The sequence below is a fragment of the Bradyrhizobium sp. MI1.3 genome, assembly GCF_055811695.1.
The window spans coordinates 3752-60519 of sequence record NZ_JBVVPQ010000042.1 but is presented as its reverse complement, the minus strand read 5'-3'; the positions used below and the strand labels follow the sequence as shown (position 1 = coordinate 60519).

The following is a 56768-nucleotide window of genomic DNA, read 5'->3' as shown; positions in this document are numbered from 1 at the left end:
TGCGGGCGCGCCACTGCGCGATCTGCTGCCACCAGGCCTTGATGTCGGGCTTCTTCGCCTCCGCCTTGAACACCTGGAGAATGTCGCCGAGGATGTTGCCGCAGTCGCCGATGATCGGCACGTCGACGCGGATGTTCTTGTTGATCGAGGACGGGTCGATATCGATGTGGATCTTCTTCGAGCCCGGCGAGAACGCATCGACGCGGCCGGTGATGCGGTCGTCGAAGCGCGCGCCGACGCACAGCATGACGTCACAATCATGCATGGTCATGTTGGCTTCGTAGGTGCCGTGCATGCCGAGCATGCCAAGCCAGCTCTTGCCCGACGCGGGATATGCGCCGAGGCCCATCAGCGTGGAGGTGATCGGAAAGCCGGTGACCTCGACCAGCTCGCGCAGCAGCCTGGTGGCCTCGGGACCGGAATTGATCACGCCGCCGCCGCTGTAGATCACGGGGCGCTTGGCGCCTGCGAGCAGCGCCACGGCCTTGCGGATCTGCGTCGCATCGCCCTTCACGCGCGGCGCGTAGGAGCGATGCACGTCGGACTTGCGCGGCGGATGATAGGTGCCGGTCGCGAACTGCACGTCCTTGGGCACGTCGACGAGCACCGGGCCCGGCCGACCCGTGGTCGCAACGTAAAACGCCTCGTGCAGCACCTTTGCGAGATCGTTGACGTCGCGCACCAGCCAGTTGTGTTTGGTGCAGGGGCGCGTGATGCCGACCGTGTCGCATTCCTGGAACGCGTCGTTGCCGATCAGATGCGTCGGCACTTGGCCGGAGATGCAGACCAGCGGGATCGAGTCCATCAGCGCGTCGGTGAGCGGCGTCACCATGTTGGTGGCGCCGGGGCCGGAGGTCACCAGTGCAACGCCCGGCCTGCCGGTCGAACGCGCATAGCCCTCGGCGGCGTGGCCCGCCCCCTGCTCGTGGCGGACCAGGATGTGCTGGACTTCGCTCTGCTGGAAGATCTCGTCGTAGATCGGAAGCACCGCGCCGCCGGGATAGCCGAAAATGTCGGTCACGCCATGATCGATGAGCGCGCGGACGATCATTGCGGCGCCGGTCATCTGGTTCGGATCGTGGCTCTTGTCGCTCATTGGCTTGCTCCGGATGCGCTGTTGTCAGCGGCTTCGTTCGTGTCGGGTTTTCGGAAATAAAAAAGGCCCCGAAGAGGGCCCATGCACACCGCCTGTCATGTGGATGGCAGCTAGCCACCCCCGGCGGTGTGCCTGGGTACGACGGCGATAAGGAGTTTGGTAATAATATTACGCATGGCGGCGGCTCGGCTTCCCAAAGGTTGCGCGAAACATAGCGGCCAAAGCCCGGATGTCAAGGCGATGCGGCCGTTCCTGCGCGATTTTGGCAGTGTAGCGGCGTTCCCGGGGTTGGGCGAGAGGTAAATTCGGCGACCGAGGCACAAAAGCGTGTCAACCGGGGTCCCGGGCCGCGTTCACCGCCGCCGCCAGCCAGCCCCGCACCCCCTCCGGCTTCACCCACTCGAATTCGGGCAATTGGTGCCGAAACCAGGTGAACTGCCGCTTGGCGTAGTGGCGGGTGTCGGCGCGGCCGATGGTGGCCGCCTGCTCCAGGCTGAGCTCACCACGCAGATGCCGGACCAGGGCCGGCACGCCGTGAGCCTTCATCGCCGGCAGCAACGGATCGAGGCCTCGGGCGGCGAGACGCTCGACCTCCTCCAGCGCGCCGGCCTCCAACATGACATCAAAGCGGGCGTCGATGCGCGCATAGAGGTCGTCGCGCTCGGGCGCGAGGAACACAGCGCGAAAACTGTCCTTGGGCAAGAGCGGCGGCTGCCCCTCATGGTGCCAGTCCAGCAGCGAACGGCCGGTGGCTTCGACCACTTCGAGCGCGCGCGCAATGCGCGTGCGGTCACGCAGGTTCAATCGCTCGGCCGCCCTGGGATCGGCGGCTGCGAGTTCCGCGTGCATCGCCTCAACGCCGTTCCGCTCCAGCCGCGCCCGGACGTCCTCGCGCACCTCGGCGGGGATTGGCGGCACCACGGAAAGGCCCGCCGTCAGCGCCTTGAAATACAGCCCGGTGCCGCCGATGAAGATCGGCAGGCGGCCTTCGGCTTGCGCCTCTTCAAGCGCCCTCGCCGCGTCACTCACCCAGGCTCCGGCCGAAAAATTCACGGCCGCATCGACATGGCCGTACAGGCGATGAGGCACCTGCGCCTCGTCGCCTAGGGTGGGGCGCGCGGTGATGATGCGGAGGTCGCGGTAGACCTGCATGGAATCGGCATTGATCACGACCCCGTTCGCAGCGAGCGCAAGCTCGATCGCGAGCGCCGACTTGCCGCTGGCGGTCGGGCCTGCGATAAGCACGGCCTTGCCAACATGCCCTCTGCCGACTTGCCCCTCGCTCACGAAAACCTCAAATGTCCCTCGTTGCCACGCTGATCTGCAACCCGAATAACCCCGCGCTCGACTCGACCATCGTCGACGGAGCCCGCGCCGTGCTGCCTCAGGCAGCTCCCGCGCACTGGCTGTTCGACGGGGTGGCAGTCGACATCCCCTTCGGCGCCGACAGTAACCTCGAAGGCGACCGTCACGCCATCGAACAGCGGCTCCGCGAGCTTCGCGGCGACCTACCGATTGATATCGTGGTGCAACCAGTCGGCTTCCGGCGCAAGAAGCTTTTTCTCGCCGACATGGATTCCACCATGATCGGCCAGGAATGCATCGACGAGCTCGCCGATTGCGTCGGGGTGAAGGCCCATGTGGCAGCCATCACCGAGCGTGCGATGCGCGGCGAGGTCGAGTTCGAGCCGGCGCTGCGCGAGCGCGTCGCGCTGCTCAAAGACCTCCCCGCCAGTGCCGTCGACGAGGTGCTGGCCAAGCGCATTACGCTGACGCCGGGTGGCCGCGAATTGGTCGCGACCATGCGCGCCCATGGCGCCTATGCCTGTCTCGTCTCCGGCGGCTTCACACTGTTCACCAGTGCGGTCGCCACCAGGATCGGTTTCCAGGAGAACCGCGCCAACGAGCTCGTCGTCCGCGACGGCAAGTTCACCGGCGAGGTGAAGGAGCCGATTTTGGGGCGCGCGGCAAAGCTCGCGACGCTGGTGGATCTGATGGAGTCGTTCGATCTCGACGACGTCGACTCGCTGGCGGTCGGCGACGGCGCCAATGATCTCGCGATGATCCAGGCGGCTGGGCTGGGCGTGGCGTATCATGCCAAGCCTGCGGTGGCCGCGGCTGCGGCAGCCCGGATCGATCATGGCGATCTCACCGCGCTGCTGTATGCCCAGGGGTATCGACGCGAGGAGTTCGTGGAGGCGTAGCCTCCTCTCCGCTGTCATCACCCGCGAAAGCGGGTGATCCAGTATTCCAGAGACAGGGCGAGGATACGGAAAAGCCGCGGCGTACTGGATGCCCCGCTTTCGCGGAGCATGACAGTGAATGTGTGGCGACTCGTGCCCCTTACTGCACGCTCAACGCCACGAAGCGCAGCTCGCCGTCGGCGTTCGACACCAGCAGCAGCACCGACTTCTTGCCGTCCTTCTTGAGCTGGTCGACCCGCTTCTGGATGTCGGCGCCGCTGGAGACGCCCTCCTGCGCCACCTCGACGATGACGTCGCCGGCGGAGAGGCGCTTCTCGGCGGCGTCCGAATTGGCGTCGACATTGGTGACGACCACGCCCTTGACGCTGTCCTTGATCTTGTAGCGCGCACGCAGGTCCTTGCTCAGCGCCGCGAGATCGAGGCCGAGCGCCTTCTGCGTCACGGTCTTTTCAGGCGGAGGCTCGTCGGTCTTCACTGCGGCCTGCACCTTGTCGGGATCCTGCAACCGGCCGAGCGTGACCTTCTTGGTCTCCTCCTGACTCTTGCGGATGATGACGACGTCGACCTCCTTGCCGACCGCCGTGTCGGCGACCACGCGAGACAGATCCTTCGGGTCCTTGACGTCCTTGCCGTCGAACTTGACGACGACGTCGCCGGGCTCGATGCCGGCCGGCTTGGCCGGGCCCTTGTCGTCGACGCCGGCAACCAGCGCGCCGCGCGGCGGCTTGATGTTGAGGCTCTCGGCGATCTCGTCGGTAACGCTCTGGATGCGCACGCCCAGCCAGCCGCGGCGCAACTCGCCGAACTGGCGGAGCTGGTCGACCACACCCGCGACCGTCTTCGACGGTACGGCGAAGCCGATGCCGATCGAGCCGCCGGAGGGCGAGATGATCAATGTGTTGACGCCGATGACGTCGCCATCGAGGTTGAACAGCGGACCGCCGGAATTGCCGCGGTTGATGGAGGCGTCGGTCTGAATGTAGCTGTCGTACGGACCTGACGAGATGTCACGGTTCTTCGCCGAAACAATACCGGCCGTCACGGTGCCGCCGAGGCTGAAAGGATTGCCGATCGCGACGACCCAGTCGCCGAGGCGCAGCTTGTCGGAATCGCCGAACTTCACCGACACCAGCGGCTTCGGCGGCTTGAACTTCAGCACGGCAAGGTCGGTCTTCTTGTCGACGCCGACCAGGTCGGCCTTGATCTTGGTCCCGTCGTTGAGGATGACGTTGATCTCGTCGGCGTCCGCGATGACGTGGTTGTTGGTGACGACGACGCCTGACGTGTCGATGATGAAGCCGCTTCCGAGCGAGTTGGTCTTGCGCGGCGCCGGACTATTCTCTCCGCCCTTGCTGCCGCCGCCGGGACCCTTGCGATTCTTGAAGAAGTCGTCGAAGAACTCCTCGAAGGGCGAGCCGGGCGGCAGTTGCGGCATGGCATTGCCGCCGCCGCCCTTGGCTTCGACGGTTTGCGAGGTCGAGATGTTGACGACCGCGTCGATCACCTTCTCGGCGACGTCGGCGATGCCGTCCGGTCCGCGCGCAGAGGCCGGTGTGCCGAATGCGCTGAAAGCGCCAACGGCGAGCGCGGCCAGCCCTAAGCGCAAACGGGTCGGGGCAATGGTGGCAGCGGTCATTGTGATCTCCAGGAAGCAAGGATTCGGCGTCAAGACTGCGCTCGAACGGGGGGACGGCGCAAGCGCGGACCTTAACGGGCCTCAAGACCCGGACAATAAGGCGAAAACCGGTCCCTCGCCTTCACTTTGGCGTTGGTGCGACGGCTAAATTGGCCGTCGCATAACCCAGATCAGGACCAAGCCGGCCACGGCCGAACCAATGCCGACCGCTCGCAGGACATTGTCCGGTGTGGCCATCGCGCTTTTCATGGCCTTGCGCATCCAGGCCGGGCTTGCCGCGAACATCAAGCCTTCCAGCACGAACAGGATGCCCAAACCGATGAGGAAGTCGGTGAACGCAATGGACCTCATCGGATTGGAACCTCCCGTTGTGCTGTTCTTGTCTGGACGAGGGGCGGCCAGACCTGAGGCCCGACTTGCCGCCCTTGTCTCACTTACGGCTTCGCTGGCGTCGTGGTCGCCGTCTTGCCGGACGGGTTACCAAAGAACCGGAAGAAATCCGAGTCCGGGCGCAGCAGGAAGCGGGTGTCGTTCGCGCGCAGCCCGTTCTCATAGGCCGTCATCGAGCGGTAGAAGGAGAAGAAATCCGCATCCTTGCCGTAGGCTTCGGCGAACAGACGGTTGCGCTCGGCATCGCCGACGCCGCGCGTCTGCTCGGCCAGCGACCTTGCATCCGCCTCGATCACGGTCGCCTCGCGGTCGGCCTTGGAGCGGATCTCCTGTGCCTTCTGGCCGCCCTGCGCGCGGAACTCGGCGGCTTCGCGCTCGCGTTCCGTCTTCATGCGCTGATAGACCGCCTGGCTGTTCTGCTCGGGCAGATCGGCACGGCGGATCCGGACGTCGACGACCTGGATGCCGTAGCCGTCGGCCTCATGATCGAGCTGATCGCGGATGCGCTGCATCAGCTTCTCGCGGTCGTCCCGGACCACGTTGATGAAGGTCACCTCGCCGAGAACGCGGCGCAGCGCCGCGTTCAAGAGCGTGGTGAGCTGGATGTTGGCGGCCTGGATCGAGCCGATGCTCTGATAGAAGCGGAGCGCGTCCTTGATGCGGTAACGCGCAAAGGCGTCGACCACGAGCCGCTTCTGGTCGGACGCGATCGCTTCCTGCGACGGGTTCTCCAGATCGAGGATGCGCTTGTCGATGTTGATCACCGAATTCCACGGTGCCTTGAAGTGCAGGCCGGGATCGGTGACGACGTCGACGGGCTTGCCGAATTGCAGCACGATGGTCTGCTCGGTCTGCGCCACCGTGAACAGGGACATGTAGCCCACGATCACGACGAGCAGGAGGCCGAGCAGCGTGACAATGCCTGTGACCGGAGATCTCATCGGTTGCCTCCGGTCGTCTGCTGGCCGGTTGCAGGCGGCCGCTTGGCCGTCAATTCGCTGAGCGGCAGATAAGGCACGACGCCCTGGCCCGACTGGCCGCCGTCATAGATGAGCTTTTCCGAGCCGCCGAGCACGCGCTCCATCGTCTCCAGATAAATCCGTTCACGCGTCACGTCGGGCGCCTTCTTGTATTCCTCGTAAACCTTCAGGAAGCGCGAGCTCTGGCCCTTGGCCTCGGCGACCGTCTGCTCCCTGTAGCCTTCGGCGGCCTGCATGATCTGCGCCGCACGTCCGCGTGCCTGCGGCACGACCTGGTTGGCGTAGGTCTGCGCCTCGTTCTGCAGCTGCTCGAGGTTGGCGCGCGCCGCCTGGACGTCGCGGAAGGCGTCGATCACCTGCGCCGGCGGGTCGACCTTCTGCATCTGCACCTGGCTGATCTGAATGCCGGCGCCGTAGCTGTCCAGGGTCTTCTGGATCAGTTCCTGCACGCCCTGTTCGGTGACGTTGCGCGCGCCGGTCAGGATTGGCTGGATCTGCGAGCGGCCGATCACCTCGCGCATCGCGCTCTCGGCGACCGCCTTTACGGTGCCTTCGGGATTCTGGATGTTGAAGAGGAAATCGCCGACGCCGTTGGGCTTGATGCGCCAGAGCACGGTGAAGTCGACGTCGACGATGTTCTCGTCGCCGGTCAGCATCAGGCTCTCTTCCGGCACGTCACGAATGGAGCGGCCGCGCCGCGCCGGATCGTCGATCAGCGTCATGCCGATGGAAATGGTGGAAACGCGCAATGCCTTTGGCAGCAGCACGGTCTCGATCGGATACGGCAGGTGATAGTTCAGGCCGGGCTCCACGGTGCGGACATGCTTGCCGAAGCGCAGCACGACGCCGAGCTCTTCGGACTGCACCCGGAAGAAGCCCGATAGCAGCCAGAACGCGACGATGAGCAGCACGATCAGCGTGATGCCGATGCCGGAGAAATAGCCGCCCGGCATGATCTGCTGGAGGCGATCCTGGCCGCGCCGCAGAAGATCTTCCAGATCCGGCGGCCTTGGCCCGACCGGTTGCGGGCCGTTGCCCCATGGTCCCTTCGGACCCGAGCCCCATGGGCCACCGCCCTGATTCTTCCACGGCATTCGACGCTCTCCTCGGCAGGGTGAAATTGCCCCCGCCCGCTTTGTCCGGTCCGGCTTTATAGGGGACAGGCAGGTCCCTTACAACGCAGCCCTCGCCGCCCTCCGAGCTAAGCTTGGGGGCAGAAAAGTCAATGTTAACATTGGCAAATGCGGTTAATGGCCCGCCCGCCGACGATATGTCACATAGGAGTAGTCGGCGCTGTCGTGGGGTCCGGCAGGATGACGGATGCGCTCAACCTCATCCCACTCGGCCCTGTCGATGTCGAAATGCGTGTCGCCCTCGGGGCGGGCATGCACTTCGGTGATTTCGAGGCGATCGGCGCGATCGAGCCATTGCCGATAGATTTCGGCACCGCCAATCACGGCGATCTCGGTGACCGAACGCCGCAGGGCATCGCCGCGCGCGATGGCGTCTGCCTCGGCAGTCGATGTCGTGACGATGGCGCCGGTGGCGCGATAGTTCGCATCGCGCGTGACCACGATATTGGTGCGGCCCGGAAGCGGCCGGGGCAGGGATTCGAAGGTCCTGCGGCCCATGATCACGGGCTTGCCGATCGTGAGCGCCTTGAAGCGCGCCATGTCGGATTTCATTCGCCACGGCATCGCGTTGCGGGCGCCGATGACGCCGTTCTCCGCGATCGCGACGACGAAGACGATCTCCATCAGGTCGCGCTCCCGGCAAGCCGTGTCAGCGCCGGACCGGTGACGCGGCACAGCGTCCAGTCCTCCAGCATGATGGCACCGAGCGACTTGTAGAACGCGATCGACGGCGCGTTCCAGTCGAGCACCGCCCATTGCAGCCGCGACCAGCCGTTCTCGACGCATTCCCTGGCAAGGTGCACGAGCAGAGCCTTGCCGAGGCCCCTGCCCCGGTGTGACGACAAATCTTCGAGATAGATGCCGTGGCGGCCGCTGAACGTCGAGAAATTCGCAAACCACACCGCGAAGCCGACCGGCTCGCCGTTCCACTCGGCGAAGGCGCAATGGACTTGCTGTCGCTCGCCGAACAGTGCGTCGGCGATGTCAGCCTCGGTCGCCTCGACCTCGTGCGAAAGCTTTTCGTACGCGGCGAGCTCGCGGATAAAAGCGAGAATAAGCCCGGCCTCGCCCGGGCGCGCGCGGCGGATATTGAGCGACATCGGCGTCAGACCGCGACCGCGGCCTTGATGTGCGGATGCGGGTCGTAGCCGACGAGCTCAAAGTCCTCGTAACAGAAGGAGAAGATATCCTTCACCTCGGGATTGATCCGCATCACCGGCAGCGCGCGCGGCGCGCGCGTGAGCTGGAGCTTCGCCTGCTCCAGATGGTTGGAATAGAGATGAGTGTCACCGAATGAGTGCACGAAGTCGCCGGCCTTCAGGCCCGTGACCTGCGCCACCATTAGGGTGAGCAGCGCATAGGAGGCGATGTTGAAGGGCACGCCGAGGAACACGTCGGCCGAGCGCTGATAGAGCTGGCACGACAGCTTGCCGTTGGCGACGTAGAACTGGAACAGGCAGTGGCACGGCGGCAGCGCCATCTTGTCGACCTCGGCCGGATTCCAGGCCGAGACGATCAGGCGGCGCGAGTCCGGATTGCGCTTGATCATGTCGATCACGTTCGCGATCTGATCGATGCTGCGTCCGTCCGGCGCGGGCCAGGAGCGCCACTGATGGCCGTAGACGGGGCCGAGATCGCCATTGGCGTCGGCCCACTCGTCCCAGATGGTGACACCGTTGTCGCGCAGATATTTGATGTTGGTATCGCCCTTCAGGAACCACAATAGCTCATGCACGATCGCCTTCAGCGGCAGGCGCTTGGTGGTCAGCATCGGAAAACCGGCAGACAGGTTGAAGCGCATCTGATGGCCGAACACCGACAGCGTGCCGGTGCCGGTCCGGTCGGTCTTTTCGGCGCCGTCTGAAAGAATCCGCTCGAGCAGGTCCTGATACTGGTGCATGTGCGTGAGCCTTTGGGGAGGCGGCGAATTTAGCGGCCGCCCCCGCGCTGCGACAGCGGCGATTCGCCATCGATACGCATTATACCCGGAAAAGTGAGCGTTCCCGGTGCAAACGACAAGGGGCGGAACTCAGCATTCCGCCCCTCGTCTATCAGATTGATCCTGCTGGCCAACTTGCCGGCTGGGTTCGAGGCACGACGCGCCGATGCAGGCGCGGCGCCCTTAGTTTTCGGATTCCGTGAATACCTCGTCGCGCTTGGCACGCAACGCGGGCAGCACCGTGAGCACCAGGAGGAAAGCGGCGATCGCGAGCAGCACGGCCGACAGCGGACGCGTCAGGAACACGCTCCAGTCGCCGCGCGAGATCAGCAGCGCGCGGCGCAGGTTCTCTTCCATCAGCGGTCCGAGCACCATGCCGAGCAGCAGCGGCGCCGGCTCGAAATCGTGCTTGATCAGCCAGTAGCCGACCAGACCGAACACGCCTGCGAGGATGACGTCGACCGGCGCGTTATTCACCGAGTAGATGCCGATCGCGCAGAAGATCACGATCGAGGGGAACATCAGCCGGTAGGGAACGCGCAACAGCCGCACCCAGATTCCAACCAGCGGCAGGTTGATGATGATCAGCATCAGATTGCCGATCCACATCGAGGCGATCATGCCCCAGACCAGCTCCGGCTGCTTCTGCATCACTTGCGGACCCGGTACGATGCCGTGGATGGTCATCGCGCCCACCATCAGCGCCATCACGGCGTTGGGCGGGATGCCGAGTGTCAGCAGCGGGATGAAAGAGGTCTGCGCCGCGGCATTGTTGGCGCTTTCCGGCGCCGCCACGCCCTCGATCGCACCGCGGCCGAACCGCGACGGGTTCTTGGCGATCTTCTTCTCGAGCGTGTAGGACGCAAAGGATGCGATGACGGCGCCGCCGCCCGGCAGGATGCCGAGGATCGAGCCGAGCACGGTGCCGCGCAGGATCGCAGGTGCCGAGTCGATCAGGTCCTTCCTGGTCGGCATCAGGCCGGTGATCTTCTGCTGCACGAGGTCGCGGTTCATCTCGGCGCCGGCGTCGAGGTTGCGGATGATCTCGGCGAAGCCAAACACGCCCATCGCCACCGTCGCAAAGCCGAGACCATCGGCAAGCTCCGGAATGTTGAACGCCATGCGCGAGGCGCCGGTCTCGATGTCAGAGCCGACCATCGACAGCATCAGGCCGAACACGATCATCGCGATCGCCTTCAGCACCGAGCCCTTGGCCAGCACCACCGCGAAGATCAGCCCCAGCACCATCAGCGAGAAATATTCGGCCGGGCCGAACGCCAGCGCGAGCTTGGTCAGCGGCGCACCGAGAACGGCAATGAGCACGGTCGCGACGCAGCCGGCGAAGAACGAGCCGATCGCCGCGATCGCCAGCGCCGGGCCGGCACGGCCTTGCTTTGCCATCTGATGGCCATCGATGGCGGTGACGACCGACGTCGCCTCACCGGGAATATTGACCAGGATCGAGGTGGTCGAGCCGCCGTACTGGGCGCCGTAATAGATGCCGGCGAGCATGATCAGCGCGCCGACCGGCGGCAATCCGAACGTGATGGGCAGGAGCATCGCCACGGTTGCGACGGTGCCGATACCGGGCAGCACGCCGACCAGCGTGCCGACCAATGCGCCAATCAGGCACATGAGAATGTTGATCGAGATCGGCAGCGACAGACCGTAGAGCCACCAGGGTGACCACCAGGAGATCTGAAACACCACACCGAAACCGAGGCCCAGATTGTGGAAGAGATCGAACATCACACCCTCACTGAACCAGGAAGCGCGGGAACATCGGCATCGGCAGCCCGAGCACGTAGGGGAAAAGCAGCGCGCAGCCGAGCGTCAGGCAGGCGCCGACGATGATCGCTTCGAGCCAGCGCGTTTCATGCGTGCCCATCGCCGCGATCAGGAAGCTTGCGAATGCCGTAACCACCACCCCAAGCGGACGAATCGCCAGCGCGAAGAAGACGATCGAGATCATCACAAAGAGCGGCCCACGCCAGGCATAGTGCGCCATGCCCGGCCCGTCGGTCAGCAGTCCCGTCAACGCGATGCCGGCGCCAAGTGCGACGAGCAGCCCGCCAAACATCCGCGGCGCCGTGCCGGCGCCGAAGGAGAAGCCGCGCATCCCCTGCAAATCGCTGGAGGCCCACAGTGCGAACAAGGCGAGCGCCATCAACACGATCCCGCCGACATAGTCCTGCGCCGACCTGATCGTCATGAAGAACGTGAGAATCGCCACCGCAAAGATCGGATAGGAATAGATCAGCGCCAGCAGCACATCGGAGGACGCCTTCTTGGTGTCACCGCCGACCGCCCCGAGCAACGCGCCGGGCGCACCCGCGAGCAGCGCCGTAGCGTGGCTGGTCACCACGGCAGCCGGGCCGCGTCCGGCGCCCCAGCCAAAGATCGTCCCGAACGACCAGATGAATTCGAAAATCTGCGGCGCTATGGCCAGCAGACAAAAGCTGATCACCACCGAGGTGTTTCGGTTGGCTGTCGCCGAGTGGCCCATCGTATCGGCCATGCATGTCTCCTCCGCGACCCGTAAGCCACGAGCACTGTTGTTCTAATCGGCTGGAAATCGATGCCCCCGCCCGGATCCCTGCCTAGCCATTTTCATTACACAATGCCAGCAAAACCCAACAAGCCCCCGACCAGCAAAATCCATAGTGGATTGATGCGCGAGACGGATGCGACCACTGCAACCGTCGCGGTCAGAAGCAGCGCAGCAAGCGTGCGATCGGTCGACTCGGCGAGGATCAGGGCGCTCGCCGCCATCAAGCCGATCGAGAGCGGAACCAGTGCAGCCTGGATCAGCCCGGGCCAGCGCGATTGGCTCGGCCGATTGAGGAGCCGGCTGACATAATAGGCAAGCAGCGCGGTGGGCAGGCACATGGCCAAGGTCGCCGCCAGGGCGCCGGGGATGCCGGCGACGGCATAGCCGATTAACGTGACGATAAGGACGTTCGGACCTGGTGAGAGCTGCGCGATCGCATAGGCGTCGGCGAACTGCTTGTCGGTCATCCAGTGATGCACCTCGACCGCGATGCGGTGCATCTCGGGCACGGCCGCCGCGGCACCGCCGACCGCGAACAGCGACATCAGACCGAAGGTCGAGATCAGCGCCCAGATCGGGTTCTCCGCGTTCATGCTGCTACCTTCCGCCGCATCAGGAAAATGGCGCCGACGCTGACGGGGATCGCAACCAAAAGCACAGCCTGGAGCGGCAGGCGAAGGACGCCGATGGCGAGGAATACGCCTAGCATCAGGATGAGCGCGACGACGTCCAGCCGCTTGAGCAGCGGCGTCATCATCCGGAAGACCACCGCGATCAAGAGGCCGACGGCCGCACAGGAGATGCCCGCGAGGCTGCGGCGCAGCACGTCCACATCGCCGAACCGGGCGTAGATGATCGCGAGCACCGTCATGATCAGCGTGGGCGGGAGCAACAGCCCTGCAAAGGCGGCAATGCCGCCGGCGATTCCGCGCAGCCGCGCGCCGAACACCATCGACAGATTGACGATGTTGGGCCCGGGCAGGAAATGGCAGAGCGCAAACGTCTCGTTGAACTCGTCCGCCGTCATCCAGCGGTGCTGCTCGACGATGGCCTGCCGGGCGAATACCAAAACCCCTCCGAAACCTGCCAGCGACATCCGGGCGAAGGCGAGGAACAGCGCGAGCAAGCCCGGCGGAACGGCGCTGGTGGCCAGACCGTCCGGCTCTTGAACTGGTTGTTGGGCGGCCGGTGCGGAATCCTCGGACATGTCAGGAGCTTAGAACGCCGGCCGGCGCGCGGCCAAGCCTGGCGGGAACCTATCCAAAGGGAACCCCGGAATGATCGCTCGAAACACCTGTTATTTGAAACGTTTGCCCCCTATATTGGGAGTGCCGGTTCGCCGGCTATGGAAATAAACGGTCGTCGCAATAAACCATTCGGACCCGGGGGCGGTACCCGGCGCCTCCACCAAAGCCCACCAGCGGGCTAGCCCTGAGGCGGGCTTTGGCGGGGGCGAAATAGGATCGACGAGGGCGTAAAGGGCGTTCTTTTTCCCGGTATTGTTCCGCCGTTATCGGGCTATGCAATAGTTGCCAACGACAACTTTGCTCCGGTTGCTCAGGCTGCGTAACGCAGTTTGAAAGACCATTCTGAAGTCCTAACGGGTTAAGCTCCGTTAGGCGGGGTTCGGAGGCACCTGGCAACAGAAGCCTCCACTTACCTCTTATTTCCTACCCCGCGGGGACTCCTGCTGACCCGTCAGGCGCGGTACTATTGCGGCTTGGCGAGTCGGGCCGGCAGGGCCCAGCTCCTGGAATGCAACAGGACCACCATGGCGACCGATCATATCCGATACGATGTGCTGGCCCGCGACGCGCTGCGCGGCGTGTTGCGCAAGGTGCTGACCGACGCCGCGTCCCAGGGACTGCCCGGCGAGCACCATTTCTTCATCACCTTCGTGTCGAAGGCCGAGGGCGTGAAGCTGTCGTCGCGGCTGCTGGCGCAATATCCGGAAGAGATGACGATCATCCTGCAGCACCAGTTCTGGGATCTGACCGTGCTCGAGGACCGCTTCGAGGTCGGCCTGTCCTTTGGCGGCATTCCGGAGCGGCTGATCGTGCCGTTCAGCGCCATCAAGAGCTTCCTTGATCCGTCCGTGAAATTCGGCCTCCAGTTCGAGACTTCCGATGTCGCCGACGTCTCGGCCGAGACATTGCCGGCCGCTCCCGCCCCGTCCGCGGTCGCGGTGCCCCCTGCCACTGAACCTGCGGAAGGCACGGAAGAGCCGGCGGCCCCGAACCAGGGCGGCGCCGAAGTCGTGCGATTGGATCGTTTCCGCAAGAAATGATCTAGATCGGACTGGCGCCCGTCGCAGGCGGCCAAACTCCCTATATAGAGGCGCATGAAGAGGCCGCGCGGCATTTCGCGCGGCGGAATGGATGTGCTCATGGCCAAAACTTCCTCCTCGAAGACTTCCCTCTCGAAGACTTCCCGTTCGAAGACCGATCGCGCCTCGCGCCCGGCGACCCGAACCGAGACCGACAGCTTCGGCCCCATCGAGGTCCTCGCCGATCGCTATTGGGGGGCGCAGACCGAACGCTCGCGCCAGAATTTCCGGATCGGCACCGATCGCATGCCGATCTCGCTCGTGCATGCGCTCGGCATCGTCAAGCTCGCCGCGGCGCAGTCCAACCAGGAGCTCGGCCTGCTCGACCAGCGCCGCGCCAACGCCGTTATCCGCGCCGCGCGCGAGGTGATCGAGGGCAAGCTGGACGATCATTTTCCGCTGGTGGTGTGGCAGACCGGCTCGGGCACCCAGAGCAACATGAATCTCAACGAGGTCATCGCCAACCGCGCCAATGAGATGCTCGGCGGCGAGCTCGGCACCAAGAAGCCGGTGCATCCCAACGATCACGTCAACATGAGCCAGTCGTCGAACGACTCGTTCCCGACCGCGATGCATATCGCGGCGGCAAGCCGCATCACCGCCGATCTCGTCCCTGCCCTCGGCGAATTGCTGCGCGCGCTGCGCAAGAAGGAGAAGGAGTTCGCAAAGATCGTCAAGATCGGCCGCACCCACACCCAGGACGCGACGCCGCTGACGCTCGGCCAGGAATTTTCCGGCTATGCCGCGCAGGTCGAAAGCGGCATCGCCCGGCTCAAGGTCGCCGTGAAGGAGCTCTATCCGCTGGCGCAAGGCGGTACCGCCGTCGGCACCGGGCTCAATTCGAAGCCGCGCTTTGCAAAACTGTTCGCAAAGCACGTTGCCGGGATTACCAAGCTGCCCTTCACCAGCGCCCCCAACAAATTCGAGGCGCTGGCCTCGAACGACGCCTATGTGCTGGCGCACGGCGCCATCAATTCGGTCGCGACAGGCCTGTTCAAGATCGCGAACGACATCCGCCTGCTCGGATCGGGTCCGCGTTCGGGCCTCGGCGAACTGATGCTGCCGGAGAACGAGCCGGGCTCCTCGATCATGCCGGGCAAGGTCAATCCGACGCAGTGCGAGGCGATGACCATGGTGTGCTGCCAGGTGTTCGGCAATCACACCGCGATCACGGTCGCCGGCAGCCAGGGCCATTTCGAGCTCAACGTCTACAAGCCTGTGCTGGCCTACAACATGCTGCACTCGATCCGGCTGATGGCGGACGCCGCGCGCTCCTTCACCGAGCATTGCGTCAGCGGCATCCGCGCGGACGAGAAGCGGATCAAGGAACTGATGCAGCGCTCGCTGATGCTGGTGACGGCGCTCGCCCCCAAGATCGGCTACGACAACGCAGCCAAGGTGGCCAAGACGGCGCATGCCAACGGCACCACGCTGAAGGAAGAGGCGCTGCGGCTCGGCTTCGTCTCGGCGGAGGAGTTCGACCGCCTGGTGCGCCCCGAGAAGATGACCAGCCCGGGATAAATTCCGAATTCCGATAGCCATCCGTAATGATACGGAGCCCCAAGCTCCATTAAATGTAGGGCTTAAAGGACGGGATTTGATTACCGTCAATGTCGCGGCGGGATTGCGTGTTACGCAGCCCCTCCGTCCCCAACGGGGCGGAATTCATCGTTTGATGGCCCAAGGGTCGATTGACGAGGACAAGCGAATGGCGATCAAGTCTCATTGGGCGCAGTGCGGCGCACAGTTTCTGAATGTTTCATCCTGCCCACGGAGGATCGGATGATGGAGACGCGACATGGCGAACGTCATCAACCTGAATCGTTTCCGGAAGCGCGCCGAGCGGGAAGCCACGGCGAAGCAGGCGGACGCCAACCGAACGAAGTTCGGCCGCACGAAGGCGGAGCGGTCGGCGGAGGAGACGCGCGCGGACCAGGCGAAGGCGCACCTGGACCAGCACCGGATCGATCGCGAGGAGCAGCCATGAAGTCGCCCGTCGTGAAACGGTCGATCGTCGTCGCCGGCCACAAGACCAGCGTCAGCCTGGAAGAGGCGTTCTGGAACGGCATGAAGGAGATCTCGGGCCTGCGCAACATGACGCTGTCCGAGTTGGTCGGCGAGATCGACGGCAACCGCCAGCAGGGCAATCTGTCCTCGGCGATCCGCCTGTTCGTGCTCGACTACTTCAAGAGCCGCGCCATGGCCGCCATCCAGGCGGAAAAAGTCCCGGCCCAGTAGCCGTCTTGGCGCCGAGCTTGGTGCCCGATCTTGGCGCCAATCGCCTCCGTCACGAAGCTGATACTTTAAAATCACTCTAAGGTGCAGTTTCAGCGACCGAGCGCGCTTGACCTCGATGCCCTGCGTTGAAAATACAGGGCATGACCGACATCCATGATACACGTCCGCAGATGCCGCTGGGCCTGGCCCAGCGCGGCTATACCGGCGTCATCCAGCACCTTTCCCCGAAGGACGCAGGTTCGGCGCTCTCGGACATCGAGCTCGAGAGCCGGCTGATCGAGCTCGGCTTCGTCGAGGGCGCCCGGGTCGAGGTCCTGCACGAGGGGCTGGTCGGGCGCGACCCGATCGCCGTGCGGGTCGACAGCATCACCATCGCGGTCCGCCGTCGCGAAGCCATGGCCATCATCGTCGCCTGAAGCGACCGGACCCTAATTCCATGGAATTGCCCCTACTTCATCTCGCCCTGGTCGGCACGCCAAACAGCGGCAAGACCTCGCTGTTCAATGCGCTGACCGGCAGCCGGCAGAAGGTCGCGAACTATCCCGGCGTCACCGTCGAACGCAAGGAAGGCTTCTTCGTCACGCCCATGGGACGCCAGGTCTCCGTGGTCGACCTGCCCGGCACCTATTCGCTGCGCGGCCGCAGCCCGGACGAGGAGATCACCCGCGACTTCGTGCTCGGCAAAGCCACCGGCGAGATCGTGCCCGACCTGGTGCTGTGCGTGGCCGATTCCACCAATCTGCGCCTGACCATTCGGCTGCTGCTGGAGCTCAAGCGCACCGGCCGGCCGATGATCCTCGTGCTCAACATGTTCGACATCGCGACCCGCCGCGGCATCACTGTCGACGTCGAGCGGCTCGCCAAGGAGCTCGGCGTGCCCGTGGTCACCTCGATCGCGGTGCGCAAGGGCGGCACCGCCGACCTGCTGTCGCTGACCGACGAGATTTCGGCAAAGCTCGCGGCCGAGCCGGGAGAGAACAATTGGCGGGCGCTCAGCGTGGCCGATTTGCGCGCCACCCAGCGCGAAGCCGACCGCATCATCGCAGACTGCGTCAGCCTGCCCAGCAGGCCCGACACCTGGACCGCGCGGATCGACGCGATCGTGCTGCATCCCGTCGGCGGGCTGATCGTGCTCGCGGCTATCCTGTTCGTGATGTTCCAGGCGGTGTTCGCCTGGGCGCAGCCGCTGATGGAGCTGCTCAATTCGGGCTTCGACTCCCTCGGCGAGTTCGTGCATGCGACCCTGCCCGCCGGCCTGCTGCAGAGCTTCCTTCAGAACGGCGTGATATCAGGCGTCGGCAGCGTCATCGTGTTCCTGCCGCAGATCATCATCATCTTCCTGTTCATCCTGCTGCTGGAAGATTTCGGCTACATGGCGCGCGCCGCGTTCCTGATGGACCGCATCATGGGCGGCGCCGGCCTGCACGGCCGCGCCTTCATTCCGCTGCTGTCGAGCTTTGCCTGCGCCATTCCCGGCATCATGGCGACGCGCGTGATCGACAACAAGCGCGACCGGCTGACCACCATCCTGATCGCGCCGCTGATGACCTGCTCGGCGCGCATTCCCGTCTACACGCTGATCATCTCCGCCTTCATTCCGGCCAGAGACGTCTGGGGCTTCATCAACCTCCAGGGCCTCGTGATGTTCGGCCTCTACGCTGCCGGCATCATCAGCGCGCTTGCCGTCTCGTTCCTGATCAAGTTCTTCATGCTGCGCGACTATGCGCCGGCGCCGTTCATGCTGGAGCTGCCGGACTACAAAATGCCGCGGCTGAAATCGATCGCGATCGGCGTCTACACGCGGGCCAAGATGTTCCTGCACCGTGCCGGCACCACGATCTTCTCGATGATGGTGCTGATCTGGTTCCTGGCCTCGTTCCCGCAGCCGCCCGCGGGCGCAACCGAACCGGCGATCGACTTCAGCCTGGCCGCGATCATCGGCAAAGCGCTCGAGCCGCTGCTCGCGCCGGTCGGCTTCAACTGGCAGATCGCGGTCGCGCTGATCCCGGGCATGGCGGCGCGCGAGGTCGCGGTCGCAGCACTCGGCACCGTCTATGCGATCGAAGGCGGCAAGGAAGCGGCCGAGCAGATCGGCCAGGTGCTGGCGACGAAATGGTCGCTCGCGACCGCGCTATCGATGCTGGCCTGGTACATCTTCGCCCCGCAATGCGCATCCACGCTGGCCGTGATCCGGCGCGAGACCGGAAGCTGGACCTGGATGGCCGTGACCTTCTTCTACATGCTGGTGCTGGCCTATGCCGCGAGCCTTCTGACCTACAATGTCGCGGTCGCGTTCGGGGCGGGATAGCCCCTCCCGAAAATAAAAAGCGCGAAAACAACCCCATGCACAGTAGACCGACGCTGTGAGATCAATGGGTTACGCGTGTGTGAAAATCGTCAGGCCGCAGCCGGATAGAGCCCGCACAATCCGCGCGACCGGCTGTTCGGCGGTTGCACCGTCGGGCAAAACAGGCGCATGATGGTATCGTCGGAGAATTGGCGCGACGTTCCGTGGCGGCAAGATAGGCCGGCATAGTGCGCAGCGGCAAGGAAGTCCGCCGTTGCAGCTACCGTCCGCTCCGCCGAGAGCTGACCGCGGGTCGCCCCTCGGGGGCCGCCCACCCCTGAACACTCACATCCGCCAGCGCGTCGAATATAGCCGCTGTCCGTTCCAGGCGGGCGATCGTACGTGCGCCTTCGACGGCAGCGACCAACGCGGAAGCGGTCGAAGAAGCGCGCGCGGAAGTGAAACCGCACCCCCTGAAATGCTCCACAACGATCTCGGTTGAATCAGCAAATCCGCGCGCGACTCGCTTGGTCAGATCAGCGTCGAGTGCAGGAAGCTCGTTCGCCAGATTTTGCATGAGACATCCATACTGGAAATCAGAGGCGACCATTTCGGCCGCGAACGCGCCGAAAATCTGACGAACGAAACTCAGGGCATCACCGGTCGTATTCGCCGAGATAGCCCGCAACACAGCAATTCTACTCGCAACGTAGCGATCGATTGCTTCTTCTGCGAGCTGTGCCTTACCGCGCGGAAAATGAAAATAGAACGATCCTTTGGGCGAGCCGCTTTCTTCGATGATCTGGTTCAATCCCGTCGCAGTGTAGCCTTGGATGCGAAACAGTCGCTCGGCAGTGGCAATCGCGCGAGCGCGGGCGTCAGTCTTACGGGGCATCCTTCAACGTAACATGCCTGGCTTGACACCGCTATGGTGATCGCCATACTATGGCGATCACCATAGTAAATGTGCCCGTTGTACCACCGCTCTCAAATCGACCTCCAGAAGTTGCATGCGAGGGCACGACACTCTCCCGGATTGCTGCGCAGGAAATACTCATGAGTTCGAGCCACTTCAGTTTCGGCAACTGCTCCAGCGAACGGGATCACTGAGATGGCCTCTAGATCCTGCGTGATGATGCTTTTAGGAGCTGCCATGTTCACTGCGATGTCCACTCGCGTCGTTTCCGGAGAGACGTCAGGCGATGCCATCTGGCACAATAAAATCCCTGCCGCTTTGAGTGAGCCTGCCGCTGATATCGATAAGGATCCGAACCTTCAGCACAGATATGCGGAGAATGCGGGAACGAAAATCCACTACGTCACCATGGGATCCAATCAAAAACCGCTGATGGTGTTTGTGCACGGATTTCCCGACTTTTGGTATTCCTGGCGAAATCAGCTCCAGGAATTTTCAGCAAATTATCAGGTGGTCGCCCTTGATCTGCGCGGTTACGATTTGAGCGATCGGCCAGAAGGTGTCGAGAACTATAAGTTTCCGGTTCTCCTTGATGACATCCGCGCCGTGATCGATGCAGAGGCAAACGGGCGCAAGGCCATCCTGATTGGGCACGACTGGGGCGCCGCTTTATCGTGGCTATTCACCGGGCAAAATCCGGATCTGATCGAAAGACTTGTCGTCCTCAGCGTGCCTCATCCAGGCGCCATCACGAGGGAGTTGCTCCCTTGGAACCACCCTATCGCGCAGGCCAAGGCCAGCGCCTACGCCACACGGTTCTTCGCTCGAGGCAAAGGCGACAATCTGACTGCGCAGGATTTGGCATACTGGGTCGTCGATCCCCAAGTTAGGAGTCGATACATCGAGGCTTTCGCGAAATCCTCCATCACGTCCATGATGAATTATTACAAAGCCAACTACGCGTTTTCTCAGCTTGCGCTCAATCTTTTCGATCCAACCATGAAGAAGCTCACCGGTGCCGCGATCAAATGCCCGGTCTTGCATGTGCACGGAATCGAGGAGAGCCACGCTTTGCTAAGCACTATTGATTTGGAAAAGTCATGGATTGAAAATCCCGACAATCTCACGGTCAAAATCGTACCTGGCGTTGGCCACTTCATTCAGCATGAAGTGCCGGACTACCTTAATCAGACGATTGCCTCCTGGTTGAAAGATTCAGGAAGCTGAGCCCGGTCTTGCGAGGCTAAGCGCCGAGGGGCTTCGTGAAGATCACCTGGCCGGCCTCCTCGTCGCATTGCATCTCGATGCCGAGCTATCCGGCTCAGCGTACTCGCTCAGTGCGTTCGCTCGGTGTACTGGGGCCCGAACTGACGTCTTCTTCGTTCGAATCGCTCTCCGGCTCCTGGATCAGCACGGCCGGTTCGTCGTAACCCTTGCGGCTGCTGTAGAACACCAGCGCCATCAAGCCGATGCCGACGACCAGCGAAAACACGACACCGAGCACCAGTGCGACATAACCCGACGCTGGCACCTCCGTCGTCGTGCTGAACCAGCCAAGATAGCCGAGCGCGCCGGCACCGACGAGGAAGGCGCATAACACCGCTATGACCAGCCATCTGGCGATCTTGCCGTCTCCGGGAGCGGGTGATTCCGGTTGCCCGTCTGTGCTGTTCATGGATCTCTCCTCATGGCGATGCGTCGCGCGGCCATCCCGTCACGCTAGGGTGCGGTGACCTTGGTCGCGATCGCGTGCAGGGCCGCCGTCATGGCGACAATTGCAGCCTTGGCCGGCTCGCCGATGCCGTGACGCCCGGCGATATACGCCGGATCGTTGTAGGACAACCAGGTCGCGCCTTGCTCGTCCTGCCAGACCAGCGCCTTCAGCGGCAGATCGATGCCGCTGGTCTGCGACTGCTGCATCAATGGCGTACCACCCCTGGCGTTCCCGAAGATGATGAGATTGGTCGGGCGCAACGGCAGGCCGGCAGCGGCGGCGCCCGCGGCGTGATCGACATGGGCGAATATTGTGAGGCCCTTGGCCGTCACTTCCGCTTCCAGCCGCTTCATCGTCTCTTCAGGCCCGAAACTGCTCCTGATCGTGATGAGTCCGTCGACGGCCATTGCTTGGGTCTCCCATAAACATGTCGCAGCAACCAGGACGAGGATCTTGAGCAGCGCCGAAACCCTCATGATCACACGCTCATTTCTTGCGGAATAGTTTTGCCGGATCGAATTGCGGATCCGGAATGAAGCCGTCGCGGTTGGGCATCTTGATCTTCGGCAAGCTGTCCTTGTCGACCTTGCCGTCGGGAGGAACGATGCCGTTCAGACTCAGGATGTAGGCGGTGACGGCATAGGTGTCGTCGGTGCTGAGCGAACCCGGTGTGGGATATGGCATCGCGCGGTGAATGTAGTCGTACAAGGTCGTCGCATAAGGCCAGAAGCTGCCGACGGTCTTGACAGGCGCGCTGGAGGCGAGTGTGCCCTGCCCACCGGCCAGACGATCCTTGATCCCGCCCTGGCCATTGTCGCCATGACAGGCCGCGCAATTGTCGGCGAAGACCTGCTTACCTTGCGCAACCGTGCCGCTGCCCACAGGCAGACCCTTGCCATCGGGTGCGACGTCGATGTCCCATAGCTTGATCTCCTCCGGAGTCGCGGGACGGCCGAAATCGAATGCAAATGCGGGCGCCGCGAGCAGGCCGAGCGTGAGAGCCGCTGCGACAAGCCGATTGTTATGCGAGGACATTGCGGACCCTCCCGGCCTCGTCGATGCTCCAGGTCTGCTGCGCATTGTAGTGGAACAGCGCATTGCTCCCCGTCGCGGCGATGAAGGATTGCCGGTCCGGCTGAACGTTGCCTTGCTCATCGGTCGAGCGACTCACGATCCTTGTCGGCTTGCCGTCCCAGACCCAGTCCATCTGGCATCGAACCTGCGCCTTCGACAGCACCGGCTGATTCAGCTGCGCCTGTTTCCAGATTTTCGCGCCGTCGGTCGATATCTCGACCTTGGCGATCTTGCCATGGCCGCTCCAGGCGAGACCGGAGATTATGTTGTAGCCGGGCTGGATCTGCATCGTGCCCGAGGGCTGCGTGATGACGGAGTTGGTTTCCATCCTCAGCTGAAACTGGCGGGCCGTGCCGTTGGCCAGCAGCTGCGTGTAGCGCGCCGTTTCCCAGCGGGTCATCCAGGGCTCAGTGCCGAACTTGAGACGGCGCAGCCATTTGATGTTGAGATTGCCCTCGAAGCCCGGCATCACCAGCCGCATTGGAAATCCATGCGCGGGGCGCAGTGGTTCGCCGTTCTGACCGTAGGCGATAAAGGCCTCGTTCACGATTTCGTCGGTCAGCGGAATGCTGCGGTCGACGCCCGCGCCATCGCCTCCCTCGGCGAGCATCCAGTTCGAGTTCTTCTCCTTGCCCGAGAGACCAATCAGGAACTTCAGCGGAACGCCGGTCCACTCATTGGTGCTGACGAGGCCGTGCGTGTTCTGCACCGTCAGATCAGGGTCCGCCTTCTTCCAGTTTTCCCATCCGTTTCCAGTGCATTCGATGAAGACCACGCGCGTAACCGACGGCATCCGCTTGAGATCGTCGACGCTGAACACCAGCGGCTTCCGAACCAGGCCATGGATGAGCAGACGGTGCTGCGCGGGATCGATGTCCGGCACCCCGGAATGGCTGCGCTCGTAATGCAGATCGGTTGGCGTGATGTTGCCCACCAGCTTCTGATGCGGCGTCTTGGAATTGATGGCATCACTGGGGTCGATGTTGCGCTTGCCAGGTCCCGCCTCGGGAATGCGATCGATCTTGACGAAGCGCGATCGTTCGCTGTGCGCACCGAGATCGGCGCCGGGCCCGCGATCAGGGATTTCGGCCAGCGTTTGCGCCACCGCCGCTTCGGTCGCAACCGCGCCCAGAACGCCCGCCGACAGGCCTCCCACAAAACCACGACGCGAGACGCTCGCGGGCCGTGACGGTGATTCGATTTGCGTTTTGGACGTCATGCAATCTCCGTCGACCTTCGTGCTGATTTGGAAATTCCACCGCTTTTCCATGGGAACATTGACCGAATGCCGCCGAAATTGCCCGTTAGGATGTGTTAGAAATCATGATGGGTGGCGAAGGCGCGTCATCCTGCCCTGCTCCGAAAGCGGCTATCCGGGTCCATGGATCATTTCAGCACCGAGAACCTGACTGCCGAGAGGCTTCGTGAGGATCACCTCGCGGACCTCGTCGCATTGCATCTCGATGCCGAGGTGTCCCGATATCTCGGCGGCGTGCGCCCGGCGGAAAGGACCAAGACCTATCTCGACGCCAATATGGCGCATTGGGACCAGCATGGCTTCGGGCTGTGGGTGTTGCGAACGAAAGACGGGGCATTCGCCGGGCGAGCGGGCATCCGGCACATCCTGGTGGACGATATCGACGAGATCGAGATTGCCTATGCGTTCAAGCGCGAATTCTGGGGCCGTGGACTTGCAAGCGAGACCGCGTCCGCACTGACGGATATCGGACTGTTACACCACCAGCTGCCGTCCCTCATCGGCCTGGTCTACGTCGGCAACGGCGCATCGCGCCGCGTTCTGGAGAAGGCCAACTATCTCTTCGAGCGAAGCACATTCCGTCACGGCGAAGACGTCGTGATCTACCGTATCCGGCGGTGAGAGACGCAAGTTCGTAGGATGGGTAGAGCGAAGCGAACCCATCACGCATCAACACGCCCGGAGGCAAGATGGGTTTCGCAAGGGCTCTACCCATCCTACAGCTGCGCCGCTGTCGGCGCATTGGCGTGCCATTGAAGGAGCGGCGGTGGTACCCTGCTCTCCGTCATTGCGAGCCACCGGGTCCGCGCGAAGCGCGGCCCGATGACAGGCTCCGCGAAGCAATCCAGACCGCCTCCGCGGGAAGATTCTGGATTGCTTCGCTGCGCTCGCAATGACGGTGTGGAAACAGCCGCGTAACGCGGATGGAGCGGACGCCTCAGGTGCCCTACCTGAAATACCCCAGCACGAGATCGACATCCGCGCTGCCGGCCACCGTGCCGTTCAGCTCGGCGTCGATGACGCGGCGGCAAGCTTCGATCGCGGCGTGGTCACCGAGGTCGTTGGCGGCTTCCAGCACGAGCCAGGCGGCATCGACCGAGGCCTGGTCCGCGGCTCCCCCGCCGATCTCGCCGGCTGCGGCCTTGTTGAGGTCCTTGTTTGGATTCTTGCGAACGGCGGTGCCGAATTGAGGCAACATTGCAAATACTCCCTGCCAATTCCCGGATGATGCTCGGTGTACCTGTTCGGTGGACCGCTCAGTGCACCTGCAGCTCGGGCTGACGACCCGTGACGGGATCGGTGCCGGTCTTGCGCGACTGGTAGAACTTCAAGACGCTGCGCGAGGTCTCGATCTTGAGCTTGCCGAAATCGCGCTCGTTGTCGTGGAGCTCGCGCGCCGTGATCAGGTGATCCTTGGCGCCGAGGAACAGCAGCGACATGGTGGTGTCCCAGGAAAAATCGAGCGCCTTGCACAGCACCAGGATCATCTCGCGATTGCGGTCCATCATCGCACGCTCGATCACGTCGACCGGCAGTGACGACAGCAGCGACAGGCCGATCTGCACCTCGTCGAAGCGGTGCTGGCGCGCATAGTTCGAGACCGAATCCTGGTTGAGGTTGCCCTGCCGGTACTGCGTCGTCACCACGCGCTTGGCGACGAAATAGCTGCGCGAGGACGGGCCGAACTTGGATTGCAGGTCGCCGGTGACGTCGCTCACCGAGTTTTGGATCTGCGCCATCATTTCCGGGCGCTCGTGCTCGAGCCGGCGGCGGACGTCCTCCGACGCCTTCGAGATCAGCTGCTGGAAGATGTGACGCGGCACGTCCTTGCGCAGGCCAAGCTGCTCGGCAAGAATCGAGTCGCCCTCGGCGCGGCGAACCATGTGGAGCAGGCCCGAGCCGGAGAAGCGCGCGCCCTCGTTCCGGGCAACCGACGTCACGACCTCCTGGTCGCCGCGCTTGACCAGCACGTCGGTGACGGCCTCGCCGATCGACTTGCGCTGGGCGATCGCGAGCAGATGCGACTGGCTCTTGGTCATGGCGCTCTCGATCAGCAGCTTCTCGTCGATACGATTGGAGTCGCGCAGCACGGGACCGGCGACCTCGATCTCGTCGGCGGTCGCGAGTTGCGCAATGACATTGAGCGGAGCGTGATCGCAGGCTGCCATGACCTCAGAGAGCTGCACCCGCGCAGCAACCTCGATCTCGTCGGCGAGCCGGCCGATGACCTCGCCGAACGTGCTGATCTCGTCGTCGCTATAGCGGCCGGTGATCAGAATGTCGGTCGCGTGCCACAACGCCTTGTTCCGGCTTTCGTCGGTGCCGCGTGCGATCGCGTCGTCCAGATCCTGCAGAAGTGTTGTCGCGCCGTTCATCCCGATGACCCCAGTTCTTGGCTAGCCATCCTGCTTGTGCCGGCAGGACGGCGAGTTCCTCTGGGAACAGAGACTAGGGAACAAACGCGAGAATCCGGTAAAGTCGGCGGATCAGTTTTGCCGAGCAAAATTCGTTAAAATGCGTGGGAATGGGTTTACCGGTGCGTCACGAGGAAGCTGCGCCCCCTCTCCCGCTTGCTGAAAAGGCTTGGGGCACTGATGCCTCTGCGGCGTCATGGCCGGGCTTGTCCCGGCCATCCACGTCTCACCCCTCGGACGAAGAACGTGGATGCCCGGGACAAGCCCGGGCATGACGGATGTCGCCTACGGATTCTGTGGCGTCAGGACCAGCGGCGGCTTCGGCTTAGGCTTTGGGGGCGGCGGGCCCGGGGCCGGCCTCACGTCGATCGGCGGGGGCAACGGCGCGATCTGTTGGCTTGCAAGCGGCTGGTTTGTGAGTGGAGGGCTTGTCAGTGGCGGGCTTGGCGCCGCGGGAGCGGCGTGCGGCGGCTTCGGTGTCGGCGCAACCCTGATATCCGCCTTGGGCTTCGGCGGCGGCGCGCGGCGCGGATCGCGGCCGGGCATCGGCACATCCTGCAGCGACGGCTCCGGCACGGGATCCGGCGACACCAGCGTCGGCAGCGCGGCGGTCGCCGGCGGCGGCTCGCCGCGCTCGATGGCGTCCAGCCGGCGCGTCTCGCGATCGATCGTGCGTACCGCGAGCCACGAGGACAGCGGCCCGACATCGACGGTGCGATTGAGCCTGTCGGGGGGACCGGCCGCGAACAGCTGGATTTCCGGCGGTGCGCCGGAGAGCCCGGTCATGATCGGCGTCAGGCTGGCGCGGATGTCGGCCTGGTCGGCAGGGATGTCGTAGCCGCCGGAGACGATGGCACGCGCATTCTTCGCCTCTAGCGACGTTGCGCCGACGCGCAGGCGCCCGTCGCGGATCGTGAACGGGATCTGCGCCGAGGCCACTGCAATCGGACCCGCCGACAGCGCGGGCTCGACGAGTTGCCGCAGCCGGTTGTCGTCGGCAATTTGGCCGCCGTCGCTGGCGCGGATGGCGATCTCGAAGGCGCGCGGATTGAGGCCGGAGATTTCAGCGGATTCGAGCGTCACCGTGCCGTTGCCGGCGAGCGCACCGGTGAGCGCCGCGACGCTGCGGCCCTGGCTGGTCAGCGCCATCTGCGCCGAGGCGCGTCCCTTCGGCAGCGCAAGGTCGCGATAGCGCAGCGCCGCCGCGTCGACATTGCCGAGTTCGATGCGCGCATTGAGCGTCAGACCATTGGCGCCATTGCGCGCATCAAGGCTCGCCGACATCTCGCCGCCGCCGACGCCGCCCTTCATTGCGTCGAGCGCGAGCGACTGACCGTCGCTCCGGACCGTGCCGCCGAAGGGGCGCAGCTCGATGCCGCCGGGCAACGTGCCGTGCAACGCCTGGAAGGCGACGCGGCCGCGCCAGCCGCCGAGAAGCCCGGCATTCAACGGCGCATTGGCATCGTGTCCGGCCGCGCCGATGGCCATCGCGAGCGCGGGCACGAGGTCGAGCGTATCGAGGCCGACTTCGCCGTCGACGGTCTTCTCCTGATCGAGCGTCACCGCCAGATGACCGCGCAAATGCGAGCCGGCCAGTGTGCTGTCGAGATCGTTGAAGGTCAGGCGGTTGCCGGCGAGGCCGACGCGCGAGGACAGATTGACGCTCTGCACCGATTTATCGGCCAGGCTGGTCCCGAACAGCGGGGCCAGATTGGCGTTGCGCACGCGCAAATTCACGCTGCCTTTCGGCTCCGACAATTCGACGTTGCCTTGTGCGTCCGCGTCCAGCCCGCCGCCGCTAAGCTTTGCATTCAATTGCAGCTGATGGTGCCACGCGCCGCTCAGATGGCCCTCGAACTGCGAAGCGCCCTCGCCTGCGGCCAACACGCGATCGAGCCCGAGCAGCGCCAGCAATACACTGGCCTGCGGTGTCGAGACTTTCGAATCCAGCGTGAATTCGCTGTTGCGCAAACGGTCGATGTCGATGCCGTTGAGGGCGGCCACCGGCGTCTGCGCGGCCAGCGTCGCGGTGGCCTTGAGTTGCGGCGCGTCGAGCTCGATCACCGCGCGCGCGTCGTTGCGATCGGCATGCTCGGCGTTCTTGTCGAGGCCGAGATCGAGCTTGAGGCGGGTCGCACCTGGCAGCGACGGCATGGCGTCGAAGCGCGCGCGCACCGACGGCGCAATCGGCTCGAGCAGCGCGGTGAGATCGCGCAGCGAATTGGCGGAGGATTTCAGCGCGAGCTTGCCAACGGCCTTGGCGCGGTCGAAACTGCCGATTGCTTCCGTGGTCACGCCACTGGCCTGGCCGAACCGCAACTGCTCCAGCGAGAGCGATGCCGGGCCGTAACCGAGTTTCGCGGTGAACGGCCGCAGCTCCTGCCCGGCCGAGATCGCGCGGCCGATATCGAGCGAAAGCTTCGCCTCCTCCGGCCATTCGCCCTGCGGCCCCGAAAGCGCGCGCACGAAACTCGCGGCGGCATCGAGGTCGAGGCGGTCAGCCCTAAGCTCCGCATCGATCCGCGAGCCCTTGCTCGCGCCGGTCTGGACGAAAGCAATGCGGCCTTCGATCGCGCCGCCCTCGATCTCGGCCTTCAGCCTGTCGATGGCGAAATGGTTGGCGGCAATGGTCACGTCACCGGCAAGGCGCATCGGCCGGGTGCTGCGGCGGTTGACCTCGCTGCGGCCCTGAAGCCAGGCCACCAGCGTATCGGGATCGGAGGAATCGACGCTGAGACGGCCGCTGAAACTGTCGGCGCCGGGCGTCGCGCCGTTGAGCGAGAGCTGCGTCTGGCCTGGCGCGCGCAGCTCGAGCCGCTGGAAGGTCCAGGATCGTCCGTCGGTCGCAAGCTCGGCCGTGATGTTCTGGAGCGGCCGGCCGCCGAGCATGATCTGGTCGGAGTTGAACTCGATCTGTGCCGGGATCGGCGCCTGCGGGATTGCGGCGAGGCCTGCGCGGAGCGCCGGAAGGATGCGCTGCGGCTCGGCATCGTTCTTGGCCGTCAGCTTGTCGGCATCGACCTGGCGCGCCGACAGCACCGCGCGCAGCAGCGGCGAGGCCCCGAACCTGACATCGCCGACGCCGCCGAGCTTCAGCGCGGAGTCTTCGGTGCCGAAGCTGGCGTCGACCTGCTCGAACTTGGCGCCGGCCGGATCGGTCTTGAGTTTCGTCGTCAGCTTCCAGGGCACCGGCCCCGCATCGCCCGGCTTCTTCGGCGCGGGCACCGCGAGTGTCAGCGCGCCTTCGAATTTCGGCAGGCGATTGTCGAAGGCAAGCACGCCTTCGAGATCGGCCAGGATGGCGCGCTCGCCGGGATCGACGTTGAGGTGGAGGCGGGTGGCATTGCCGTCGGCGCTCGGGCCGGAGGAGACGCGGAACGGATAGCGGACGCCAGCGGCGGTGAAACTGCCGTCGCCCCGGACCGAGCCGGCCAGCGAACGCACGTCGCCGGAGAAGGCGATGTCGTTGAGCTCCAGCGTCGAACGGCTGGCGGCATCATGCAGGGCAATGCGGCCGGTGAGGTTCAGCCGCTCGATCGCCAGCGAAGCCAGATTGAAGCTGCCGCTTGCGGTGGACGGCAAATCGACCCGCCCGCGCGCGTCGAGGCCGAGATCGACCGCCATGCCGTTGACCGAAAGCTCGGTGGCGCGCCATTCGCCGCGCATCAGCGAGCTCAGGCTGAACTCGACGTCGAGCTTGTCGGCGCGCAGGCGGCCGAGATCGTTGTTGCCGCCGAAGGTGACCGCGCGCAGCCGCAGCGTCGGCGCCGGCAACAGCCGCGCGTCGAGCTCGCCCGCCACCCGCACCGGCACGCCGATGATCCTGCCGGCCTCTGCTTCGAACTGGGGCCTGAACTGGTTCCAGTCGACGAAGTAAGGCCCGATCAGAGCGGCCAGCAGCGCTAAGATAAAGGCAATCGCCAATCCGAGCAGCGTCGTCTGCACGGGTCTCCCCTCGGCCAAACCGGATGCGGGCCTTGCCTGAGCCGCAGGGCCTCAGACGTACCGGAACAGCCCCTTATATAGGGGGAAGTGTGGCGAAGTCACAGCGACTGTTGCGCGCGGAGGTTAACGCGGGTGTGAGACCCTCATGGTGAGGAGGCGCGAAGCGCCGTCTCGAACCATAGAGGCCCCGCTCTCGCCCGCGGCCATCCTTGGAGACGCCCGCTTTGCGGGCTCCTCAGGATGAGGGCCAATGCTCGCAGAATCAGTGCTGGCGGCCATCACCAGCTCGCAGGCAGCCGCTTCAGGCCGCGTAGTACGAAGGTCGGCCGCCATTCCGGGTTTTCGAGGTCGTCGATGCGCAGGTCGGGCAGCCGCCGCAACAGCGTGGCGATGGCGATCTCGGCCTCGAGGCGGGCCAATTGGGCTCCCAGGCAGAAATGGATGCCACCGCCGAACGACAGCGGCCTCACGTTCTGGCGGGTGACGTCGAGTCGGTCGGGCCGGTCAGGATAGACCGCCGGGTCGCGGTTGGCCGAGCCAAGCAGGCAGAGCACGGTCTCGCCCTTCGGGATCTTCGCGCCGCCGACATCGTCGATGTCCTCCAGCGCGACCCGCCCGGTCATCTGCACCGAGGAATCGTAGCGCAAGAATTCCTCGATCGCGCCCACCATCAGCTCAGGCTGCGCCTTCAAGAGCGCGAGCTGGTCCGGATTGCGATGCAGCGCCAGCAGGCCGTTGCCGATCAGATTGACCGTGGTCTCGTGGCCGGCGCCGAACAACAGGATGATGTTGGCGGTCAGTTCCTCGTTGGTGAGCTTGTTGCCGTCTTCCTCGGCTTGCACCAGCTGGGTGATGAGATCGTCGCCGGGATTTTTGCGACGCAGCTCGAACAGCTGCTGGAAATACATCTGCGCCATCATGTTGCCGGCGTTGCCCTTGGCAATCTCCTCCGGCGAAAGCGGCACGGGGTCGAGCAGCCGTCCGCCGTCGCGTGAGCTGTTATAGAAAGCCTCGCGATGGTCCTCGGGGATGCCGAGCATGTCGCAGATGATGGTGACCGGCAGGCGGAAGGCGAAGTCCTCGATCAGGTCCATGTGGCCGCGTTCGATCACGGCATCGATGGTCTGGTCGACGATCCGCTGGATGCGCGGCCGCATGTCCTCGACGCGGCGGGCGGTGAAGGCCTTCACGACGAGGCCGCGCAGGCGGGTGTGGTCGGGCGGATCGGCCTGCAGCATCCAGTGGCTCATGCTGCGGAAGACCGGCTCCTCCATGATCTTCTCGCTATAGCGGCGCTTGGAACGCTCGACGAAATCCTTGCCGAACCGCTTGTCGCGCATCACGAGGCTGACATCGGCATGGCGGCTGGTGACGAACTGGCCGAACGGCGTCACGTGAATCGGAAAGATCGCGCGGAGCCGCTCATAATGCGGATAGGGATCGCGGATGAAGTCCGGCGACAGTGGATTAAACAGCGGACCGCCGGTGCCTTGCACATGCTCGTTCATGGTGACCTCACATCGGTTGCCGCATGAATCGCATACGCCGGGCAGCCCCTCTTGCGCGGCGTAATCATCCCTGAATTGTTAACTCGATACATTGTTGTATCGAGTTGCATTCTGCCCTAACCTGCTCCGATGTCAAGGGTGAGAACCAGGCCGACTAGGGACGACACGCGCGACAGGCTGTTCGAGGCGGCCGCGCGCGTGTTCGAGGAGGACGGCATCGGCGGCGCCAGCATCGAGGCGATCGCAGCGGCGGCCGGATTCAGCCGCGGTGCGTTCTATTCCAACTTCAAGAGCAAGGACGAGCTGATCATCGCCATGATCGAGGACCATGTCGCGCAGTCGATCCGGCGCAACATGGACATCCTCGCGCAGCACGACAATCTCGACGACTTCATCGCAGCGCTGAAGGCGATGGATCGCACAAGGCAGGACCCGCTCGGCCGCTCGCCGCTGCTGCACATGGAGATGATCCTGTTCGTCGCGCGCGCCGAGAAGCGCCGGCCGGAGCTTGCAAAACGCCTGCGCGCGCGGCGCAAGCTGGTCGCCGACATCGTCGAGGCCACGCTGAAGAGCAACGCAAAGGACGACACGCTCAATCCGCCATGGATGGCCTCCGTCGTGCTGGCATTGGAAGACGGCTTTCGTCTGCATCGCCTGATCGATCCGGAGACGACGCCGGCCGACAGTTTTCTGCGCGCGATCACGGATCTGCGGCGCAGGACGGGATTGTCGTCGAAGTAGCGTTTGTTTTCTTCAGATCGTCGCGCTGTTCCCGCTCGACATCGGCGCGCCGCGCCGCTGGAACCTCGTCGCAATTCTCGCGCGCATTTTCCACATCGTCATACCGATCCAAGGAACGTTTCTGCAGCTTGCCACTTTATCCCGGGCCTGTTTTGGCAATTTGATCATTGGAGGAGACAGCGATGAGGATTCTGAAATTGTCTGCGGCCGCAGCCGCGCTGCTGGCCGGTACCGCGCTCGCCGTGGCGCAGTCGAGCTCGACGGTCGGCACTGGCGGCTCGTCAGCCGGCGGCGGCACCAGCAACTCGACGATCGGTACAGGCGGTTCATCGGCAGGTTCGGGCAGCGGCTCAGGCTCGGCCTCGACGCTTGGCACCGGCGGCTCGTCGGCCGGCGGCGGCACCAGCAGTTCGTCCGTGGGCACCGGCGGCTCTGCCGCGGGCTCCGGCAGCGGCTCAGGCTCGGCCTCGACGCTCGGCACCGGCGGTTCGTCGGCTGGTGGCGGCAAGAGCTCGTCCAGCGTCGGCACGGGCGGCTCTGCGGCAGGCTCCGGCTCCAACTCCGCATCGACGCTCGGCACCGGCGGCTCTTCGGCCGGCGGCGGCAAGAGCGGCTCGACCGTGGGAGCCGCCGGCTCCTCCGCGGGACATGCCAGCGACATGGGCATGGAAAAGGGCAAAGGCCACCACAAGGACGAGATGAAGAAGGACAAGGACTGACATCCCGGCCGGCGGAGCGGCAGCAATGCCGCTCCTTCGTCCTTCCTGAGGAGGACTGGCATGAACAGATCAATCGTTGCGATCGCAGTTTTGACTTTGATGAGCAGCGCCGCTGTGGGGGAAACCATGCAGAAAACCGGCAAGACCGCATCCGGCGAGACCTGCCGGGTCACGGTGGAAAAACATCCCGACGGCAGCATCACTGCGCTGGGGTCATCGGGTTCGGGCACAACGGGCTCGAGCTCATCGAGCGGCTCGCTGTCGAGCTCGAGCTCGGCCGGCGGATCGTCGGTGCACGTCCAGGCCGGTGGCGGCAACGTGTCGAGTTCGTCCTCGACGGCCGGCGGCCCGGGTTCGACCAGTGCGAGCACCGTCACAGTCAACGGCTGCACCATCTCGACATCGTCGCCATAGCAAAAGGATTTCACAGATGAGAATGTTGATCGCGACCTCGTCGGTCGCACTCCTGCTCGCCGCCGCCTCGCCGTTGTCGGCGCAAACCAGCATGACCGGCGGCACCGGCGGCTCGGCTGCAGCCGGCGGCACCTCGGCCAGCACGCTCGGCACCGGCGGCACGTCGACGTCGGGCTCCGGACAGACCGGCTCGTCCATTGCAGCCGGCGGCAGCGCCGCGTCTGCCAACGGCAAGGCGCAGTCCGGCACCAGCATGAACAAGGGCAACGGTCCGGTGCTCAATTCCAATGCGCGCGCGCAGGCGCACGAGGGTGGTACGTTCAGCCGCTCCCACACCCGCACGAAAGTCAAGGCGGGCGAGGAGGTCGGGTCCACCACCAAAACCATGTCGCACGTGCCGGGCTCCAAGCCGACCATGTCGACGACATCGACGAACGTGCGCTGAACCATCCTCACGAGACTGCTGCCCGCGATTTGCGGGCAGTTTTTTCTTTGTGAGCAGATTTTTTTTGTAAACAGGTTTTTCTTTGTGAACGATCAACCGCCGCTCAGCGTGTGGCTGACGCGGGTTACGACTGCATCCCACTGCCGCTTCTCGGCCGCCGGGTAGTTGATCAGCACGCAATGCACGTAGCGGCGGCCAAAATTGCAGCGGTCGTACCAGATCTTGCCGCCCCGGGTGCTGGAGACCACGAAGAAGCGCGGCGTGATGCGCTTGTAGGTGATGCCGGACGGCGGATTCTTCCGCGCCAGGAAAGCCGCCGGTGAACTGCCTTCGTTCGGAACGGCCTGCACCGTCAAATCCGCCCGGCCGTCGCTGGTCCGGTACTGCATGCCATAGCCGTCGGGCCGACCGGCTTGCTCGGTGAAGATGGACGAAGGGATGTCGACACGGGTCCCGGTCTCGGGAATGCGATAGCCGCTCCAACTCTCCGCACCGGCAGCAGCCGGCGAGGCAGAGAGCATCACAAGGATGGCGGCGATCTTCTTCATCGTATGGCCCAGTTTGCGCTCGACGGCCGACAACGTGGAGAAACGCCGGACGTTCCTATCCGCGACGTGAACGCGCGTTGCGCCCCGAGTCGCTCGACCAGACCTCGCAAGCCGGATGATGGCGTCGAGTGCACCCGCTAGCGAGCGCGTTTGCCCTTGTCCGTGGGCAACGGGCAGTTCGTACAAACGCTGTCGTCGCACATGCGACAGATCGTGAAGCGATCCATCTCGGACGTATCCTGCCGAGCCAACAACTCGTGGAGCAGCGTTTCGAGTCGTTTCGTTTCAGCCGGCGACAGCACATCCAGAAGCGACGCGACGGCCGAAATTCGCGACGTCATCAACTCGTTGCGGGTTGAGGCGCCCTTCGCTGTCAGGTGCAGAGCAACCTCGCGGCCGTCCTGTCCGGGCCGACGTTCGACCAGCCGATCCGACACCAGACGGTCCACCAGCCGAACCGTTCCTGAATGCGACAGGCCAAGGATCCGCCGCAGCTTGTCGTTGGTCATGCCCTGGCCATAGCCGATGACGACCAGTGCGGCAGGCGTCTCGCCGCCGCGGCCTATGACCTCGCGCGCACCCTGCTCGATCCGATCCATGACGGCGAGCGAAAGCGCCCCCAGCAAATTTGCGATTCCATTTTCCATGAGCCGGACAATATGTGCGGAGCGCACAAAAAACAACTTGACGAATATGTGCGCTCCGCACATATTTTGCCCGCGGGGCACGATGACATGGAGAATGACGATGAATATCGGGAGCGCGCCACGACAAGCGGATGCCCAAGCGAATACCAGAGGCATTGAACCCGCCTTGAAATACGTGCAGGCCAACGGCGTGCGCTTCGCCTATCTCGAACAGGGCGACGGCCCTCTTGTCATGTTCCTGCACGGCTTTCCCGACAATGCCTGGTCGTATCGAAAGCAGCTGCAGGTCTTCGCGGATGCAGGCTATCGTGCGGTCGCGCCGTTCCTGCGCGGCTATGCGCCGACAGAGATTCCGGCGGACGGCATTTTCGATCCCATCGCACTGGGCAAGGATCTAGAAGCCCTCATCGCGGCGCTGAGCGACGACGGACAGGCGCGCGTCGTCGGCATGGATTGGGGCGGCACCTCAACCTTTCAGGCGCTGGCCACGGCGCCATCGGCGTTCAAGGCCGCCGTGGTCATGAACACCGCACATCCGATTACAATTTCGAGCATCAGACGGGATCCGGAGCTCGTTCGAGCCGTCTTCCATGTCTATTTCTTCCAGCTTCCCGGCGCCGTATCCGCGGTCAGTACCGAGGGACTTCCCTTCGTCGACTATCTCTGGAAGCTGTGGTCGCCGACATTCAACAATGCCGAGCACATCCGTTCAATCAAGGAGACGCTCAGCTCGCCCGGCACGATGGCCGCGGCGCTTAAATATTACGGAGGCCTGACCGATGCGGGGCTCGCGCGCCGGCTGCCGATCAATGACATGCACACGCCGACGCTGACGATCTATGGCAGCAACGATCCGACCGCAAGGTACTCGGTCAAGGAGGAGCCGCTGTTCAAGGGGCCGCACCAGCGGATTGTCCTGCCCGATGTCGGGCACTTCCCGCACCTCGAGCGTGAGGAAGAAGTCACCGGCCTGATCATGGACTGGTTCAAGACGCACGCGCCTGACTGAACGCAGAGGGCGTGCCCCACAACATCCTTCGAGTTCTCTAATCCGGAGTACGCGCAATGGACGCCAAGACCCAACAGCAATATGCCGAGACGTTTCATGCCCTTCACAGGAAGGGCGATCCGCTCATCCTGTTCAACGCCTGGGACGCCGCCACTGCCAAAGCTATCGCGAAGACCTCTCCGGCCATCGCGACCAGCAGCAGTGCGGTCGCCTCCGCACTTGGATACGCCGACGGAGAAAATGTCCCGCTCGACATTGTGACCGGCCTGGTGTCGCGGATGACCGCGGCCGTCTCTGTTCCAGTCTCAATCGATCTGGAGGCTGGATATGGCGACACCCCGGAGGCCGCGGCCAGATCGGCGACCGAGATTTTGAAAGCCGGCGCCGTCGGCATCAATCTCGAGGACGGACTATCAGGGGGAAAGCGCCAACTCGTCAATCCCGAACGCCATGCCGCCAAGATCAAGGCCGTGCGGCACGCTGCAAAAGATCTGGGAGTTCAGCTGTTCATCAATGCGAGAACGGATCCGTTTCTGCTCAAATTCGGATCGCCGGACGAGTGCATGAATGAAGCGGCAAGCCGGGCGAAGGTCTATGCCGCGGCCGGCGCCGACGGAATTTTCGTGCCCGGCCTCACCGACCTCGCGCTCATTGAAAAGTTCGTTCAGCTCACGCCTCTGCCGGTCAACATCATGGTGACACAAGGCGTTCCCGCACTTCCGGATCTGGCCCGCGTCGGCGTTCGGCGGGTGAGTCTTGGGCCATGGCCGATGATGGCAGCGATGCGGATGATCGGACAGGCCGCGGCCGCGGTCGCCGCGACCAAGCAATACGGCACGTTCCTGCAACCGGATGCCTGAGCCCGGACATCACCCGTTCGAAGCAATGTTCTGCGCCGATCGCTTCACGCTTTTCCAATCCATCGGATGGACATCGAGAACGGTCAGCGCAGTTCCTATGCACTACTGTCCATGGCCGCAATCAAGGATGCAATCTCGATGGTCGCGAAATTGCAGAAGCTGTCGGAGACCGCGTAGGGGAAGATGATCTTGTCGCGGTGGCGCATCGCGCCGCAGGTGTAGACGACGTTCGGAACATATCCTTCGCGTTCGGAAGGGTCCGGGCGCAATAGCGGCTCGCGCAGGCGGCCGAGCACCTTCGAAGGGTCGTTCTTGTCCAGCAGCGCGGCCCCGATCGAATATTTCCGCACAGGGCCGACACCGTGCGTCAGCAGCAGCCATCCCTCATCGAGCTCGATCGGAGATCCGCAATTGCCGATCTGCACGAACTCCCAGGGGTATCGCGGCTTCAGGATCGGCTGCCCGCCATCCCACGTATGGAGATCGTCGGAAAAGATCAGATAGAGGTTCTCGTTATCCTGGCGCGCGATCATCGCATATCTGCCCCCGACCTTGCGCGGGAATAACGCCATGCCCTTGTTGCGCGCGGCATTGCCCTTCAGGGGCGATAGCCGGAACGATACAAAATCGGACGTCTCGATCAGCTCCGACCGGATCGCCCGTCCACTATAGGCGGTGTAGGTCGCGTAGTAGATTGTCTTGCCCGCGTTGCTGAAATGCACAAAGCGCGCATCCTCGATCCCGTTCGACTGCGCTTCGGTGACTGGAAAAATCACCCGCTCGCTAAGATCCTGGCCAGCCGCGAATGTAACATCAATCCCGTCGCCGCCGGCGCTCGATGTCAGCCTGACGAGATCGGGGCTGGATGCAAGACGCGCCGTCGGGTCGATCGTCACGGTCCCGTCTGCCGCAATAAGCCCCGACCGAAATGTCAGGGACGACACATGACCCTCGCCGACGGCACGAAGACTCAGGATGAAGCGGAGGCTGCCTTCCGGCGTTCCGGATCGATCGGGATGTGGCACGATACTCGGATTGAACAATGCCGAGGCCTCGAACGAATATTCGTTAAGAAAATAGGCGCCCGCGAGTTGGCGCTGCACCTGCGTGAATACAGCATGGTCGGCCAGCGCCTCTTCCATTTCCGCGGCGCGTGCCTCGAAAATCTGCAACAGGTTGCGGTGACGGCCGAGGAAATTCTCCAGAACGTCGGCCAATTGCCGGTCAGCCGTCTCGGGATCGAGCGCGAGGACCCGTTCGACGATATGGTTGGCGCGGGTCTTGTCTGTCGGATTGAGGTCGCGCGGCTCGGTTGCCGGCTTGAAAGGCCGAACGATGACACGGGTCGGATCAGGCCGCAGCTGAAGGGCTTGGCGTTTGAGGAAGGGAGATTGCGACAAAACGGCCTCGATGGGTTGAAGGAGGAAATTGTAACCGGCTCCGTCAGGCGACGAGAGGAGCAGGCTTGGCTCGGCTTTCGCTCAGGCGGGCAATTTGCCGAATCTCGGAGAGGCCAAGCAAATACGACACCACGGATTCCCCTCCCCGATTCTCATTGGGACGATCGGGGTGCAGGCCATCCCGGCAGCTTCCGGTTTCCAGATCGACCAGCGAGGCCGACAGATCGTTGCTGCCCAGAAACCACGCAAAGACCCGCGCGGCTTCGGCTTTCCACTCGACATCGTGATCGGCCCGCCATGCGGCAAGGCATGCCGCGATGGTCGCCGCGGCCTCCAGCGGCTGCTGGTCGAAGGCTTGCGAGGGTTGGCGTCGCTCACCAAATCCCGCCGTGCCGATCGGGCGGAATTGGCCCTTCGCCGAAGTTTGCCTCTTCACAAGCCAGCGCAGCGACTCCAGCCCGATATTGACATAGCGCGATGTCTTACTCGCCAGGCCCGTCATGATCAGCGCCTGGGGCAAGCGCGCGTTATCGTAGGCCAACCCATCCTCGAACCAGACCCAATCGCCTGTTGCCACGGTGTCGAAGATCAAGATCAACCGATCGGCAAGCACGGCACGCAAACGGGTCGCCTGGACATCGTTCGGGACAGCCGAGCAGTATGCATCAAGGCCCAGCAATACGAACGCCCACGCACGGGGCGAACGAAACTCTTCCGCTGTTGCCATCGCTTCAGAAAACAGCGCCGCGGCCCATGAGCGCCGCGACGTGCTGGCATCGGTCAACGCGCACACGCCCAAGGCCCAGAGCGTGCGTCCGTGACTATCCTCCGACCCCTGGTCCTCCAACCAGCAGCGGTTGAAGCCCATGAAATTGCGAAATCGTCGTGTATCCGGATTCCAGGCGTGCTGGACGAAGGCGGCAAATCGCGCCGTCAGGGCTTCCGGCAGCCGCTCTTCGCCCGGATTGTTGAGTGCACAGGCCACGAGCAGCGCCCGGGCGTTGTCGTCGACGCAATAGCCGTGGGCACGATCCGGCACGCTATGAACGGCATGCTGAAACAGTCCCGTGTCGTCACACATCGACAGGAAATGACCGAGCTGCATTTCCGGCGGGGCGCGGCTGTCGCGCAGCAGCGTACCAGTATCCGTGCGCGCAATGGTCTTGAGCCGATGCCGTCGGCCGGCGTTCTCGAAGACCGACATATAGCGTTCGGCGGTTCTTTCCCACGTCATCGCGCGGCTGCTCGAATAGGCGCGCTTGCGCATCGCCTGCCGAAGCACATCGTTGGTCAGCAACTTGGCGATTTCAATGCCGAGCGCTGCCGCATCGCCAAACGGAACCAGGATGCCGCGGCCATCGGCCAATAGTTCACGGGCATGCCAATACGGGGTGGACACCACGGCTTTACCGAGGCCGAAACTATAGGCCAGCGTGCCCGAGGTCATCTGGGCCTCACTGAGGTACGGCGTCACGTAGACGTCGGACATCGAGATGAAATCGAGCAGCGTTTTCTTGTCGACGAACTGATCGAGGAACACGACGTGATCCTCGACGCCAGCCTGGCGCGCGTGCGCCATCAGGGACTCACGATAGGCTTCGCCACGATCGCGCACGAGGTTGGGATGCGTCGCACCGAGGACGACGTAAACGGCGTCGGGTCGGGTCTTCAGAATCGAAGGCATCGCATCGATCATGACTTCGATACCCTTGTTCGGCGACAGCAATCCGAAGGTCAGGATGACCGACTTGTTGCTGAATCCGAGCGCAGCCTTGGCCGCGTCGGGTTCGACGAACGCAAATTCCGGGATACCGTGTGGGATGATTTCGATCTTCTCGTCAGCCACGTGGTAGACGGAACGCAACAACTCCCGACCCTTCTCCGCCATCACGACGACCTTGGACGAGCATTCGACGATGCGCGCGATGACGTCACGCTGAGCCTCCGTCGGCTCGGACAAGATCGTATGCAAGGTTGTCACGATCGGTATGGTCAGGCGCGACAGGAGCGCCATGATCTGGCCTCCGGCCTCGCCGCCGAAAATGCCGAACTCGTGTTGCAGCGAAACGGCCTCGAAGCCGCCGCTGTTCAGATAAGTGGCCGCACGGACATAATCATCTTGCCTGTCGTCGTTGATCTCCAGGCCCACGGTGGGAGGATAATCGTAGACCTGGCCGTGATCGGTCATCGCGACGATGACGGTCTCCAGATCACTCCGGGACGCCGCAATGGCGCTCTGCAAGTCGGTGGTGAAGGTCGCAATGCCGCAGCGGCGGGGAAGCGAATTGCCGATGAATGCGATACGATTTACGGCAGCCAATTTGGCGTCTCCGATTGTTTGAGCGCGGCGGTCTCGAAGGGAGACGCGACCAGGGTGCTGGGAAAGGCGTGCGGTGCGCGACTGGCGCTCGCGGCGCTGCGCTCTATCAACGCAGCGAGGTTTATCTTCGGGCCGGGATAGGCCAGTAGCGCTTTCAACCCGTTCGCACCGACCTCGATTTCCGCATGGTCGGCTTCCAGGAAGATCGCCTCCCCCGGCGCCAGCCTCGTCGAGCCGAGTTGGGCCTGGCCTTCTATCGCCAGCAGCCAGGTCTCTTTCGGTGCGTCGAGCATCCAAACGGAGCCCGGAGCAAGGTCAATTTGCTCCAGCGCAAAATATGAATTGACCGTGAGGACCGTTCGCGCGCCGCTCAGACGTTCGGACGGCAATTGGATCTGGCGCGGGCCTGCTGTCGCCACCGCGACGGCATTGTCGATGTGCAGTTGGCGCTGTCGTCCATAGTCGAACAGCCGGAACGTGGCGTCGCTTTGCTGCTGGATTTCGACGAGCACGATGCCGGCGCCGATCGCATGTACGGTTCCGGCAGGAATGAAAATGGCGTCGCCTGGATGAACCGGCTGCCAATCCACGATATCGGCGATCGAGCCGTCAGCGATTGCCGCTCGCAACTCTGCGGCGGAGCGCGGATGGTTCAGTCCCACCGCGACCCTAGCACCGGGGATCGCGGAGACGATGTACCAGGCTTCGGTCTTGCCGTTGGCAAGCCCGATCGAGCGCGCGAACGCATCATCCGGGTGAACTTGAATCGATAGCGGCTCGGAGGTGAAGAGCATTTTGAGCAGCAACGCCGTCTCCGGCCCAGCAAGGCCCGGACGCTCGAACCACAATTCCCCGATCGGGCCGTCGCTCGTCGACGCCAGGCTCCAGGGCCGCAGATCGAGACTGCCCCAGGGCTTCGGCTTGGTTCGCACGATAGCATGTTCGATCGTCAAGCGGGCCCCCAAAGGCTGTGCGATCAATCGTTGACTGTTCGTGCCGGGCGCGGGCCGGTCCAGGGCGGAAGCGCATCCCATTCGGCCCTTCGCATGCGGCGCTCTTCATCGCCGACCTTCACGAAGACAAACGGAGCGTCGTCCTGCCCGGTCTTCGATCCCGTGAATGTGGCCGGAAGCCCGTTCGAATTTCGGATCGTTGCTGTGTTTGCCACGTAGCCTCCTGACGACCTGCGTGCGAGATCGCTGCTGCAGATCAATTGAAAATGGATTCCGCTGCATGAAGGCCGACGCAGCGACCCGCAGCGGCACCGGAGATACCAATCAGTCCAGGAGATTTGTATTTTGGGATATCGGACATCCGACCGCCTTCGTGGTTGAGGCGGGAGCGCAATGCTCTCAGTCACCGATAACTGCCAAGGGCGGGCGGCGATATCGAGCATATAGGAACGCTGTCGCCCAATAGCGAGACGAGAGCATCAATCAGATCGGCTTTATTAGCTGTATCTTTGTGTTGGCATTGCTCTATGGTCACACGGCCTGACGTCTGAGTTGACAGGGCTCATCGCTCGATTTCAATACTGGCCGGCTGATCCCCCTCTCAGAAGGGTTTTCGGCAATCGGATGTCGCATGGTTTCAACGGACCGTTTCCGGCAAGAGATTCGATCCCGGCTCGAATTGGCGAATGCGCAAGGCCTTAAGAACGTGACCATCGAGTGTGGCGAGCTTTACCGGTCCATGAGCCCGCTGCCCACGTTCAATCGATGGATGATCTTCTGCTGCAATGCTATGCGCGCGGAAATGGCCTTGACCGATCATTTGATTTTCGACGACAGGAACGAAAGCTTGCTGACCGTTCACTATGCATTGCCGCGTCAATGCCGACCAAAGCCAAACCAGGCACGATCGAAGTAACGCGTTTCGTTGATTTCGATGGCTAGCCCGTCGTTGCTGCCGTGGCGGCTCCGAGAGTAGACGCCCTACGCCGACCGCTTCACCGCAGTCGCGCCGGCCGGTGCAATGTCGAGACGAGCCAACATCGCCTGCGCCTGCTCGGCGCAGTGCTCGATCAGCCAGCGCTCGAAGGCAACAGGCGCGAGCGCGGGTGCGTAAAGAAAACCCTGCACGACGTCGCAGCCAAGTTCGGCCAGCACCTTGCGCTGCGCCTCGGTCTCGACCCCTTCGCCGACGACGGTCATGCCGAGGCCCTGCCCGACGCGCACCACGGCGGTGGCGATCGCGAGCGCGCCGGCGTCACGCTCGATGTCGCGCATGAAGCTGCGGTCGATCTTGAGCTCGCGGATCGGCAGATGGGCGAGCCGGCTGAGGCTGGAATAGCCGGTGCCGAAATCGTCCACGGAAAGCCCGACGCCGAGCTCCCGGATCGCATTCATCGTCTCGAGCGCGGCGACGCTGTCCTGCATGAACGCGCCCTCGGTGATCTCGAGCATCAGCGCATCCGCCGGCAGATCGTATTCGGCGAGGATGTCCTTGAGCCGCGCGGCCAGCGTGACGCTGCGGAAATTGATCGGCGACAGGTTCACCGACACGGATGGAATGCCGAGCCCGGCGCGGCGCCAACTCGCCATCTGCCGGCAGGCCTCGCGCACCGACCACAGGCCGATCTGCTCGATCAGGCCGCACTCTTCGGCGAGCGGGATGAATTTTGCCGGCGAGACGTCGCCGAGCTCGGCATCGTGCCAGCGCGCCAGCGCCTCGACGCCATGGATCGCGCCGTCGCAGCTGCGGATCTGCGGCTGATACCTGAGGGTCAGCGCCCCCTCGGCGATGGCGCGGCGCAGCGCCGCAATCAAGGCCAGCCGCTGCTCGGTGAGCCCGTTCATCTCGGCGCTGAACAGGCGATGGGTCGAACGTCCCGCCTGCTTGGCCATGTACATGGCCGCGTCCGCCTGTTGCATCAGGGTGTCGATGTCGGTCGCATGATCGGGATAGAGGCTGACGCCGATGCTCGCCGACATCTGCAGCTGCCTGGAGCCGAGCCGCAGCGGCGCCGCTAGCGCTTCGGTAATTCCGGCCGCGACGCGCTCGGCACCCTCGGCGTTGCGCCGCGGCAGCAGGATGACGAACTCGTCGCCGCCGAGCCGCCCCAGCATGTCCTCGGGTCCGATCTGCTCGCGCAGGCGCTGCGCCAGCTGGATCAGGAGCTCGTCGCCGGCGGCATGACCGAGCGTGTCGTTGACGTCCTTGAAATGATCGACGTCGAGGAAGGCCAGCGCGACGTGGCTGCCGGTCGGGCAGGCATCGATGGCGGTGGTGATCAGGCGTCGCAATTGTGCGCGGTTCGGCAGACCAGTGAGGATGTCGTGATAGGCGAGCCGCGCGATCTCGGCGCGCGCTTCCTTGCGCTCGATCGCGAAGGCGCCGAGATTGACGCAGGCATCGACGATGCGGCGGTGCCAATTGCTCGGCGCGCGCGGCTCCCGGTAGTAGAAAGCGAAGGTGGCGATGACCCGTCCGTCCTTGGCCTTGACCGGCGTCGACCAGCATGCGCGCAGGCCAATCGCGAGCGGCATCGCCTTGTAGGGCTGCCAGCGCGGGTCGGTCTCCAGATCGGTCGCCAGCACCGGCTCGCCGTAGAAGGCCGCGGTTCCGCACGAGCCGACATTGGGACCAATGGCAATGCCCTCCAGTGCGCGGGAATAGTCCTCGGGCAGGCTTGGGCCGCCGAGCGGATGGATCAGGCCCGCGGCATCGACGTGAAGCAGCGAACAGACGACGTCGGGCGCGATCTGCTCGACACGGCGGCACAGCCGGTCTGCAATCTCGCCGATCGGAACCTCATCAGCGAGCGCGCCCATGATGAGCTGCTGGAGCGAGTGCAGCTGCTTGGTCTCCGTGATGTCCTCGAGCAGCGCGAAGATGTGCTTGACCTGGCCCTTCCTGTCGCGGAAGGCATCGATGCGGGCACAGACCCAGATCTCCTCGCCATCCTTGTCATAGGCGAGCATCTCGACCTCGCCGCGGTGGCCGCCATCCATCAGGCGCTTGACGAGCTTCGCAACGGCCTTGCGATCGGTGTGGCGGCCGGCGATCAGGCCCCGGGCACGGCGGCCTTCGGCTTCCTCGCTGGTGTAGCCGAACAGCGTCGTGAAGGCGGAATTGACGTAGACGATGTTCTGGTCGGTGTCGGTGATGAGCACCGCGCGGTTGGTCTGGTCGGAGACGGCGTGGAGAAGCCCGATCCTGACGCGGCGCTCGGCATCCGCGGTAACGTCACGCGCGAACACGATGCGATGGGTCACGCCGCCACTTGCAATGGATGAAAGCGAGATGGCCGCCCGGATGCGGCTGCCGTCGTGTCGCACCAGGCTGATCTCGTCACGGAATTCCGCACACGGTTCGGCCTGGAGGCATTTGAGGCTGAGAAGTCCGGCGTCGCGGCCGAGCACCTCAGCCCGTGCGAGTTTCCAGATCCGCTCTGCACCGGCATTGAAATGCGTGATGCGATACGCGCTGTCGACGATGACGATGCCCTCTTCGGCGCGTTCGAGCGCGGCCAACAGCACTTCCGGAGTTTCTGTCATGGGACAATCGGAGGCAGACATCGTTGGACCCGGAGGCATCGGGAAGATATGGCAACCGAGGCTAGCGCCGCGATGGTGTCCAAGACGTTTTTGCAGTCCCGTCGCAACGCGACATGCTTAACATTCCGCAAAAGACGCGAAGGTAATCCGGTGCGTACGGAACCTATTCGGCGCCGGTCCCAGCCTGAAGCTTGCCGGCGACGGCGCGCACCTTGCGCGGCGCGGCTTGCCAGATCGAGAGCGCCGACAATCCGCTCACAATGATGGCAACGCCAAAGGCGAGCGTGTAGTCGCCGACCCGATCGTAAAGCAAGCCGGTGACCCAGGGACCGGCGGCGCCGCCGGCCAATGCTGCCAGCATGATGGTGCCGAAGATGCTGCCTTGGTGCTTGCCCTGAAAAATCTCGAACACCACTGCGCCCATGATCGAGGTCAGGCCGTAGCCGAGCGCGCCTTGCGTGAACACCATGAGATAGACCAGCCACAATGACGGTTGGAATTTCAGAGCCATCAGCGCTGCGAAAGAGATCGCAAAACCCGCGCAGCTGATTGCCCATACCCATTCCCGCCCGATCCGGTCGGAGACATGGCCGAGCAGGATCTGGCCGGGAATGCCGAGCAGGCTGACGATGCCGAGCGCCCACACCGCGACACCCGGGCTGAAGCCGATGTCGAGCAGGAATTTGGTCTGGTGCACCTGCACCGCGTACCAGATGTACAGGCCGCAGAAATAGCCGAGCGCGATCCACCAGAACCGCGCCGTGGCGACCGCTTTCCGGAGTGTCCATTCGGTCCGGGCCCAGACGGGATCGACGATGTTGGAGACGGGTTTTGCGGCGCCTGCGGCCGGCGCGGCATCGCCGTCAGGCCGCAGGCCGATATCCTCGGGGCGCCTGTGCAGGAACAGATTGATCGGCGCCAGCACGATCAGAATCATCAGGCCCATCGCCGTGCAGGCCGTGCGCCAGCCGGTCTGTTCGATCAAGTGCTGCACCCAGGGCAGCAGCGTCACCGAGCCGATGCCGACCCCGGCGAAGGCAATGCCGATGGCGAGGCCGCGTGTGCGGATGAACCAGTTCGGCAGGAACAGCGACTGGCCGGAATAGCCGAGACACACCGAGCCGGCGCCAACCATGACGCCGATGGTGACGTAGAGATGCCATGGCTGGCTGGTGAGCGGCGCGAGCAGCAGCCCGCCACCCATCAGAACCACGCCGAGCTCCATCACCGCGCGCGGGCCGGCGCGGTCCATCAGCCGGCCGATCAGCGGGCTGACCATGCCCGACACCACGAAGCCGAAGGAAAAGGCGCCCGCGGTGACGCCGCGCTCCCAGCCGAACTCGGAGATGATGGGAGGAAAGAACAGCGAGAAGGCGGTGCGCGCGTTGACGCCGATGGCCATGGTGACGAAAGTCACCGCGACCACGACCCAGCCGTAGAAGAACGGAAGCCGCATTGTGTGTTTCATCCCTGGACGGTCCTTCCGACCATCCGGGACTGCCCGGGTCAAGCGCTTTTCGCGCATGCCCGTTGAGTAAGGTGATCGCGCTGGAAGAAGTACTGGCAAGCACCTCGCCTGCGGCCATCCTTCGAGACGCCCGCTTCGCGGGCTCCTCAGGATGAGGACAGAGTGTTTGGCGACAATTCAACAGGCCCCGATGCCACCTAGCCTCATCCTGAGGAGACCGCGAAGCGGTCGTCTCGAAGGACGAGGCGGGCGCTCAGGCGGCGTCGAGTTGGGATGGTTTGACGGGCACGTCGAACATGATCCGTTCGATCGGGTGCGGGCGGCCGAACAGATAGCCTTGCGCGAAATTGACGCCGAGCGCCTTCAGCCGCTCGTACTCCTCGCGGGTCTCGACGCCTTCGGCGGTGACCGACATGTCCAGCCCGCGCGCCAGCGTCACGATCGAGGAGATGATGGCGGAGCTGCGCGGCTGATGCGTGAGGTTGCGGATGAACGACTTGTCGATCTTGATCTTGTCGAACGGGAACGCGGTCAGGTAGCTCAGCGACGAATAGCCGGTGCCGAAATCGTCGAGTGCGAGCGCGATGCCGATGCTCTTCAGCCGCTCCATGAAGGCGTGGTTCTCGACGCCGCGTTCCAGCAGAACGGATTCCGTGATCTCAATCTCCAGCCGCCGGGGCGGCAACCCGGAATCGGCGAGCGCCGCGCTGATCATCTCGAACAGCTCGGCCTCCTTGAACTGGATCGGCGACAGGTTGACTGCAACCGCAAGGTCGGACGGCCAGCCGGCCGCGTCAGCGCAGGCGCGTCGCAGCACGAACTCGCCGAGCGGCACGATCAGCCCGGTCTCCTCCGCAAGCGGGATGAACTGGTCCGGCGCAATCAAGCCGCGCGTCGGATGCCTCCAGCGCACCAACGCCTCGAAGCCGCGCCGCGCGCCGCTGAGGGCGTCGACGAACGGCTGGTAGTGCACCTCGAGCTGACACCGCGCAATGGCGTCGCGCAGATCGCCTTCCAGCGTGCTGCGCGCCTCGAGCTCGGCCGACATCGCCTTGTCGTAGATGGTGAAGCAGTTGCGGCCCGACGATTTCGAGCGGTAGAGCGCCAGGTCGGCCTTCTTCAGCAGCTGCTCCTGATCGCTGCCGTGATCGGGCGCGATCGCAATGCCGATGCTGGTGCCGATCTCGACGCGGTGTCCGGGAAGAAGGAACGGCTCGGCCACAAGCTTGGCGATCCGCCCCGCCAGTTCGGTCGAGCAGACGCGCTGATCCTCGCAAGCTTCCTGGATGATGGCGAATTCGTCGCCACCAAGCCGGGCCAGCACGTCGCTGGCGCGCAGCGCGGATTTCAGCCGTTGTGCGACCTGACGCAGCAGCGCATCGCCGGCACCGTGACCGAGCGAGTCGTTGACGTTCTTGAAGCGGTCGAGGTCGAGCATCAGGATCGAGAAGGTCCGACCGCCGTCCTTCAAACGACCATTGAGCTCGTCGAGCCGGGCCAGGAAGAAAGCGCGGTTCGGCAATCCGGTCAGGATGTCGGTCTGGGCGAGTTCGAGCACCCGCCGGTTCGCCAGCGACAACCGCTGCGAATTGCGGCTTGCGAGCATGAGATAGGTCGAAAGCGACAGCGTCAGCAGCATGCCGACGATCAGCACCGCGCCCGCGCGATCGTAAGTCGTCTCCAACGGACCGCCGGCAGTCGGCACCGCCCGCACCTGCCAGTCGGTGTCGCCGATCTTGAGATTGCCCGACCAGTGCAGGGCCCGCGCGACGTCCCGCATCGACTGCGGCGCCGTGGCGGCCGACGAATAATCCGGCAGCATCTCCTCCAGGCCGACGATCTGCCACGCAAACGGCGGATAGACGTTGACGCTGACCGCGGGGCTTGCGCCGGTGGTCACGCGAATGGACTGGATCAGCAGCGGCAGGTCGAAGACGCCGACGACGAAGCCGGCGAGATTGCGGCGTCGGTCCACGACCGTGTCGCGCGACGTTCCCTTGGCGTAGACGGGAATGGCGACGAGAACGTCGGGCAACCGGCCGCCCGCCCTCGGCTCGAAGAGGCGGGTGCGAATGGCCGAGACCCGGTCGGTGTCGCGCGCGCGCTCGAGGAGCGCGCGGCGCTCCGGAACGGTCGCGTAGTCCATGCCGTAGACCGGAGACGTCTTCGGCTGGGTCGAGTAGAGCACCGAAAAATATTCGTCGCTCTGCGGCGCGGTCGCGAACCCATCGCCCTGGAGCGACTTGATGCGATAGCCGGAGACACCGTCCATGATCGCCGCGGCCTCGTATTCGGCGCGCTCCTTGCGGTTCACGCGCGGCACCCAGGAGATGCGCAGCATGCCGGGATGGCGCTCGAACAGGCGGGTGCTGAAGGTCTCGAATTCGCTGCGGGTGATCTCCTGGTTGGTCGATTCGAACAGGGTGCGTAGCGCGACGAGCCTGGAGATGTACTCGCCCATGCCGTTCTGCATGACGATCACTTCAGTCTCGGCCGCGTTCTCGAACTCGATCTTGTTGACGCGGCCTTCCCATCGCGCCACCGCGGCCGCGGCCACGACCGAAAACAGAAGACCTACACCGACCGCAACGAGCGCAGGGCGATAGAGCCCGAGCAGCGGCGCGGCACGCCACCATCCGGTCATTCGCCTCCGATCCTGATCGTTCTGATCCCGACCGTCCATTCAGAAACCGCCGTCCCCTCTCCCGGTCAACCGAACCTCTGGTTGAGCCGCCGGAGCCACTATCGGAACAGGACCGCGGTTAAGAACTGCACAATTTCAGGCGCCGGCTGTTCCGCATGACCCGCCTTAGTTAATGAAATGCAGGACGATGCGGACTTTGACGAAGCAAGTTGCCGGTTTTCCCCGGAGTAGTACGGAGCCATCGATACATCGCCGATTCATCCTGCGGCGATAGCTTTCCCGAAGCTACTCACCGCACCGGCAAGACTTTTCCTGATGTATCGATCTCGATCTGCGACGTCCATCGTCATGACCGTCGTCCTCCTGGCAGCAATCATGCTGCCGGCGAAAGCCGACGAGATCGGCGTCAGCGAGGATGCGATCCTGTTCGGCCAGGCCGCAGCACTCGAGGGTCCCTCCTCCGCACTCGGACAGCGGATGCGGCAGGGCATCGTCGCAGCCTTCACCGAAATCAACGCCAAGGGCGGCGTCCACGGCCGCAAGCTCCAGCTCATCAGCCGCGACGACGGCTACGACCCCGACCGCTCGGTAGCGCAGACGCTGCAGCTGATCGAGGACGACAAGGTGTTTGCGCTGATCGGTGCGGTGGGCACACCGACCGCGGTGGCGACGATACCGATCACCAGCGCCAGGAACGTGCCCTTCATCGGTCCGTTCAGCGGTGCCGAGTTCTTACGCGACCTCGAGCTCGCCAACGTGGTCAACATCCGTGCGAGCTATGGCGCCGAGGCCGAGGCATGGGTCAAGCACCTCACGGAGGATCGCCATTTCACCCGCATCGCCATTTTCTACCAGGACGATTCCTTCGGGCGCGACGGTCTTTCCGGCGTGAAGGCCGCGCTTGCCAGGCGCGGCCTCGAGCTCGCCGCCGAAGGCACCTTCGAGCGCAACACCCGCGCCGTCGCTTCGGCCTGGCGCACGATCAAGCGCGTCGAACCCGAGGCGATCGTCATGGTCGGGACCTACGGTCCCTGCGCCGAGTTCATCAAGCTCGCGCACCGCAGCGGCGCCAATCCGACCTTCGTCAACATCTCTTTCGTCGGCGCCGTTGCGCTCGCCCGGGAGCTCGGCCCCGAGGGCGAAGGCGTCGTCGTCACGCAGGTCGTGCCGTTTCCCTGGGACCGCTCGCTCAAGCTCGTCGCCGACTATCAGGCCGCGCAAACCGCGTTCGACCCGACGCTGACGCCGAATTTCGTGTCGCTCGAAGGCTACATCGCCGGCCGTCTCGCGGCCGCGGCGCTGGAACAGGCCGGACCGCAACCGACCCGCGCGAGCCTGCTGCGCGCGATCAACGATGTCGGCCGCTTCGACATCAGCGGCAGCACCGTCACCGTCGGCATGCGCATGATCGACGCGCCACCAAAGGTGTTTTTAACGGTGATCCAGAAGGACGGGACGTTCAAAGCCGTGGACCGGCTGTAGAGCGGATCACGGCCGCCGCGTCCAGCGCTCGGCGTTGACGGCGCCTTGTGGGGCCTCGCCTTTGACGATCGCCTCGACCTGGCGCACGGTTTCCAGCGACTGATATTCGATCGCCTGCGGCGTCAGGCCGCCGACATGCGGCGTGGCGATGACGTTGGGATACTTCGCAAGCTCCGGATTTGGCATCTGGTCAGGCGCGCGGCCGACATCCATCGCGGCACCCGCGATACGATATTCAAGCAGCGCCTTCGCCAGCGCCGCTTCGTCGACGAGATTGCCGCGGGAGAGATTGACGAAGACCGCATGCTTCTGCATGCGCGCCAGCGCCGCCTCGCCGATCAGGTTTTCGGTCTGTTCGTTGGCGATGGCAAGGCAGACGACATAGTCGGACGCGGCGAGGAGCTCGTCGAGGCCGACCTGCCGGATGGCGCTGTCGCTCACGGTGGCAAACGGATCTGCGACCAGCACCTCCATGCGCATCACCTTGGCGATGTCGGCGAGGTAACGCCCGATGCTGCCATAGCCGATGATGCCGATCTTGCTGCCGGCCAGCTGACGGCCCATCCGGGCTTCCGGCCTGCGACCGGCGTGATAATCGGCCGTCGCTCGGGACACGCCGCGGGAGAGATCGACCATGAAGCCAACCGCGAGCTCGGCAACGGCTTGCACGAAGCCGGGCCCGGCGCGGGTCACGAGCACGCCGGCGTTCGAGGCGGCCTCGATATCGACATTGCGAATGTCGACGGCGCAGCGGACGAAGGCGCGCAGGCGCGGCAGTTGCGCAAAGATCTCGCCGCGGCCCTCGGTCATGCGGTCGGCCACGATGATGTCGACATCTTTGGCAGCGCGCACGAGGCTGGCTGAGACCAGCGTCTCATCGCTCTCGTGCAGCACCACCTCGGCGGCCGCGCGCAAACCGTTCAGGCTGCGATTGCCGTAGTAATTGCGGCGCATCTCCGGCGTGTGGGCCAGCAGGACTTTCACGGCAAGACTCCTTCAGTAGCCGAACGCGCGCGGCAATGCCGTGCTGAGCCATGGCACGAACGCGATCACGAGCAGGCAAAGGAACAACAGGCCAAGATAGCCCATGATCGGCTTCACCGTCTGCTCGATCGGCACGTTGCCGATCAGGCAAGCGCCGTAGAGCCCGAGCCCGAGCGGCGGCGCGAACAGGCCGATGCCCATCGCGATCACGAGCACGACGCCGAAATGCAGGGGATCGATACCGAGCTGCACGGCCACCGGCAGCAGCAGCGGCCCGAAGATGATCAGCGCGGCCGCGCCCTCCAGCACCGAGCCCATCACGATCAGCACGGCGATCGCGAGCAGGATGAACAGCCAGGTGCCCGAGGTCTTGGACAGTCCCAGCATGAAATCGCCGACCGCATGCGGCACCTGCTGCAAGGTCAGCGTGAACGCCAGCGATTGCGCCGCCGCGACGATGAACAGCACGAGCCCCGCGCGCGTTGCGCCCTGGACGAAGCTGTGCGCAGCCGATGTGAAGCTGAGCTCGCGGAACACCACGCTGCCGACGACGAGCGCATAGGCCACCGCGAAGGCGGATATCTCGGTCGCGGTGGCAAAGCCGCTCTTGAAGCCGAAGAAGATCATGAAGATCAGGCCGAACGAGGCGATCGCGCCGCTCCACAGGCCCGACACCGGCATCTGCGGCGCGATGTCCTCGGCATCAGCCGCAGTCTCAGCCGGAGTCTCAGTCGGCGTCTTGCCGAAGATGATGGAGACGGCGATCAAGGCCAGCGCCATCAGCGCGGCCGGCAACAGCCCTGCGACGAACAGGCCGCCGATCGACAAATTCGCGACGAAACCCAGGATGATCAAATTGATGCAGGGCGGAATGGTCTCCGCCATCACCGCGGAGGCCGCGAGCAGCGCCACGGCACCGCCCGGATTCTGCTTGGAGCGGCGCGCGGCCGGAATCAGCACGGAGCCAACCGCGGCGACATCGGCCATCTTCGAGCCGGAGATGCCGGAGAACAGCACCATCGAGGCCACCATCACGACGTTGAGGCCGCCGCGCATGCGCCCGACCCCACGCTGCAACAGCTCGATCAGCCGCACCGACATGCCGTTGGCTTCCATGAGGTAGCCGACGAGAATGAAGAACGGAATCGCGAGCAGCACGAAATTATCGATGCCGCGCGCCATCTGCTGCGCGAAGATGACGCCGGGCAGTGCGCCCTCGACCCAGATGAAGATCAGCGCGGCCAGCGCTAGCGCAAAGCCGATCGGCAACCCGCCGACCAACGTCGCGAAGAAACCGATCAGCATCAGCGTGCCCGCCGAGGGCACCGTGGCGGGCGACAGATAATCCCAGGCGAGATAGAGGCCGGTCACGATGGCAACCGCGACGAGGCCTCTGACGATGTCGGGGAGCGGCCTGGCGCAGAGCTGGTCGATCGCAAACACCGTCATGAACAGCGCGCCGGCGCCCATCGGGTAGAAGGTCAGCTCCAGCGGCAGGCCCGACCCGGTGGTCTGGCCCGCCGTCAGCGAGCCGAGCTTGATGGAATTGTAGGCGACGTAGCCCGAAATCAGCACCACGAGCAGCGCACTCGCGGCGTCGACCAGCGCGCGCAGCCGTACCGGAGCCAGGTCGCGGAAGAAGGAGACGCCGACATTCTCGCCGCGCGCGAGCGCACTCGCCGCGCCGAAGAAGGCCGAGCCGACCATCAGGCCGCGCGCGACGTCGTCGGACCACTCCACCGGCGCGTTGAAGCAGAAGCGCAGCAGCACGGAACCGCAGACGACGACGAGATCCGCAGCCAGCAAAATGGCCGCGATCGCGTCGCTGAGGCGAAGCAGCAGGGCGATGCTCCCGTGGCGGCCGCCCGAGAGAGGTACGGCAGCTGTCATTGCCACGTCAGGCCTGCGTGGCGCGAATGATGTCGATGACGGCCTTGGATTCCGGCCGCGCCTTGATGAAGTTCTCGATTTGCGGCGCGACGCGCTTCTTGAACGCCTCGCGGTCGCATTCGGCCACCGTCACGCCCTTTTCGGTCAAGGCCGACAGCGCCTCCTTCTCGACCGCGAGCCCATGGGTCCGCGTGTCCGCCGCGGCCTTCTTCGCGGCATCGAGGAAACCGTCGCGCAGCTTCGGATCCATGCGATTGTAGGTCGTGTCGCTGAAATAGATCGCGAGCGGCGAGAAATTGTGCTGCGTCAGTGAATAGAATTTCGCCGTTTCGAAGAACTTGCTGGCCAGGATGGTCGGCGGATCGTGCTCCAGCCCGTCCAGCACGCCGGCCTGCAATGCCGTGTAGATTTCGCCGAACGCCAGCGGCGTCGCGGCGGCCCCCATCAGGCGCAGGCATTCCGTGATGACGGGATTTGGCAGGGTGCGGATCTTGAGACCGGCGAGATCTTCCGGCGTCTTCACCGGCTTCCTCGCAAGTACGCTGCGCGAGCCGAAATTATAGGCCCAGGCGATGATGCGGATGTTGCTGCCCTTGAGCAGCGCGTCCTCGATCGGCTTGGCCGCGCCGGCGTCGAACGCCTTGGTCTGCTGCGGAAAGCTCGAGAACAGAAAACCGAGGTCGTAGGTGCCGACCAGCGGCACCAGATTGGCCGAGATCGAAGAGCCCGACACCATGAGGTCGATGACGCCGAGCTTCACCGAGTTGATAACGTCGATTTCCTGACCCAATTGGTTGTCGGGAAAGAACGCGACGTCGATCTGCTCACCGAGGCCGTTCGCCTTCAGGTTCTTCACGAGATTGTCGTAATAGACACGGCCGTTGGCGAATTTGGGATCGTTCGGCAGCGAGGAGGAGCATTTCAGCTTCAGCGTCGCGGCTTCGGCGCGGCCGATGAGTGCGGGGGAGAACACGAGGCCGGCGGCAAGTCCCGTCGACGACTTGATGAACGCGCGACGGTTCACGGGCACGATGGACATGGTGCGGTCTCTCCCCAATTATTATTTTTCGCGCCACGGTCGTTGCCGCAGCCCGTTGCGCGGACTGTATGGCCAAAGCGGCGGTGCAGGCAAGACTTGCGGCCGACCGCTGCAAAGCGGCGGATCGCGAAGATCGACGGCATCATCGCGCGCCGAAACAGTCATATTTTGCAGGATTTTCGATCAGATCGGCATGGGGGCCGATGCGCGAGAAGATGCTTTCGCGCAGCGTTGGGATCAATCCAATTGGCGCATGGATCAATGCGCAATTCACATGGATGGTGCCAGAACGATGCTGCACCAGCTCTGGCAGACCTTCTGCCCCATTTTGCCGCAGCTCAACGTGATCCAGTGCACAGACAGACGCATGGCGGCCACCTAGAAAAGGTGACATCATCGTGCGCATTGCCGATGGAGGTGACACCATGCGCCGTCCAGTTCTTCGCAATTTGTTTCTTGCATCCGGTCTTCTCGCGCTCACGCAATTGACGACGCCCACGGAGGCGGCGGCCGAAGCGCGGCTCGCGCTCGTGATCGGTCAATCGGCCTATCGCACCGTCCCGGAACTGCCCAACGCAGCCAACGATGCCAAGGGCATGACGGAGCTGCTCGGCAACGCCGGCTTCACCGTCACGACGGCATCCAATCTGGCGCAGAACGACATGCGTGAGGCGATCTCGGATTTCGCCGGCAAGGTCAGCGCCAGCGGCGCCGACACCGTCGCGCTGGTGTTCTATGCCGGCCACGGCCTCCAGATCGACGGCGAGAACTATCTCGTTCCCGTCGATCTCGATCCCAAGCGCGAAGCCGACATCCCGCTGCAGGGTGTGCGGCTCAACGATTTGCTCAACACGCTCGGCGCGCTGCCGACACGAGCCCGCATCTTCATGCTCGATGCCTGCCGCAACAATCCGTTCCCGGCGCTCAGCGGCGCCGGACACGGGCTCGCAATCGTCGACACCAAGGCCGGCGCGCCGGGCTCCTTCATTTCCTATTCGACTTCGCCCGGCTCCGAAGCCGAGGACGGCAGCGGCATCGACAGCCCCTACACCACCGCGGCGCTGACCGTCGCCAAGCAGCCCAATCTGCCGATCGAGGAAGTGTTCAAGCGCATTCGCGTCGCCGTGGCGCAATCGACCGACGGACGCCAGATCCCCTGGGAAAGCTCGTCGCTGACGACCGACTTCAAGTTCTTCGGCGGCGACAGCAGCGGCAGTCAAACTGCGCTTCCTGGCGCATCCTCCATGGCACTTGCCAGCGGCACGCGCAGCCTAGAGGATTGGCGCAAGGATTTGCAGGGCAAGCCGGCCATGGTCGCCTATGAGATGGTGATCACCGACGACACCGTGCCGGCGTATCAGGCCTATATCGAGTTGTATGCTCAGGACACCCGTACGCCGCGGCTGCGCACGATTGTGGAGCGCCGGCGCCAGATGCTGGCGTGGGAGCGCGCCACCGCGATCAACACCCGCGCCTCGTTCGAGGCTTATCTGGCGAACTGGGACAACAGCGACCTCGCTGCGACCGCACGCAGGCTGCTGCTTCGCGTGCAGAACCGCAACTACGTCTTGCCTGCTGTGGTCGCGGCCGCTCCTGCCCCGGTCGCCGTCGCGATGGCGCCAACCTGCCCGTGCTCGACGCCTTCGACACCGGCAACGCCGGTCAACCCGACGATCGCGCCTGTGATCAAGAAGCGCGTCGACGACACGCCGCCGAAGCGCAAGGTGGTCGACACGCCGCCCAGGCAGCGCCGGCCGCCGCCTGATGAAGTGATCTACGAGCGCGCGCCGCCGCCGGATCGCGGCCCGCCGCCCGGCGCCATCATGCAAGGCATTGGCATCGGTGTCGGGATCGGCATGGGTATGGGCGGCGGACGCGGCGGCGATTATCACAACGACCGCGGCCGGTACTGAGCCCACTCGCGAGATACGGAGGACAGATCTGTCCTCCGTCAATTGGCGGCCCCCCGGGGCGGGGGGGGGGGGGGGGGGGTGTGGGAGGGGGGGGGGGGGGGGGGGGGGGGGGGGGGGGGGGGGGGGGGGGGGGGGGG

53 protein-coding genes and 1 other RNA gene (1 of these 54 cut by a window edge) are annotated in these 56768 nt (G+C 64.2%); 18 read left to right on the top strand and 36 right to left on the bottom strand.

Annotation, left to right across the window (positions count from 1 at the left end; genetic code table 11):
• On the bottom strand, positions 1-1096 hold the 5' portion of the coding sequence (locus AC0L3A_RS26630) for an acetolactate synthase 3 large subunit (RefSeq protein ID WP_007600983.1). 680 nt of this gene lie to the left of the window's left edge; only the first 1096 of its 1776 coding nucleotides appear in the window; its start codon is at positions 1094-1096; the stop codon falls past the left edge of the window.
• 330 nt (positions 1097-1426) lie between these two features.
• Positions 1427-2383: a tRNA (adenosine(37)-N6)-dimethylallyltransferase MiaA gene (miaA, locus tag AC0L3A_RS26625; protein WP_007600982.1), complete on the bottom strand. Its 957-nt coding sequence runs from the start codon at positions 2381-2383 to the stop codon at positions 1427-1429.
• Between the two features lie 11 nt (positions 2384-2394).
• Between miaA and serB the strand changes: the two genes are divergently transcribed.
• Positions 2395-3300: a phosphoserine phosphatase SerB gene (gene serB, locus AC0L3A_RS26620; RefSeq protein ID WP_007600981.1), complete on the top strand. Its 906-nt coding sequence runs from the start codon at positions 2395-2397 to the stop codon at positions 3298-3300.
• Between the two features lie 139 nt (positions 3301-3439).
• On the opposite strand, the gene AC0L3A_RS26615 is transcribed toward serB, so the two are convergent.
• The 11 genes from AC0L3A_RS26615 to AC0L3A_RS26565 all read right to left on the bottom strand — a co-directional run bounded on the left by AC0L3A_RS26615 (position 3440) and on the right by AC0L3A_RS26565 (position 13136).
• Positions 3440-4936, bottom strand: a complete 1497-nt coding sequence (locus AC0L3A_RS26615) for a Do family serine endopeptidase (RefSeq protein WP_007600980.1) — start codon at positions 4934-4936, stop codon at positions 3440-3442.
• 144 nt (positions 4937-5080) lie between these two features.
• Positions 5081-5287 (bottom strand): DUF2065 domain-containing protein, encoded by a 207-nt coding sequence (locus AC0L3A_RS26610; protein WP_007600979.1) that lies wholly within the window; start codon positions 5285-5287, stop codon positions 5081-5083.
• 83 nt (positions 5288-5370) lie between these two features.
• Positions 5371-6267, bottom strand: a complete 897-nt coding sequence (gene hflC, locus AC0L3A_RS26605) for a protease modulator HflC (protein WP_007600978.1) — start codon at positions 6265-6267, stop codon at positions 5371-5373.
• Positions 6264-7400 (bottom strand): FtsH protease activity modulator HflK, encoded by a 1137-nt coding sequence (hflK, locus tag AC0L3A_RS26600; protein ID WP_007600977.1) that lies wholly within the window; start codon positions 7398-7400, stop codon positions 6264-6266. Before hflK ends, hflC begins: the two co-directional genes overlap by 4 nt.
• A 153-nt stretch (positions 7401-7553) precedes the next feature.
• The gene (locus AC0L3A_RS26595) at positions 7554-8063 is read right to left on the bottom strand and encodes a dihydrofolate reductase (RefSeq protein ID WP_007600976.1); all 510 of its coding nucleotides are present in this window, start codon (positions 8061-8063) and stop codon (positions 7554-7556) included.
• Positions 8063-8539 carry a GNAT family N-acetyltransferase gene (locus AC0L3A_RS26590; protein ID WP_473255450.1) on the bottom strand — a complete coding sequence of 159 codons (477 nt, stop codon included), beginning with the start codon at positions 8537-8539 and terminating at the stop codon, positions 8063-8065. Before AC0L3A_RS26590 ends, AC0L3A_RS26595 begins: the two co-directional genes overlap by 1 nt.
• A 5-nt stretch (positions 8540-8544) precedes the next feature.
• Positions 8545-9339, bottom strand: a complete 795-nt coding sequence (locus AC0L3A_RS26585; RefSeq protein ID WP_007600974.1) for a thymidylate synthase — start codon at positions 9337-9339, stop codon at positions 8545-8547.
• Positions 9340-9561: 222 nt separating this feature from the next.
• On the bottom strand, positions 9562-11127 hold the full coding sequence (locus AC0L3A_RS26580; RefSeq protein WP_007600973.1) for a tripartite tricarboxylate transporter permease: 1566 nt from the start codon (positions 11125-11127) through the stop codon (positions 9562-9564).
• Between the two features lie 7 nt (positions 11128-11134).
• The gene (locus AC0L3A_RS26575; protein WP_007600972.1) at positions 11135-11896 is read right to left on the bottom strand and encodes a tripartite tricarboxylate transporter TctB family protein; all 762 of its coding nucleotides are present in this window, start codon (positions 11894-11896) and stop codon (positions 11135-11137) included.
• 95 nt (positions 11897-11991) lie between these two features.
• Positions 11992-12522: a chromate transporter gene (locus AC0L3A_RS26570; protein WP_007600971.1), complete on the bottom strand. Its 531-nt coding sequence runs from the start codon at positions 12520-12522 to the stop codon at positions 11992-11994.
• Positions 12519-13136 (bottom strand): chromate transporter, encoded by a 618-nt coding sequence (locus AC0L3A_RS26565; protein ID WP_007600970.1) that lies wholly within the window; start codon positions 13134-13136, stop codon positions 12519-12521. Before AC0L3A_RS26565 ends, AC0L3A_RS26570 begins: the two co-directional genes overlap by 4 nt.
• A gap of 84 nt (positions 13137-13220) precedes the next feature.
• Here AC0L3A_RS26565 and ssrA point away from each other — a divergent pair.
• The 7 genes from ssrA to feoB all read left to right on the top strand — a co-directional run bounded on the left by ssrA (position 13221) and on the right by feoB (position 18801).
• Positions 13221-13586, top strand: a transfer-messenger RNA (tmRNA) gene (gene ssrA, locus AC0L3A_RS26560).
• Between the two features lie 114 nt (positions 13587-13700).
• Positions 13701-14216 (top strand): SspB family protein, encoded by a 516-nt coding sequence (locus AC0L3A_RS26555; protein ID WP_007600965.1) that lies wholly within the window; start codon positions 13701-13703, stop codon positions 14214-14216.
• 87 nt (positions 14217-14303) lie between these two features.
• Positions 14304-15776, top strand: a complete 1473-nt coding sequence (gene fumC, locus AC0L3A_RS26550) for a class II fumarate hydratase (RefSeq protein WP_035994266.1) — start codon at positions 14304-14306, stop codon at positions 15774-15776.
• A 277-nt stretch (positions 15777-16053) separates the two neighbouring features.
• Positions 16054-16242: a DUF4169 family protein gene (locus tag AC0L3A_RS26545; protein WP_007600963.1), complete on the top strand. Its 189-nt coding sequence runs from the start codon at positions 16054-16056 to the stop codon at positions 16240-16242.
• Positions 16239-16493, top strand: a complete 255-nt coding sequence (locus AC0L3A_RS26540; protein WP_007600962.1) for a ribbon-helix-helix domain-containing protein — start codon at positions 16239-16241, stop codon at positions 16491-16493. Before AC0L3A_RS26545 ends, AC0L3A_RS26540 begins: the two co-directional genes overlap by 4 nt.
• A gap of 140 nt (positions 16494-16633) precedes the next feature.
• Positions 16634-16909: a FeoA family protein gene (locus AC0L3A_RS26535; protein WP_007600961.1), complete on the top strand. Its 276-nt coding sequence runs from the start codon at positions 16634-16636 to the stop codon at positions 16907-16909.
• Between the two features lie 20 nt (positions 16910-16929).
• Positions 16930-18801: a ferrous iron transporter B gene (gene feoB, locus AC0L3A_RS26530; RefSeq protein ID WP_007600960.1), complete on the top strand. Its 1872-nt coding sequence runs from the start codon at positions 16930-16932 to the stop codon at positions 18799-18801.
• A 259-nt stretch (positions 18802-19060) separates the two neighbouring features.
• Here the strand turns inward: feoB and AC0L3A_RS26525 are convergent, their stop codons facing one another.
• Complete coding sequence (locus tag AC0L3A_RS26525) at positions 19061-19675, bottom strand: TetR/AcrR family transcriptional regulator (protein WP_007600959.1); 615 nt, start codon at positions 19673-19675, stop codon at positions 19061-19063.
• A 258-nt stretch (positions 19676-19933) separates the two neighbouring features.
• Here AC0L3A_RS26525 and AC0L3A_RS26520 point away from each other — a divergent pair, with 258 nt between their 5' ends.
• Entirely contained in the window at positions 19934-20923 is a 990-nt protein-coding gene (locus tag AC0L3A_RS26520) for an alpha/beta fold hydrolase (RefSeq protein ID WP_007600958.1), read from the top strand.
• A 94-nt stretch (positions 20924-21017) separates the two neighbouring features.
• Here the strand turns inward: AC0L3A_RS26520 and AC0L3A_RS26515 are convergent, their stop codons facing one another.
• The 4 genes from AC0L3A_RS26515 to soxC are packed head-to-tail and all read right to left on the bottom strand — an operon-like array spanning position 21018 to position 23703.
• Positions 21018-21371 (bottom strand): hypothetical protein, encoded by a 354-nt coding sequence (locus AC0L3A_RS26515; RefSeq protein ID WP_007600957.1) that lies wholly within the window; start codon positions 21369-21371, stop codon positions 21018-21020.
• 44 nt (positions 21372-21415) lie between these two features.
• Positions 21416-21886, bottom strand: a complete 471-nt coding sequence (locus tag AC0L3A_RS26510; protein WP_007600956.1) for a DUF302 domain-containing protein — start codon at positions 21884-21886, stop codon at positions 21416-21418.
• 10 nt (positions 21887-21896) lie between these two features.
• The gene (locus tag AC0L3A_RS26505; RefSeq protein ID WP_007600955.1) at positions 21897-22445 is read right to left on the bottom strand and encodes a c-type cytochrome; all 549 of its coding nucleotides are present in this window, start codon (positions 22443-22445) and stop codon (positions 21897-21899) included.
• Positions 22432-23703, bottom strand: a complete 1272-nt coding sequence (gene soxC / locus AC0L3A_RS26500) for a sulfite dehydrogenase (RefSeq protein ID WP_473255449.1) — start codon at positions 23701-23703, stop codon at positions 22432-22434. The genes AC0L3A_RS26505 and soxC overlap by 14 nt, the downstream gene beginning before the upstream one ends.
• A 162-nt stretch (positions 23704-23865) precedes the next feature.
• Here soxC and AC0L3A_RS26495 point away from each other — a divergent pair, with 162 nt between their 5' ends.
• Positions 23866-24363 carry a GNAT family N-acetyltransferase gene (locus AC0L3A_RS26495; RefSeq protein ID WP_007600952.1) on the top strand — a complete coding sequence of 166 codons (498 nt, stop codon included), beginning with the start codon at positions 23866-23868 and terminating at the stop codon, positions 24361-24363.
• A 325-nt stretch (positions 24364-24688) separates the two neighbouring features.
• Here AC0L3A_RS26495 and AC0L3A_RS26490 read toward each other — a convergent pair whose 3' ends face one another.
• The 4 genes from AC0L3A_RS26490 to AC0L3A_RS26475 all read right to left on the bottom strand — a co-directional run bounded on the left by AC0L3A_RS26490 (position 24689) and on the right by AC0L3A_RS26475 (position 31609).
• Complete coding sequence (locus AC0L3A_RS26490) at positions 24689-24940, bottom strand: hypothetical protein (RefSeq protein ID WP_354128121.1); 252 nt, start codon at positions 24938-24940, stop codon at positions 24689-24691.
• A 58-nt stretch (positions 24941-24998) separates the two neighbouring features.
• A complete protein-coding gene (locus AC0L3A_RS26485) occupies positions 24999-26117 on the bottom strand; it encodes a DUF2336 domain-containing protein (RefSeq protein ID WP_473255448.1) in 1119 nt (372 codons plus the stop codon).
• A 324-nt stretch (positions 26118-26441) separates the two neighbouring features.
• Positions 26442-30101, bottom strand: coding sequence for an AsmA family protein (locus AC0L3A_RS26480; RefSeq protein ID WP_473255447.1), 3660 nt, complete (start codon positions 30099-30101; stop codon positions 26442-26444).
• A gap of 278 nt (positions 30102-30379) precedes the next feature.
• Positions 30380-31609: a cytochrome P450 gene (locus tag AC0L3A_RS26475; RefSeq protein WP_473255446.1), complete on the bottom strand. Its 1230-nt coding sequence runs from the start codon at positions 31607-31609 to the stop codon at positions 30380-30382.
• Between the two features lie 129 nt (positions 31610-31738).
• On the opposite strand from AC0L3A_RS26475, the gene AC0L3A_RS26470 reads away from it, so the two are divergent.
• From AC0L3A_RS26470 to AC0L3A_RS26455, 4 genes are all read left to right on the top strand, one after another.
• Positions 31739-32350, top strand: a complete 612-nt coding sequence (locus tag AC0L3A_RS26470; protein ID WP_007600944.1) for a TetR/AcrR family transcriptional regulator — start codon at positions 31739-31741, stop codon at positions 32348-32350.
• 182 nt (positions 32351-32532) lie between these two features.
• Entirely contained in the window at positions 32533-33069 is a 537-nt protein-coding gene (locus tag AC0L3A_RS26465; RefSeq protein ID WP_473255445.1) for a hypothetical protein, read from the top strand.
• A gap of 60 nt (positions 33070-33129) precedes the next feature.
• The gene (locus tag AC0L3A_RS26460) at positions 33130-33483 is read left to right on the top strand and encodes a hypothetical protein (RefSeq protein ID WP_219683460.1); all 354 of its coding nucleotides are present in this window, start codon (positions 33130-33132) and stop codon (positions 33481-33483) included.
• Between the two features lie 22 nt (positions 33484-33505).
• The gene (locus tag AC0L3A_RS26455) at positions 33506-33928 is read left to right on the top strand and encodes a hypothetical protein (protein WP_018454312.1); all 423 of its coding nucleotides are present in this window, start codon (positions 33506-33508) and stop codon (positions 33926-33928) included.
• 92 nt (positions 33929-34020) lie between these two features.
• Here the strand turns inward: AC0L3A_RS26455 and AC0L3A_RS26450 are convergent, their stop codons facing one another.
• On the bottom strand, positions 34021-34476 hold the full coding sequence (locus AC0L3A_RS26450) for a hypothetical protein (protein WP_473255444.1): 456 nt from the start codon (positions 34474-34476) through the stop codon (positions 34021-34023).
• Positions 34477-34613: 137 nt separating this feature from the next.
• On the bottom strand, positions 34614-35075 hold the full coding sequence (locus AC0L3A_RS26445; RefSeq protein ID WP_354201155.1) for a MarR family winged helix-turn-helix transcriptional regulator: 462 nt from the start codon (positions 35073-35075) through the stop codon (positions 34614-34616).
• Between AC0L3A_RS26445 and AC0L3A_RS26440 the strand changes: the two genes are divergently transcribed.
• On the top strand, positions 35074-36132 hold the full coding sequence (locus tag AC0L3A_RS26440) for an alpha/beta fold hydrolase (RefSeq protein WP_473255443.1): 1059 nt from the start codon (positions 35074-35076) through the stop codon (positions 36130-36132). The genes AC0L3A_RS26445 and AC0L3A_RS26440 overlap by 2 nt on opposite strands.
• 56 nt (positions 36133-36188) lie before the next feature.
• Entirely contained in the window at positions 36189-36992 is an 804-nt protein-coding gene (locus AC0L3A_RS26435; RefSeq protein ID WP_473255442.1) for an isocitrate lyase/PEP mutase family protein, read from the top strand.
• A gap of 95 nt (positions 36993-37087) precedes the next feature.
• Here the strand turns inward: AC0L3A_RS26435 and AC0L3A_RS26430 are convergent, their stop codons facing one another.
• The 8 genes from AC0L3A_RS26430 to AC0L3A_RS26395 form a co-directional block, all read right to left on the bottom strand.
• Positions 37088-38392, bottom strand: coding sequence for a glycoside hydrolase family 130 protein (locus tag AC0L3A_RS26430; RefSeq protein WP_473255441.1), 1305 nt, complete (start codon positions 38390-38392; stop codon positions 37088-37090).
• A 43-nt stretch (positions 38393-38435) separates the two neighbouring features.
• A complete protein-coding gene (locus tag AC0L3A_RS26425; protein WP_007600935.1) occupies positions 38436-40712 on the bottom strand; it encodes a glycosyltransferase family 4 protein in 2277 nt (758 codons plus the stop codon).
• Positions 40700-41665 carry a class I mannose-6-phosphate isomerase gene (locus AC0L3A_RS26420; RefSeq protein ID WP_035994260.1) on the bottom strand — a complete coding sequence of 322 codons (966 nt, stop codon included), beginning with the start codon at positions 41663-41665 and terminating at the stop codon, positions 40700-40702. Before AC0L3A_RS26420 ends, AC0L3A_RS26425 begins: the two co-directional genes overlap by 13 nt.
• Before the next feature lie 23 nt (positions 41666-41688).
• Complete coding sequence (locus AC0L3A_RS26415) at positions 41689-41880, bottom strand: hypothetical protein (protein WP_035974339.1); 192 nt, start codon at positions 41878-41880, stop codon at positions 41689-41691.
• 422 nt (positions 41881-42302) lie between these two features.
• A complete protein-coding gene (locus AC0L3A_RS26410; RefSeq protein ID WP_473255440.1) occupies positions 42303-42527 on the bottom strand; it encodes a hypothetical protein in 225 nt (74 codons plus the stop codon).
• 119 nt (positions 42528-42646) lie between these two features.
• Complete coding sequence (locus tag AC0L3A_RS26405; RefSeq protein WP_007600932.1) at positions 42647-45232, bottom strand: EAL domain-containing protein; 2586 nt, start codon at positions 45230-45232, stop codon at positions 42647-42649.
• A 142-nt stretch (positions 45233-45374) separates the two neighbouring features.
• The gene (locus AC0L3A_RS26400; protein ID WP_088941181.1) at positions 45375-46667 is read right to left on the bottom strand and encodes an MFS transporter; all 1293 of its coding nucleotides are present in this window, start codon (positions 46665-46667) and stop codon (positions 45375-45377) included.
• Positions 46668-46932: 265 nt separating this feature from the next.
• Positions 46933-49323, bottom strand: coding sequence for a bifunctional diguanylate cyclase/phosphodiesterase (locus AC0L3A_RS26395; protein WP_473255439.1), 2391 nt, complete (start codon positions 49321-49323; stop codon positions 46933-46935).
• Positions 49324-49638: 315 nt separating this feature from the next.
• Here AC0L3A_RS26395 and AC0L3A_RS26390 point away from each other — a divergent pair, with 315 nt between their 5' ends.
• The gene (locus AC0L3A_RS26390; protein WP_035994256.1) at positions 49639-50805 is read left to right on the top strand and encodes an ABC transporter substrate-binding protein; all 1167 of its coding nucleotides are present in this window, start codon (positions 49639-49641) and stop codon (positions 50803-50805) included.
• Positions 50806-50811: 6 nt separating this feature from the next.
• Here the strand turns inward: AC0L3A_RS26390 and AC0L3A_RS26385 are convergent, their stop codons facing one another.
• From AC0L3A_RS26385 to AC0L3A_RS26370, 4 genes are all read right to left on the bottom strand, one after another.
• Complete coding sequence (locus AC0L3A_RS26385) at positions 50812-51789, bottom strand: hydroxyacid dehydrogenase (RefSeq protein WP_007600926.1); 978 nt, start codon at positions 51787-51789, stop codon at positions 50812-50814.
• Positions 51790-51801: 12 nt separating this feature from the next.
• Complete coding sequence (locus AC0L3A_RS26380; RefSeq protein ID WP_007600924.1) at positions 51802-53679, bottom strand: TRAP transporter large permease; 1878 nt, start codon at positions 53677-53679, stop codon at positions 51802-51804.
• 7 nt (positions 53680-53686) lie between these two features.
• Positions 53687-54718: a TRAP transporter substrate-binding protein gene (locus tag AC0L3A_RS26375; protein WP_007600923.1), complete on the bottom strand. Its 1032-nt coding sequence runs from the start codon at positions 54716-54718 to the stop codon at positions 53687-53689.
• Between the two features lie 142 nt (positions 54719-54860).
• Positions 54861-55145 carry a hypothetical protein gene (locus AC0L3A_RS26370; protein WP_157158653.1) on the bottom strand — a complete coding sequence of 95 codons (285 nt, stop codon included), beginning with the start codon at positions 55143-55145 and terminating at the stop codon, positions 54861-54863.
• Between AC0L3A_RS26370 and AC0L3A_RS26365 the strand changes: the two genes are divergently transcribed.
• A complete protein-coding gene (locus AC0L3A_RS26365; protein ID WP_007600921.1) occupies positions 55144-56631 on the top strand; it encodes a caspase family protein in 1488 nt (495 codons plus the stop codon). The genes AC0L3A_RS26370 and AC0L3A_RS26365 overlap by 2 nt on opposite strands.
• Positions 56632-56768: the final 137 nt, after the last annotated feature.

Excerpts from the sequence above, each read along its gene's own strand:
- serB (WP_007600981.1), top strand. The coding sequence starts at position 2,395 with ATGTCCCTCGTTGCCACGCTGATCTGCAACCCGAATAACCCCGCGCTC.
- AC0L3A_RS26615 (WP_007600980.1), bottom strand. The coding sequence starts at position 4,936 with ATGACCGCTGCCACCATTGCCCCGACCCGTTTGCGCTTAGGGCTGGCC.
- AC0L3A_RS26610 (WP_007600979.1), bottom strand. The coding sequence starts at position 5,287 with ATGAGGTCCATTGCGTTCACCGACTTCCTCATCGGTTTGGGCATCCTG.
- hflC (WP_007600978.1), bottom strand. The coding sequence starts at position 6,267 with ATGAGATCTCCGGTCACAGGCATTGTCACGCTGCTCGGCCTCCTGCTC.
- hflK (WP_007600977.1), bottom strand. The coding sequence starts at position 7,400 with ATGCCGTGGAAGAATCAGGGCGGTGGCCCATGGGGCTCGGGTCCGAAG.
- AC0L3A_RS26595 (WP_007600976.1), bottom strand. The coding sequence starts at position 8,063 with ATGGAGATCGTCTTCGTCGTCGCGATCGCGGAGAACGGCGTCATCGGC.
- AC0L3A_RS26590 (WP_473255450.1), bottom strand. The coding sequence starts at position 8,539 with ATGTCGCTCAATATCCGCCGCGCGCGCCCGGGCGAGGCCGGGCTTATT.
- AC0L3A_RS26585 (WP_007600974.1), bottom strand. The coding sequence starts at position 9,339 with ATGCACCAGTATCAGGACCTGCTCGAGCGGATTCTTTCAGACGGCGCC.
- AC0L3A_RS26580 (WP_007600973.1), bottom strand. The coding sequence starts at position 11,127 with ATGTTCGATCTCTTCCACAATCTGGGCCTCGGTTTCGGTGTGGTGTTT.
- AC0L3A_RS26575 (WP_007600972.1), bottom strand. The coding sequence starts at position 11,896 with ATGGCCGATACGATGGGCCACTCGGCGACAGCCAACCGAAACACCTCG.
- AC0L3A_RS26570 (WP_007600971.1), bottom strand. The coding sequence starts at position 12,522 with ATGAACGCGGAGAACCCGATCTGGGCGCTGATCTCGACCTTCGGTCTG.
- AC0L3A_RS26565 (WP_007600970.1), bottom strand. The coding sequence starts at position 13,136 with ATGTCCGAGGATTCCGCACCGGCCGCCCAACAACCAGTTCAAGAGCCG.
- AC0L3A_RS26555 (WP_007600965.1), top strand. The coding sequence starts at position 13,701 with ATGGCGACCGATCATATCCGATACGATGTGCTGGCCCGCGACGCGCTG.
- fumC (WP_035994266.1), top strand. The coding sequence starts at position 14,304 with ATGGATGTGCTCATGGCCAAAACTTCCTCCTCGAAGACTTCCCTCTCG.
- AC0L3A_RS26545 (WP_007600963.1), top strand. The coding sequence starts at position 16,054 with ATGGCGAACGTCATCAACCTGAATCGTTTCCGGAAGCGCGCCGAGCGG.
- AC0L3A_RS26540 (WP_007600962.1), top strand. The coding sequence starts at position 16,239 with ATGAAGTCGCCCGTCGTGAAACGGTCGATCGTCGTCGCCGGCCACAAG.
- AC0L3A_RS26535 (WP_007600961.1), top strand. The coding sequence starts at position 16,634 with ATGACCGACATCCATGATACACGTCCGCAGATGCCGCTGGGCCTGGCC.
- feoB (WP_007600960.1), top strand. The coding sequence starts at position 16,930 with ATGGAATTGCCCCTACTTCATCTCGCCCTGGTCGGCACGCCAAACAGC.
- AC0L3A_RS26525 (WP_007600959.1), bottom strand. The coding sequence starts at position 19,675 with ATGCCCCGTAAGACTGACGCCCGCGCTCGCGCGATTGCCACTGCCGAG.
- AC0L3A_RS26520 (WP_007600958.1), top strand. The coding sequence starts at position 19,934 with ATGTTCACTGCGATGTCCACTCGCGTCGTTTCCGGAGAGACGTCAGGC.
- AC0L3A_RS26515 (WP_007600957.1), bottom strand. The coding sequence starts at position 21,371 with ATGAACAGCACAGACGGGCAACCGGAATCACCCGCTCCCGGAGACGGC.
- AC0L3A_RS26510 (WP_007600956.1), bottom strand. The coding sequence starts at position 21,886 with ATGAGGGTTTCGGCGCTGCTCAAGATCCTCGTCCTGGTTGCTGCGACA.
- AC0L3A_RS26505 (WP_007600955.1), bottom strand. The coding sequence starts at position 22,445 with ATGTCCTCGCATAACAATCGGCTTGTCGCAGCGGCTCTCACGCTCGGC.
- soxC (WP_473255449.1), bottom strand. The coding sequence starts at position 23,703 with ATGACGTCCAAAACGCAAATCGAATCACCGTCACGGCCCGCGAGCGTC.
- AC0L3A_RS26495 (WP_007600952.1), top strand. The coding sequence starts at position 23,866 with ATGGATCATTTCAGCACCGAGAACCTGACTGCCGAGAGGCTTCGTGAG.
- AC0L3A_RS26490 (WP_354128121.1), bottom strand. The coding sequence starts at position 24,940 with ATGTTGCCTCAATTCGGCACCGCCGTTCGCAAGAATCCAAACAAGGAC.
- AC0L3A_RS26485 (WP_473255448.1), bottom strand. The coding sequence starts at position 26,117 with ATGAACGGCGCGACAACACTTCTGCAGGATCTGGACGACGCGATCGCA.
- AC0L3A_RS26475 (WP_473255446.1), bottom strand. The coding sequence starts at position 31,609 with ATGAACGAGCATGTGCAAGGCACCGGCGGTCCGCTGTTTAATCCACTG.
- AC0L3A_RS26470 (WP_007600944.1), top strand. The coding sequence starts at position 31,739 with ATGTCAAGGGTGAGAACCAGGCCGACTAGGGACGACACGCGCGACAGG.
- AC0L3A_RS26465 (WP_473255445.1), top strand. The coding sequence starts at position 32,533 with ATGAGGATTCTGAAATTGTCTGCGGCCGCAGCCGCGCTGCTGGCCGGT.
- AC0L3A_RS26460 (WP_219683460.1), top strand. The coding sequence starts at position 33,130 with ATGAACAGATCAATCGTTGCGATCGCAGTTTTGACTTTGATGAGCAGC.
- AC0L3A_RS26455 (WP_018454312.1), top strand. The coding sequence starts at position 33,506 with ATGTTGATCGCGACCTCGTCGGTCGCACTCCTGCTCGCCGCCGCCTCG.
- AC0L3A_RS26450 (WP_473255444.1), bottom strand. The coding sequence starts at position 34,476 with ATGAAGAAGATCGCCGCCATCCTTGTGATGCTCTCTGCCTCGCCGGCT.
- AC0L3A_RS26440 (WP_473255443.1), top strand. The coding sequence starts at position 35,074 with ATGACGGCGAGCGAAAGCGCCCCCAGCAAATTTGCGATTCCATTTTCC.
- AC0L3A_RS26445 (WP_354201155.1), bottom strand. The coding sequence starts at position 35,075 with ATGGATCGGATCGAGCAGGGTGCGCGCGAGGTCATAGGCCGCGGCGGC.
- AC0L3A_RS26435 (WP_473255442.1), top strand. The coding sequence starts at position 36,189 with ATGGACGCCAAGACCCAACAGCAATATGCCGAGACGTTTCATGCCCTT.
- AC0L3A_RS26405 (WP_007600932.1), bottom strand. The coding sequence starts at position 45,232 with ATGTCTGCCTCCGATTGTCCCATGACAGAAACTCCGGAAGTGCTGTTG.
- AC0L3A_RS26400 (WP_088941181.1), bottom strand. The coding sequence starts at position 46,667 with ATGCGGCTTCCGTTCTTCTACGGCTGGGTCGTGGTCGCGGTGACTTTC.
- AC0L3A_RS26395 (WP_473255439.1), bottom strand. The coding sequence starts at position 49,323 with ATGACCGGATGGTGGCGTGCCGCGCCGCTGCTCGGGCTCTATCGCCCT.
- AC0L3A_RS26390 (WP_035994256.1), top strand. The coding sequence starts at position 49,639 with ATGTATCGATCTCGATCTGCGACGTCCATCGTCATGACCGTCGTCCTC.
- AC0L3A_RS26380 (WP_007600924.1), bottom strand. The coding sequence starts at position 53,679 with ATGACAGCTGCCGTACCTCTCTCGGGCGGCCGCCACGGGAGCATCGCC.
- AC0L3A_RS26375 (WP_007600923.1), bottom strand. The coding sequence starts at position 54,718 with ATGTCCATCGTGCCCGTGAACCGTCGCGCGTTCATCAAGTCGTCGACG.
- AC0L3A_RS26365 (WP_007600921.1), top strand. The coding sequence starts at position 55,144 with ATGCGCCGTCCAGTTCTTCGCAATTTGTTTCTTGCATCCGGTCTTCTC.
- AC0L3A_RS26370 (WP_157158653.1), bottom strand. The coding sequence starts at position 55,145 with ATGGTGTCACCTCCATCGGCAATGCGCACGATGATGTCACCTTTTCTA.